The organism is Zoogloea ramigera (assembly GCF_006539865.1).
Lineage (GTDB): Bacteria > Pseudomonadota > Gammaproteobacteria > Burkholderiales > Rhodocyclaceae > Zoogloea > Zoogloea ramigera.
In genome coordinates, this window is record NZ_BJNV01000013.1 from 1 (window position 1) to 55628 (window position 55628).

Consider the following 55628-nt stretch of genomic DNA (forward strand, 5'->3'; position numbering starts at 1 on the left):
TCAGACAATGCATCTTCGAGTATCAGCAGATTGTCGGCTTGATCGTCAACGACCAGTACGTGGGCGCGCTGCTTCATGTCCTGCTCTCCTACCCCTTCATTAACTTCATATCATGTCGCTTCCCAAGATCCTCTGGCAAACCCGGGCCCGGCAGACATCCCCGCCGCACCACGAATCTACGCAGCGCCGGGCGCGGGGCTAGCCGATGGCTCTGCTCTACAGCTTCCCGCCCGTTGCGGCGCCCGATGCCCATACACTGATCCTCGGCAGCATGCCCGGGCAGGCCTCGCTGGCGGCCGGCGAATACTATGCCCACCGGCGCAATCTGTTCTGGCCGATACTCGGCGAACTCTTCGGCGCGAGCCCGGCGCTCCCGTATGCGGCACGCCTGCAGAAACTGACCGACGCCGGCCTGGCCTTGTGGGACGTGCTCCAGTGCTGCGAACGGGAAGGCAGCCTGGACGGAAACATAGCGCCGGCGTCCATCGTCGCCAACGATTTTGCCACCTTCCTGACCGAACATCCCCGCATCGTGCGGGTTTTCTTCAACGGCACGCTGGCGGACACCAGCTTTCGGCGCCACGTGCTGCAGACGCTTCCCCATCACTCACTGCACTTCACCCGCCTGCCCTCCACCAGCCCGGCCAATGCCGCCTACAGCTACGCCCGGCGGCTCGAGGCCTGGCGGGCACTCACTGCATCGGCTCCGGGCGGCTGACGTCCACGCCCGCCTCCGGCACGGGCTCAACGCTCCAGCACGTAGGTGCCCGGCGCATCGGCCAGGGCCGGAAACGCCTCGGTCGCCACCGGCGGCGCGTCGACGAGCCCGCCGCACTGGGGCTTGAGCCATTCCATCCAGTCAGGCCACCAGCTCCCGGCCTGCTCCACGGCACCGCCCTGCCAGCCCTCCGCCGTATCTGTGCGACGGGCCGGGCCAACCCAGAAACGGCGCTTCGGCGGATCGACGGGCGGATTGACGATGCCGAGAATATGCCCCGAGCTCGACAACACAAAACGCTTCGGCCCGCTCACGTGGTTGAGGGTTTTGAAAGTCTGGCGCCACGGCGCGATGTGGTCGTCCTCGGCCCCGACCGCATACACCGGCTGCGTGATCCGGCCGAGGTCGATGGGCTCGCCGGCAACCGTGAGCGCGTCCTTGTCGATAAGGTGGTTGTTCAGGTAAAGCTCACGCAGGTACCACGCGTGCATCGCGTAGGGCATCCGTGTGGTGTCCATGTTCCAGTAAAGCACATCGAAGGGCGGTGGTGTCTCGCCATACAGCCAGCCATGCACCACGTAGTGCCAGATCAGGCTGTTGGAGCGGAGCAACCTGAAGGCCGACGCCATCTCGGCACCGTCCAGGTAGCCTTTTTTCTCCATGTTCTGGGTGATGTAGCGGATGCTGCCCTCGTCCACGAACACCTCGATGTCACCCGGCTTGTGGAAATCGACCAGCGTGGTGAATAAGGTGCAGTGGGCAACCGGCACGTCCTCTTCAGCGTAATGCCGGTTGGCCCAGGCCATGTAAGTGGTGAGCGCCGTACCGCCGATGCAGTAGCCGATCGCGTGCACCTTGGCGGAGCCGCTGACGGCCCGGGCGGTGTCGACGAGGCTCTGGACACCCTCGATCAGATAGTCGTCGAAGCGCACATCGCGCATCTCTTCACCCGGGTTCTTCCAGCTGGTGATGAACACATCCAGGCCCTGGTCCAGCAGGTAGCGGACCAGGCTCTTCTTGGGGTTGATGTCGAGGATATAAAACTTGTTGATCCACGGGGTGACGATCACCACCGGTACCTGATGCACCCTGGCCTGGCTCGGCGTGTAATGGATTACCTCCACGAGCCGGTTGCGGAACACCACCTTGCCGGGTGTCAGCGCCAGGTTCTTGCCGACCTTGAAATCACCGGGGTCGGTCATTCGGATGTTGCCCGCCTGCAGGTCATCGAGGAAATTCCGCATGCCCTTCACGAGGCTGTCGCCCCGGGTCTCGATCGCCCGCTGCATCGCCACCGGGTTGCTCATCAGGAAGTTGGTGGGCGCGACCGCGTTGAGCCACTTCCGCCACCAGAACGCCGCCCTTCGGCGCTCCTTCTGGGACAGGCCCGGCGTTTCGTAGAGCATGTCCTGGACGTGGTGGGTGAGTACCAGATACCACTCCTTGACGAGATCCCAGGTGGGCGACTCCTCCCAGACCTTGTCGGCAAAGCGCACGTCATCCACGTTGGGCTTCAGGGGGTCGTCGCTGGGCAGGCCCATCGCCCTCCTCCAGGTGTGCCATTGCAGCGCCCAGAGGCTGCTGGAGATGCTCGCCATGCTATCGGCCAGCTCCTGGGGATGCGCCATCCAGGCAAGCTGGGCATGAACCAGCGGGGCGGCCATGCCAAGGGGGTCGATCGACGATTCGACGCTATCGTGGAGCGTCCGCAGGGATTTGCGGGCAAGCTCGATAGGTGCAGCAGGAACACGTGGACTCACGAGAGCTCTCCTTTAAACTGCGCCTCGACAGCACGGGGGTGCTGTCGCGTCATGGGCGTCTGTCGTGCATGTTCGCGCCTCCTAGTCGAGACTCGATTGACCTGCATCAAACGGCCATGGAACGCAATCGGTCCTATAATGTTTTCGTTCCCTTCCCTATCGGAGTGATCTCATGTTCAAGAATATTCTCGTTCCTACCGATGGCTCCGAACTCTCCGACTCGACGGTCGAGCGGGCAATCAGCTTTGCCAAGGATGCAGGCGCAAGAATCACTTTCTTCTATGCTCAACCCGACTTCCCGACGCCGCTTTACGGTGAAGGCGCCTTGTTTGACCCCACCACGCCGGAGCAGTTCAGCAAGGCCGCTGCGGCCGAAGCCGAGAAAATCCTTACCCGCTACAACGCCTCGGCGAATGCCGCAGGGATCGAGTCCAACGGTGACACGGTCGTCAGCGAAGTCCCCTTCGAGGCCATCATCGCGGCAGCCCAGCGCAACGGCAGCGACCTCATCTTCATGGCATCCCATGGCCGGCGCGGCTTGAGCGGTCTGTTGCTCGGCAGCGAGACCCAGAAGGTTCTCACCCACAGCAAGATTCCCGTACTCGTTTATCGTTGAGACGCCCCGCAAACGCGACAAGGCCCCGCAGCTTGGAAGCTTGCGGGGCCTTGTTGTTTTGGCGTCGGCAAACGCCTCAAGGTGGCAGGGGCTAGTCCAGATCTGACCTGTTGATCTCTTCCGCCGTACGCTGGAAGAACAAGGTCACCAGGCTGGAGCTGGCGCAAATCAGCCAGAGGCCAAAGAAACCGATCGAGTATGTCGCGATCGCCGAGAAATGCACCGGAACCCCCATGAAATACAGCTCCTGGGGATTGACCACCGTGAAGAACACGATCTCGGCTATCCCGGCAACAATGAACGACGGCCACAACACCTGGATCAGTTTCAACATCCTTCAGCTCCTTCCAAAAAACCTACGGGCTCCGGGGCTATCAGCCATGAGCCTGCTTTTCATCTTCTGCAATGTGCCGCTTTGCGAAACGGTAGAGGTAAACCGCCATGCCGATGATGAAAGCGATGGTGAATACGCTCATGAGACCAATATCGGTCGAGAACAACTCTTGCCAAGCCATGACATCCTCCTAGTCAATCTACAGGTTTGAGATCAGACGAATCGATCCGGATCTCGGTCTCTGCGGGGAGGAACGCGGTCCCTGACAGCCTCCAGCTGCGGGACTCATCTTCTATGAGAACTTTCCAGTGGGCACTGCTGAGCGCAGCGCGTACGGCACCACGATAAAGATCACCGCTCCGCTCCAGGACGAGCTGCTGATCCAGCCCGCCCTTCGTCGGATGCGCCAGGGTGACGAGCAGCTTGGACGGCAGCTCGACCCCCGAACGTGCAGCCAGACCAACGGAAATCTCATCGGCCGAAAACTTCACCTGCCCGACCAGGCCGCGCTCCTGGGCCGCGTTGGCTCGGGCCAGGGTCTGGTTGATCGCCAGCCCCTGCTTGTAGTAATCGTCGGCAACAAGCCCGTCGAAAGAGGTGATTGCGAGCCACAGGGTGATGAAACCGGCCACGATCGCCGTCGCCGGCATCAGCATCAGGAGCCAGGTCCAGCGCTCCTTGTACCAGGGGAGGGAATCGCGACGGGTCTGGGTTGCACTCATTTTTAGTTGAATCCTGGGTTAGCGGGGCATGAGGAAGGAAGTCTTCTCGCGGACGGAGACCGTCTCGTCGTCGAGCGCCTTGACCTCGATATAAACGGTATTGGAACCAGGCTTGCCCGACTCCGGCGGCACGGCAACTTCCACCGTCACCGACTTCAGGCCGGCGGCATCCACCTCGAAGGGCTCCTTGGGGGAGATCTGGACGCCGTCAAGGCCACTCACCGACAGGGCAAAGCGACGCGGCCCCTCGGTCATGTTCATGACCTGCAGGTTGTAGACGTTGGCGATCAGACCACCCTCCACTTCACGGCTCAGGGTGGAACGGTCCTTGAGCACGTCGACACGCAGCGTCGAACGCGTTGCAAGCCCCCACACCAGCGCCACACAGAGCGCCACGAGCACCGTAGCGTAGATGATGATGCGCGGGCGCATCATGTGGCCGATGATCTCCTTGCGCCCCCAGTGGCGCTTCATCGCGTTCTCGGTGGTGTAGCGGATCAGCCCCTTCGGATAATCCATCTTCTCCATGACCTGATCGCAGGCGTCGATGCACGCCGCACAACCGATACACTCGTACTGCAGACCGTTACGGATGTCGATGCCGGTCGGGCAGACCTGGACGCAGATGCCACAATCCACGCAATCACCCTTCCCCGCGACCTTCAGGTCGATGCCTTTCTTGCGCGGGCCACGCGGCTCACCGCGCTCCGGATCGTAGGTGATGACCAGGGTATCGGGGTCGAACATGACGCCCTGGAAGCGAGCGTAGGGGCACATGTACTTGCAGACCTGCTCGCGCATGACACCGGCGAACAGGTAGGTGAAACCGCCATAGAAGAAGATCCAGAAGAGCTCCCACGGACCGAAGCTGAAGGTGAGGGCTTCGTGCACAAGCTCGCGGATGGGGGTGAAGTAGCCGACCAGCGTGAAACCTGTCCACAGCGAGAGCAGACCCCAGGAGCCGAACTTGGCCGCCTTGATCGCAAACTTGCGACCACTCATCGGCGCCTCGTCGAGCTTCATGCGCTGGGAACGGTTACCCTCGATCTTCTCCTCGATCCACATGAAGATCTCGGTATAAACCGTCTGCGGGCAGGCGTAGCCACACCACAGGCGCCCTGCGACCGCGGTAAAGAAGAACAGCGAATAGGCACTGATGATCAGCAGGATCGCCAGGAAGAACACGTCCTGCGGCCAGAAAATCCAGTCGAAGATGTAAAACTTGCGTTCGACGACGTCGAGCAGAACGGCCTGCCGGTCATTCCATGGAACCCAGCACAGGCCATAGAAGATCAGCTGGGTCGCCCACACCAGAATCCACCGCCACTTTGCGAAGACTCCGGTAACAGCGCGGGGATAAACCTTTTGCCGGACGGCATAGAGGGTCTCATCGTTTTCGGAGCTCGCCTTGGCTTTAGCGTCAGCGGCCTTTGGGGATTGGGTGTCAGGCTGACTCATGATCGTTATATCGCTATATTCTAATATTCTGTCTCGAAAACTCCCCGGGACCAGCCCGGGGAATCATCTTTTTGAAACGCAGACACTTTTACGAAAGGCTTATTTCTTGGCCTCAGCCGGTGCAGCGCTGTTCTTGGACAGGCTCAGAACATAGGCGGCCAGCAGGTGCACCTTGTCTTCACCAAGGAATTCCTTGAACGCGGGCATCTGGTTGCTGCGGCCGTTGGTAACGGTTTCGATGATGGTTGCTTCACCGGAACCATACAGCCAGACCTTGTCAGTCAGGTTGGGAGCGCCGAGGGCGGGCGTGCCCTTGGCTTCCGGACCGTGGCAAGCCACGCAGTTCTGGGCAAACAAGTCCTTGCCACGCTGAGCGCGCAGGGAATCGTGGGCCAGACCCGACAGGGAACGGACATAGTTCGCCACGTCCTTGGTCCCCTCAGCGCCAAGCGCCGGGCCGAACGGAGGCATCATGCCCTGACGGCCACCCAGGAGCGTCGTCTTGATGGTTTCCGGCTCGCCGCCATACAGCCAGTCGCTGTCGGTGAGGTTCGGGAAGCCCTTTGCGCCCTTGGCATCCGCGCCGTGACACTGGGCGCAGTAGGTCAGGAACAGACGCTGGCCCATGGCATTGGCTTCCTTGTCGCCAGCAACAGCGTTGAGGTCCATGGTGCGGAACTTGGCGAAGATCGGGCCGTACTTCTCGGCCGCGGCCTTCTGCTCGGCTTCCCACTGGCCGCCGGACGACCAGCCCAGCTTGCCCTGGTTGTTGCCGAAGCCGGGGTACATGGCCAGATACGAGATCGCAAAGATGATCGTGATCCAGAACATGTACATCCACCAGCGGGGCAGCGGGTTGTTGTACTCCTGCAGGGTCTCGTCCCAGATGTGGTCGTGCAGCCCCACCGGGCCAGGCGTCCGCGCCTTGTTGTTCGAAACCAGCACGAACACGCAGAACGCAATGCTCAGGAACACCAACACCATCACATAGGCGTTCCAGAAACCGCTAACAAAGTCAGCCATTTTTATTTCCTTCCTTGGTTTGCCCACCCTTTTGGGCGGGCAAGTCGTCCTCGCTGAACGGCAGGAGTGCTGCCTCGTCAAATCCCTTGCGTGCGCGCCCGCTGTAGGCCCACAGGGTGATGGCGATGAAACACACCAGCCCCAGGACAGTCACCACCGTACGTGCTTCATTGATATCCAAGGTCACACTCCTTCGTTCTTAGAATGCTCGTCCCGAAGCGGCTCAGCTGCCCGAGTTGGTGGCGGGCGCAGGTGCGGCCTCGGCGGTGGGCGCCGGAGCGGCGGCCTTGCCGGACTTCAGCGCGGTACCGAGACCCTGCAGGTAAGCGATCACGGCGTCGAGTTCGGTCTTGCCTTCGAGCGCCTTGCGGGCACCCTTGATCTCTTCGTCGCTGTAAGGCACGCCCAGCTTTCGCAACGTCGTCATCTTGTCTTCAATGTCGTCGATCCTGGCCGGGCGATCAAGCCATGGGAAAGCCGGCATGTTGGACTCGGGGACCACATCACGCGGGTTCAGGAGGTGAACACGGTGCCATTGGTCGGAGTAACGGCCACCAACACGGTGCAGATCGGGGCCCGTACGCTTGGAGCCCCACTGGAACGGCCGGTCATAAACATACTCGCCGGCGACGGAGTAATGACCGTAGCGCTCGGTTTCGGCACGGAAGGGGCGGATCATCTGCGAGTGGCAGTTGTAACAGCCCTCCCGGACGTAGATATCCCGACCGACCAGCCGGACGGGATCGTAGGGCTTCAGCCCTTCGACTGGGGTGGTGGTCGAGTGCTGGAAGAACAGCGGAACGATTTCGACAAGGCCGCCAACGCTCACAGTGAGGAGCGTGAGGACAATGAGCAAGCCAACCTTGCGTTCGATGATGTCGTGATTCGATTGAGCCATGATTTTTTCCTCCCGATCAGGCGTGCGCGCCGGCAGGTGCCAGCACCGGAGCGTCGTAGGCCTTCTGACCGGCGATCGTCTTCACCATGTTGTAGAACATGATCAGCATGCCGGTAAGGAACAGCACACCACCCAGGACACGGATGGCCCAGAACGGGTAGCTGGCCTTCACGGACTCGACGAAGGAGTAGGTCAGGGTGCCGTCCGGGTTGGTGGCACGCCACATCAGGCCCTGCATCACGCCGGAGATCCACATGGAGGCGATGTACAGCACGATGCCGATGGTCGCGATCCAGAAGTGGGCAGTGATCAGCTTGGTGGAGTACATCTCGGTCTTGCCGTACATGCGCGGGATCAGATAGTACATCGCGCCGATGGACACCATCGCAACCCAACCGAGAGCACCGGAGTGCACGTGGCCGACGGTCCAGTCGGTGTAGTGGGACAGCGCATTGACGGTCTTGATGGACATCATCGGGCCTTCGAAGGTCGACATGCCATAGAACGACAGCGAGGTGATCAGGAACTTCAGGATCGGGTCGGTGCGCAGCTTATGCCAGGCGCCGGACAGGGTCATGATGCCGTTGATCATGCCACCCCAGGACGGAGCCAGCAGGATCAGCGAGAAGACCATCCCCACGGACTGGGTCCAGTCGGGCAGCGCGGTGTAGTGCAGGTGGTGCGGGCCCGCCCACATATAGGTGAAGATCAGCGCCCAGAAGTGCACCACCGACAGACGGTAGGAATACACCGGACGACCGGCCTGCTTCGGCACGAAGTAGTACATCATGCCCAGGAAGCCCGCGGTCAGGAAGAAACCCACGGCGTTATGGCCGTACCACCACTGGATCATCGCATCCTGGACGCCTGCGTAAGCAGAGTAGGACTTCATGCTCGACAAGGACACCGGCAACGCAGCGCTGTTAACAAGATGCAGCAGCGCGACGGTGATGATGAAGGCGCCGTAGAACCAGTTGGCCACATAAATGTGGGTGGTCTTGCGGGTGCCGATGGTGCCGAAGAACACGATGGCGTAGGACACCCACACCACGGTGATCAGGATGTCGATCGGCCACTCGAGCTCGGCGTATTCCTTGGAGGAGGTGTAACCGAGCGGTAACGTGATCGCGGCAAGAAGAATAACCAGTTGCCAGCCCCAGAAAGTGAAGGCAGCAAGGCCCGGAGCAAAAAGGCGGGTGTGGCAGGTACGCTGGACGCAGTAGTAGGACGTCGCAAAGAGAGCACAGCCACCGAACGCGAAGATGACCGCGTTGGTGTGGAGCGGGCGGAGCCGTCCGAAGTGCAGCCATTCGGCAACGTTCAATTCGGGCCACACGAGCTGTGCTGCGGCGATGACGCCGACCAGCATGCCCACGATGCCCCATACCACCGTCATGATGGCGAACTGCCGCACGACTTTATAGTTGTAAGTCTGCGATTGCATGTGAGTCACCTCAATAAAGAAAAACAAAACCCCCCGTGCCCACGAGACAAACCGTCTGCAGGCTTCCGCGGAAGGATACCCCGCGATAAGGGCGACATTTTGACACAGATCAACTTTATTGCGCCGCGGGATCGGCCGAACTCGTTACGCTATGTGCCTTTCGAGGTTTTTGCCAGATCGTGCGGAGAGGAGACTTTTTCTCTTTTGCCTCCATAACTTAGAGGGCTTCCACCTGGTCGGGGATCACCGTGGTCTTCTATCAGAGCTGTCGACATTCAGTTTTTTCCGAACAAAAGACATCAACAATTCTGATTTTATTTATATTTTTCGCGCGCTATCCTTTTAGGGTTACCCCCAACAACAGGAGACCCCCATGAAATCCTTCGCCCTGCTGACCGCCGCGCTCGCCCTTGGCCTGACGCTGGCGACCGGCGACGCGGATGCCGCCAAGCGCTTTGGCGGCGGCAAATCCTCCGGCATGCAGCGCCAGGAACTGAGCCAGCCGAAGTCTGCGACGGCCACCCCCGCCACGCCGGCCCAGGCCCCCACCTCTGCCGCAGCGCCCAACCGCGCCCAGCAGGCCGGCGCACCCGCCGCGCCGCAGGCACAGCCGAAGCGTTCCTGGATGGGCCCGCTGGCAGGCCTCGCCGCCGGTATCGGCCTCGCCGCCCTCGCCTCCCACTTCGGGTTTGGTGAGGAACTCGCCTCCATGATGATGATGGGCCTGATCGCCGTCGCGGTGATGATGCTGATCGGCTTCTTCATGCGCCGCCGCGCCGCATCGCAACAACCGGCGATGGCTGGAGCGGGTGCCGGTGCAGGCGCCATGAACTACACCAGCTCGAACCCCTCCGAATATAGCGGCAGCTCGACTCAGCCTGCTCACGCAGCCGCCGCCGGCGCTGCGGGCGCCGCCCTGGCTGACGCGCAGCCGGCGGGGTCGATTCCGGCCGACTTCGACGCGGAAGCCTTCGTTCGCAACGCCAAGGTTAACTTCATCCGCCTGCAGGCCGCCAACGACGCCCGCAACCTCGAGGACATCCGTGAGTACACCACCCCGGAGCTGTTCGCCGAGATCAAGATGAACTGGATGGAGCAGAGTGGCAGCGCCCAGAAGACCGACGTCGTGTCGCTCAACGCCGAAGTTCTCGACGTGACCGAAGAGGCCGCCCGCTACATCGTCAGCGTGCGCTTCACCGGGCTTCTGCGCGAAGACGTGAACGCGGCCCCGGAAGCCATCGACGAAACCTGGCACCTCACCAAGCCGCAGAGCGGCAACTCGGGTTGGCTCGTGGCGGGCATTCAGCAGAACGCCTGATAGCAACCCGCATCAACTCAACCCCGCCCGAGCCGACGCCCGGGCGGGGTTTTTCGTTCACCGCGCCGACGGCGCGCCCGCGTCGTGTTCGAGCGCGCCCAGGCCGGCCCGCGCTGCTTCGGAGATGGCCAGCACGCAAGGGTGGGTCAGACGCCGCTCCACCGAGATCGCGAAGTACTCGATGCGCACGTCCTCGGCACGCCCGAGCAGGACCAGTTCCCCCCCGGCGAGCGTTTCAGCCTCGATGGCGGTGGGCACCGCAAAGGCACCGACGCCTGCCCGCCCGAAGGCCGTCATCAGGGCGGTATCGTCAAACTCGCCAGCGATGCGGGGGCGCAGCCGTTTGCGGTCCAGCCAATCGACAAACTTGCGACGGATCGCCGAATCCTCACCAGGCAGCAGCGCCGGCAGCGCTCCCATGCACGCGGGGAAAGCCGGCGTCGCCGGGTCGACCAGCGCACGGGCGGCAAAGAAGCTCAGACCCGAATCCCCAAGCAAGTGGTTGTAGGCGCGCACATCCACCGAGGGCGGAATGGGCGAATCGGCGATCACCAGGTCGAGCCGGTGGATCGCCAGCTCCGCCAGCAGTCGATCGAGCCGCCATTCACGGCAGATGATGCGCACCGGATCCACCGGATCGACGGCCGGATGCAGCAAACGATAGGCGAGCGACTTGGGCACCGCATCCGACACCCCGACCCGGAACTCCACCGGCCGCCCCTTTGGGTGATGGCGCAGCGCCTGCTCCAGCTCTGCGCTAAGGGAAAACATCTCGTCCGCGTACTCCATCGCCAGCCGACCCGCGGGAGTCAGCTCGAGGGAACGGCCATCGCGGGCAAAAAGCTGTGTATCGAGGCTCTCCTCAAGCAGGCGGATCTGGCCGCTGATGGTCTGCGGTGTCACGTGAAGCAATTCGCCAGCCTTCACCACACCACCGCTCCGCGCGGTCTTCCAGAAGTAAAAGAGATGCTTGAGATTCATGGTCGCCACCCCCGAAGAAACGCGCTTTATTTCGATTTTTACGAACCCACAGGGGTCGCCATCAGAATTTACCCGAAATCCTGTCCCTCCAGTGGCAGGCCGCCACGGCCTCCGGCAAAAGCCCGCAGCACCTGCTCAGGGGAGCCCCTGACCCCAGCCTGGAATCCGGTTAAAATCCGTGGTCTTACACGCCATCTGCGGGATCAAACATCCCGCCATGCCCCCAATGCTGCGACTCTCCGAACTCCGGCTTCCCCTAGACCACGCCGCCGACACCCTGCCCGCCGCGATCGCCAAGCGCCTCGGCATTTCCCCTGCCGATCTGCTGAGCTTCACTGTTTTCAAGCGCAGCTACGATGCACGCAAGGCGACCTCGCTGTCCTTCATCTACATCATCGACCTCGAGGTGAAGAACGAAGCGGCGCTGCTCAAGACGTTTACCGACGACATCCACGTCAAGCCCGCCCCCGACACCCGATACCACTTCGTCGGCAAGGCACCGGAGGGCTTCGGCAGCCGCCCGGTGGTCATCGGCTTCGGCCCGTGCGGCATCTTCGCGGCGCTGGTGCTGGCCCAGATGGGCTTTCGCCCGATCGTGCTCGAGCGCGGCAAGGCGGTGCGTGAGCGCACCCAGGACACCTGGGGCCTGTGGCGCAAGAACACCCTCAACCCCGAATCCAACGTGCAGTTCGGTGAAGGCGGCGCGGGCACCTTCTCGGACGGCAAGCTCTACAGCCAGATCAAGGACCCCAAACACTACGGGCGCAAGGTGCTCACCGAGTTCGTGAAGGCCGGCGCGCCCGAGGAGATCCTCTACGTCTCGAAGCCGCACATCGGTACCTTTCGGCTGGTGGGCATGGTCGAGAACATGCGCGCCGAGATCCGCGAGCTGGGCGGCGAGATCCGCTTCGAGCAGCGGGTCACCGAGCTCATCATTGACAACGGCCAGGTGCGCGGCGTTAAAACCGCCACCGGCGACGAGATCGACGCCGACCACGTCGTGCTGGCCCTCGGCCACAGCGCCCGCGACACCTTCGAGATGCTCCACGACAAGGGTGTCTTCATGGAAGCCAAGCCATTTTCGGTGGGTTTCCGCATCGAACACCCGCAGTCGCTGATCGACAAGGCCCGCCTCGGCCCCCACGCCGGCCACCCGTTGCTGGGCGCGGCCGACTACAAGCTGGTGCATCACGCCGCCAACGGGCGCGCGGTGTACAGCTTCTGCATGTGCCCCGGCGGCACGGTGGTGGCTGCGACGTCCGAACCCAACCGGGTCGTCACCAACGGCATGAGCCAGTATTCCCGCAACGAGCGCAACGCCAACGCCGGCATCGTGGTTGGCATCACGCCGGAAGACTACCCCGGCAGCGGCCCGCTGGCCGGCATCGCGCTGCAGCGCGAGCTGGAGAGCCGCGCCTTTGAGCTGGGCGGCGGCACCTATGAGGCACCGGGGCAACTGGTCGGAGACTTTCTGCAGGGCAAGCCGTCCACCAAGCTGGGCAGCGTCGAGCCGTCGTACAAACCGGGCGTGCGCCTGGGTGACCTGTCCACCGCCCTCCCCGACTACGCCATCGCGGCGATCCGCGAGGCCATCCCGGCCTTCGACCGCCAGATCCGCGGCTTCAATCTCTACGATGCCGTCCTCACGGGCGTCGAGACGCGCACCTCGTCGCCCCTGCGCATCACCCGCGGGGACGACCTCCAGAGCCTGAACGTGAAAGGCCTCTACCCGGCCGGCGAAGGGGCCGGCTACGCGGGCGGCATTCTGTCGGCCGGCGTCGACGGCATCAAGGTGGCCGAAGCCTTGGCCCTCGACCTGCTCAAGCAGGCCTGACGCACGCGCTCAGCGCAAAAGGTGGGCGCGGAAGCTGTTTTCGCGGCCCAGCACGAGACGCCCGAATTCGTCGAGCATGGCCTCTCCGACGGATTCGGGCAGCAGGCTCACCACGGCGTGGCCGAGACGCTCCAGGTTGCGGCTCTCCAGCACCACCACGCCCTTGTCCAGATCGGCCCGCCAGACCAGTTGGACATTCACCTCATCGGCCACCGTGAACCAGGCCTGCTCGAGCTCCCGCTGCCGGTTGCGGAGCTCCCGGCATTCGAAGCGCAAACCCAGGTCGAAGAGAATATGCCGCAGGCGCTCGACGCCCGGTCCGGCACGCTCCAGGGTGCGCTCGCCCGGTCCCTTCAGCGTGTAGGTGAAGCTCACACGCTCGATCCCACCGCCCTCCTGCTGAGGCCGAGAGCGCAGATCAGTGAAGCCTTCATTCCAGCTGAGATCACGGAAGGCGTCGTCGGAGTCCAGAAAGAAATAGGCCCGATCGACCGGCGGCTTGAGGTAATTGAGCTGGGTACACAGATCATGGAGGTAGTCGAACACCATACGCAGGCGACGATCGAGGGTGGCGCGCATCGCCCCCTGCTCCTGGGAGGCTTCGTCAGCCCGTCGCTGCCGGCTGACAACCTCGTCGCGCAACTGGGCGAGAAGCCCGCCCGCCCTGGCTTTTTCGCGCTCGACCGACACCTCTTCTGCAGCGGCCGGCGCCACCTCGGGAAGAGCCGGGATGCTGGGCAAGCCCGGGTCGGGCGCGACACTTGGAAAGACCGTACTCGAACGACGCGGGCCCGTGTTGCGTGCGTCGATCTCCTGAACCCGCCGCCGCGCGGCTTCGATGTCGAAGGCCTCGATATCGGCCAGCAGCGCCGCCGCTTCCGCGTCCAGCGAATCACCGACGGGCTCAGCTGCCGAGGCGGCGCCTTCAGGGAGGGCTTTCGACGAGGGACGGCGTACGAAGGGCGGGTCGTGGGGCACGGTTACGGGGCGGGCAAGAGTGTGGGCGGTGCAATCAGAGCCGACGGCCTGAAGGTGCAAGTATTCAGTTAGCCTAGTTTGGGGTCAATCCCCGCACCTCGGTGCCCCGGCCATTGTTCACACTCTCACCCACGCCTCCATGCGGATAACCCACGCATGGCCCGGAATCTTACCCACTCTGGGCAAAAGCAACAAAAAAGCGCCTCTGGGGCGCTTTGATGAACACTTGGCGGAGGCGGTGAGATTCGAACTCACGAAGGGTTTCCCCTTGCCGGTTTTCAAGACCGGTGCAATCGACCACTCTGCCACACCTCCTACAGGGCGCGCATTCTAGCACGCTGCGGAGTGCCGCCAAGGGCATACGCACGACGATTGAAACTTTCCCACCCCTCCGCTACTCTCACTCACCGCAGGCTACCCTGTTTAACATCAATTCGGAGGTTTTTCATGCAACTCGACACTTACGGTCAGCAAACGCAGGTTCTGTCGCAAAGCGCAAACCGCGTGCTGCGCAACACCTACATGCTGCTCGCACTCACTATGGTGCCGACCGTTGCCGGCGCGCTCCTGGGCGTGCAGATGCAGTTCTCGTTCCTGGTGGGCAGTCCGTTCATTGCCTTCATGCTGTTCCTGGGGATCTCGTTTGCTTTCTTCTGGGGCATCGAGCGCAACAAGAACAGCGGCCTCGGGGTGGCGCTGCTGTTGGGCTTCACCTTCTTCATGGGCCTGATGCTGTCGCGCATCCTGCAGGTGGCCCTGGGCTTCTCCAATGGCGGCTCGATGATTGCCCTGGCTGCCGGCGGCACCGGCGCGATCTTCGTAACGATGGCCGGTATCGCCAGCGTCTCCAAGCGCGACTTCACCAACATGGGCAAGTTCCTGACTGTCGGCCTGGTGGTTGTGCTGCTGGCGATGGTGGCAAACATCTTCCTGCAGATGCCGGTGCTTCACTTGGTGATCTCGGCTGCCGTGGTGCTGCTCTTCTCGGGCTACATCCTGTACGACATCAGCAACATCGTGCAGGGCGGCGAGACCAACTACGTAACGGCCACGCTGGCGGTGTACCTGGACGTCTATAACGTCTTCGTCAGCCTGCTCAACCTGATCATGGCCTTCGGTGGCGATCGCGACTGAGCGATTTTCACCAAATAAAAAAGGCGACCTTCGGGTCGCCTTTTTTCATGCTCGGCGCTCGGGCTCAATCCCGCTCGAAGAGCGCAATCGACTCCACATGGGAGGTCTGCGGGAACATGTTGGCAATCCCCGCGCCCTTGAGGCGGTAGCCCTTCTCGTGAAACAGCACCGCGGTGTCCCGCGCCAGCGTCGCGGGATTGCAGGACACATAGACGATACGCCGGGGCGCCGTCGGGCCCAGCGCCTTGACCACGGCAACGGCCCCCTCCCGGGGTGGGTCGATCAGCATCTTGTCGAGCCGGCCCAGGGCGGCGATGCTGTCTTCCGTCGCTTCGAAGAGGTTGGCCGCATGGAACTCGCTGTTACCGGCGAGCCCGTTGGCTGCGGCGTTTTCGGCGGCCCGCCGCACCAGCGCATCACTCCCCTCGACCCCGACCACATGGGCGCCCAACTTGGCAATCGGCAAGCTGAAGTTGCCCAGACCGCAGAACAGGTCGGCGATGCGCTCGCCCGGCTGCGGATCGAGCAGCTGCATCGAGCGGCGCATCAACAGGCGGTTGATGCCCATATTGACCTGAGTGAAATCGGTGGGCCTGAAGGCCATCGACACCCCGAACTCGGGCAACGTGTAAGCAAGGCCCGGTGCATCGGCCGGATGCAGGCGCCGGCATGAATCCGGACCCGTCAGCTGCAGCCAGATCTGCACGCCGGCGCTCTCGCCAAAGGCGCGCAGGAGCGCCTCATCCTTCTTCGAGAACGGCAACAGGTGGCGGAACACCAGCACGGTGATCCCCTCGCCCACCGCCACCTCGATCTGCGGGACGCGGTCGGGAATCGACAGCGCGCCCACCAGTTCATGCAAACCCGGCAACAGCGCCGAGACATGGGGCGGGAGGATCGGGCAGCGCCGCATGTCCGAGATGTAACTGCTGCGCCGCTCGTGGAAGCCGATCAGGATACCGCCCTTGCTCGGCACCTGGCGCACGGTGAGGCGCGCCCGGTAGCGATATCCCCAGGAGGGGCCGACGATGGCCGGATAGAGCACCTCCGGCCGGACCCGCCCGATATGCCACAGCGCGTTCTCGAGCACCCGCTGCTTGGCCGCCACCTGGGCTGAGGGCTCCAGGTGCTGCATGCTGCAACCGCCGCAAACACCAAAGTACTCGCAGGCCGGCTCGACACGCTGGGCGCTCGCCTCGAGCACGCGCACGACCTCGGCCTGCTCGTAGTTCGGCTTGACCTTGTAGGGCGCAAAACTTACCCGCTCGCCCGGCAACGCGCCTTCGATGAAGATCGTCTTGCCGTCGACGCGGCTGACGCCCCGCCCCTCGTGGTCCAGGGATTCGACAAAGGCTTCGCGGATGGGAGGAGCGTCACGCATGATCGGCGTCGGTAAAGGAAGGGCGCCATTTTAGCGAGCGGACAGGGCATTGCAAGGCAAGGCGCTATAATGCCGCCATGACAAATACTCTTCTTGGCGGCCTGTCGGCCGAGGAATTCCTCGCCGAATACTGGCAAAAGAAACCGCTCCTCGTTCGCCAGGCGGTTCCCGGCTTCACCGGTGTCGTCACCCGTGAAGAAATCTTTCAACTCGCCCGCGACCCGGACGTCGAGTCGCGTTACGTCACCCACGACAACCACGACTGGGAGGTCATCCGCGGCCCCCAGAAGGCCGCCGACCTGCGCAACAAGAAGCGCCCCTGGACGGTCCTGGTGCAGGGCCTCAACCTGTTCTGCCCCGACGGTGATGCGCTCCTCCACCGTTTCGACTTCATCCCCCAGGCGCGCCTCGACGATCTGATGGTGAGCTATGCCGTCGATGGCGGAGGCGTCGGCCCCCATTTCGACAACTACGACGTCTTCCTGCTGCAGGGTATCGGCCAGCGCCGCTGGCTGCTGAGCGACCAGGACGACCGCAGCCTGATCGAGGATGCCCCGCTCAAGATCCTCCAGGATTTCCGGCCGGTGCACGACTGGGTTCTCAACCCGGGCGACATGCTCTATCTGCCCCCCCAATGGGCCCACAACGGGATCGCGATCGGCGAGTGCACCACCTACTCCATCGGCTTCCGCTCGCCCACCTATCAGGAGCTCGCCCAGCAGTTTCTGGGCTACCTGCAGGAGGCCATCCAGCTCGACGGCATCTACACCGACCCCGACCTGCGCCGCCAGGCCAATTCCGCCGAGATCGGTGACGCCATGGTCGATCGGGTCGCCGAATCCCTCAGGCGGATCACCTGGAGCCGCGACGACGTGCGTCGCTTCCTCGGCGCCTACCTCACCGAGCCCAAGGCCCACATCTTCTTCGACTCGCCGGACGAACCCCTCGAGCACGACGACTTTCTCGATGCCTGCGCCGAAGGGATCTCCCTCGACCCCAGGAGCCTCCTGCTATTCACCGAAGGCCAGTTTTTCCTGAACGGGGAACCGGTCCATGTAGAGCCCTGCGATCAGGCCATCCTGCAAGGATTCGCCGACCGCCGCCGGCTCGATTCCATCGCAGGCCTGTCCGAAGAAGGCACCGCGTTACTCTACGACTGGTACTGCTGCGGATTTGCTCACGTATCAGACGATTTAATGGACTAAACAACTGTCCGAAGCCCCTGGATCTCGCGGGATTCGGCCTGTTGCGGCAACGCAACAATGTCTTTATTCAAGCACTTCGTCCGTGATATGATCTTGCGCGAATCGGGTTCCCCACCTGATTGCTGCTGAATATCATTGCTGTAAATCATTTATCGATAAGGGAAACCAACAATGAAACAATCTCTCCTGGTTGCTGCTCTCGTTGCACTCGCTGTTACCGCCTGCGGCAAGAAGGAAGAGCCGAAGCCCGTTGAAGCTCCGGCCCCCGCCGCTGCCCCGGCCGCTCCGGCTGCTCCCGCCGCTGAAGCCAAGCCCGCCGAAGCTCCGGCCGCCGCCCCGGCTGCTGATGCCAAGCCCGCTGAAGCTGCCGCTCCGGCCGCCGATGCCAAGCCCGCTGAAGCCGCTGCTCCGGCCGCCACTGGCAACACCGCTGAAAACGCTGCTGCTGCCGCTGCGACCGCCGAGAAGAAGTAATTCTTCCTGCGTCGAAAAAGCCAACCCTCGGGTTGGCTTTTTTTACGTGTGCAGCATCCGCAAGGCCTGCCGCCTGCAAGGGTAAAAAAAACGCCGGACATACCGGCGTTTCTTGCATGAAGCTCCACTCAAGGCTGGAACGCTACTTCAGCTCCTGGTGCAACAAGCCGAGGATCTTGCGGGCCGAATCGGACGTATCCACCCCCCCCTCACGGGTGAGCACCTGCACGGAAGAAGTGCTATCGGCCGCCTTGACGTAGATCCGATACTGGCTGCCGGCCTGCACTGCCGGCTTGTTGCTGCGCCAGAAAGCGAGCTTGGAGAGGATGCCTTCGTCGTCCTTCTTCTTGACGTCGGCTTCCGGGTCCACGTAGCGAACGTAATACAGCCCCTGGGAGCGATCCCTGTCTTCGACGGTGAAACCCACCCGGTCAAGGGCAAGGCCAACGCGGCGCCAGGAGCGATCGAAGCCTTCTTCGAGCTGCAAGGCCGAAACGCCGCCCGAAGCGCCCTGGAGGCGTGCCTTTTCGGCCTTCGGCTGCGCGGCGATCTGCGCTTTGGCGCGCGCCTCGTCGGCACCGAGATGAATCATCAGGCGCTGCAGAAACTCGGCTTCGAGATCGGGATCAGCAGGGCGCGGCTGCCAGATGGTGCGGTTCTTGGCTTCATCCGGGTAGATTTCCATCATGCCGCGGTGGCTGATGTAGATCTCCACCTGACCGGCCTCAGCGCCCGTCTCGAAGCGGGTGCGGAACTTGTCGCGCTCCGGCGTCGAGTAAAGGCTGTCGAGCACCTTGCCGAGGGTTCGGCGGATGACGTCGTTGTTGATCTTGGCGCGGTTCTCGGCCCAATCGGTTTCCATCACACCGATCTCGGGCCGATCCACGCTCAGGATGAAGCCATTCTCCTGCCAGAACTCCCGCATCTGGGGCCACAGCTTTTCAGCGGAACCCTGGACGACGAGCCAACGCTGGGAACCCGAGCGTTCCACGCGCATCTTGTCTGCCGACTGTGGCGCCACGACGACCGGCTGGGCTGCCACCGGGCTGGCAACAGCCGCCTGGCCACCCCGCTCGGCACTATAGGCGGAGAAGGTGGCTGAGCCCCTGGGGCTGACGTCCGGAACCGCGTAACGACTGTCGGCTGTGGGCGTCGTGAGGTCGGGAGGGACTTCCAGGGAGGGCAGCGCGGCGGTGGCGGCCGCACTCTTGTAGTCGATTTTCTTGGATTCCAGCAAGGAACCGGAACACCCGGCCAGGGCGATCGAGACAACGACCGCCGCACCGGATGTCAGCTTTCGGCTTTGCATGCGTGACCCTCGGGGTGGGAAAGACAAACTCAGTAACTCAAACTGCGTCAAACTTCGATACCCGCCTGGCGCAGGGCTTCGAGCACCCGCGGCTGGCAGGATTCGGACAACGGGGTGAGCGGCAGGCGGATGTGGCCGCCGATCAGGCCCATCTGCTCAACGGCCCACTTGACCGGAATCGGGTTGGCCTCGCAGAACAGGTGGCGGTGCAGGCCGACGAGCTTCGCGTTGATTTCCCGCGCCAGCAGGCCGTCGCCTTTGGCTGCCGCGACGCACAGCTCGTGCATCAGACGCGGCGCCACGTTGGCGGTGACCGAGATGGTGCCGTGGCCGCCCAGCATGATGAAGGCCATCGCCGTCATGTCGTCGCCGGTGTAAAGGGCGAAACCCTTGGGGGCCCGGGCAACGAGATCGCAGGCGCGGTCGATGTTGCCGGTGGCGTCCTTGATGCCGATGATGTTCGGGACTTCGGCAAGGCGCAGCGCGGTGTCGTTGGACAGGTCCGCCACGGTGCGGCCCGGCACGTTGTACAGGATCATCGGCAGGGGGCTCGCCTCGGCGATGGTCCGGAAATGCCGATACATGCCTTCCTGGGTCGGGCGATTGTAGTAAGGCACGACCGACAGGCCAGCCACCGCACCCGCCTTGCGGGAGAACTCGGTGAGCTCGATGGCCTCGCTGGTGGAGTTCGCGCCCGTGCCGGCGATCACCGGAATGCGACCGGCCGAGTGCTCGACCGCCACACGAATCAGTTCGCAGTGCTCTTCCACGTTAACCGTGGGGGACTCGCCGGTGGTGCCGACCACGACGATACCGTCGGTACCTTCCTGGATGTGAAAGTCGATGAGGCTGCGGAAGCGGGGCAGATCCAGGCTGCCATCTTCTTGCATCGGCGTGACGATGGCGACAATCGAACCGGTAATCATGGGCTGTCGGGAATGGATGGAAAGATCACTATTGTACCGAATCACTTCCCGAAGGCTAGCCGGGCGCAAATGACTGTTACGAAAAGCCCCGCCGGAGCGGGGCATCGCGGTGACAAGACAGCAGAAAAGCCTACAGATCGGCCAGGGTCTTGATGTGGGCCACGACGCTGCGGGCCAGCGACGACAGGGAATAGCCGCCTTCGAGCATCGACACGATGCGCCGGCCCGACGACTCGGCGGCCACCTTCTTGAGCTGCTCGGTGGCCCACATGTAGTCGGCCTCGACCAGGCCCAGGGAGCCCATGTCATCCTCGTAGTGGGCGTCGAAACCCGCCGAGATGAAGATCATCTCGGGCGCATGGTTGCGCAGGGCCGGCATCCAGATGTCGGTGACGATCTCCCGGAACACGTCGCCCCGCGAGCCGGCCTTGATCGGCACATTGACCATGTTGGGAGCCGGGTTGTCGGCGCCGCTGTACGGATAGAACGGATGCTGGAAGATGCTGACCATCAGCACGCGAGGGTCGTCCTTGAAGATGTCCTCGGTGCCATTGCCATGGTGAACATCGAAATCGACCACCGCGATGCGCTTGAGGCCATGCTCTTCGAGGGCGTGCCGGGCGGCCACAGCCACATTGTTGAAGAAGCAGAAGCCCATCGCCTTGGCCGCTTCGGCGTGATGGCCAGGCGGACGGATCGCGCAGAAGGCGTTCTCGACCTCACCGGACAGCACCAGGTCGGTCGCCAGCACGCCGGCCCCCGCAGAGCGCAGGGCCGCCTTCATGGTGCCGGGGCTCATCGCGGTATCGGGATCGAGGTGACGGATGCCGCTCTCTGGCACACTCGCCAGGATCTCCTCGACGTGCTCCCGCGGATGCGCCCGGGAGAGCTGCTCCACCGTCGCCAGCGGCGCGTCGTGGAACGACAGGTACATATCCAGCCCCGCCGCAATCAAGCGGTCGTTGATGGCCGCCAGGCGCTCCGGCGACTCCGGGTGATGCTCCCCCATGTTATGCAGCCAGCAATCTCGGTGCGTGATGAATGCCGTACTCGTCATAAACTACTCTCCCTGCCCTCTTCCGAGACATTGATGCGTTGATTATTGCGGCTTGCGGCGAACGCCACCGCCCCTCAGGGTTCCAATGCAGCGCGAAACCACTCCGGCGTGTCTCTGCCGGGCCTCCTATTGTGGAATCATTATCCGCCTAACCCGACTCCGAAAAAAGCCCAAGACATGCCAAGCCGTATCGCCCGCCGCCTCACCGAGGCTGCCAGCCGCATCATCCTCGGCAAGGAGCATGCCGTGCGCCTCGCCCTGGCCTGCATCCTCGCCCGCGGCCACCTCCTCATCGAGGACATCCCCGGCGTCGGCAAGACCACCCTCGCCCACGTCCTCGCGCGCCTCCTCGGCCTGCAGTTCCAGCGCATCCAGTTCACCAGCGACATGCTGCCGGCCGACATCATCGGGGTGTCCATCTTCGACCAGCGCGACGCCAGCTTCCGCTTCCATCCGGGCCCGGTGTTTGCCCAGCTGCTTCTTGCCGACGAGATCAACCGCGCCACGCCCAAGGCCCAGAGCGCCCTGCTCGAAGCCATGGAGGAGCGCCAGATCAGCGCCGAGGGCCAGACCTGGCGCCTGCCCGAACCCTTCTTCGTGATCGCCACCCAGAACCCGGCCGACCAGATCGGCACCTTTCCGCTCCCCGAGAGCCAGCTCGACCGCTTCCTGATGCGCATCTCGCTCGGCTACCCCGACCGCGCCGCCGAGCGCGCCCTGCTGGCCGGCGAGGACCGCCGCGAACTCGTCGCCCGCCTGCCCGCCGAGCTCCAGGCCGGCGAGCTCGACAGCCTCTTCGAGGCCACCCGCCACATCCACGCCGGGCCGCGGCTGCTTGATTACGTCCAGGCACTGCTCGAGCACAGTCGCGAGGGCACCGGCTTTGCCCTCGGCCTCTCGCCCCGGGCCGGGCTCGGCCTGCTCGCCGCGGCGCGGGCCTGGGCGCTGCTCGGAGGGCGCGATCACGTCCTGCCGGAAGACGTGCAGGCCGTGCTGCCCGCGGTGGCCGGCCACCGCCTGCGCGCCACCGGCGACGCCCCGCAGGGGCCAGACGCCCTCGTCCGTCGGCTCGTCGAGGCCGTGCCGCTGCCATGACGACACGCCGGGCCGACATCGTCACGGCCATCAAGGCACGCCTCCAGCGCTGGCTGTTCCGGGTCGGCGGGCCAGAGGCCGGGCCGATCACCCTCGGGCAGCGGCGGATCTTCGTGCTCCCCACCGGCTTCGGGCTGGCCCTCGCGCTAACACTTCTGGTGATGCTGCTGGCCTCCATCAACTACACCCTCAGCCTCGGCTTCGCGCTGACCTTCCTGATCGGCGGCGTCGCCTGGGTGAGCATCCACCACGCCTTTCGCAACCTGGTGGATCTCACCGTGAGCCCCGGGCGCAGCGAGGCGGTGTTCTGTGGCGAGGCGGCCCGCTTCGGCGTGCAGTTCCACAACACGGGGCGCCGCCCCCGGCTCGGCCTCCAGCTGTGGCCCAGCGGTGGCGCGCCCGGCGATGACGGCTTCGACATCGCCCCGCAGGCCGGCGCCGTGCATTTCGTCGCGATCCCGACCCGTCAGCGCGGCTGGCTGCAGCTGCCACGCCTGCACCTGGAAACCCGCCACCCCCTCGGCCTCATCCGGGCCTGGAGCCTGTTCCAGCCCGACCAGCGCTGCCTGGTCTACCCCACGCCGGCGGCCGATGCCCCACCCCTGCACCACGACGGCGACGACCACCCCGGCAGCACCGCCAACGGACGCGGCCGCGACGACTTCGCCGGGCTGCGCCATCACCAAGCGAGCGACTCGCCCCGCCACGTCGCCTGGAAGAGCGTCGCCCGCGGCGGCCCCTGGCGCACCAAGGAGTTCGATGGCGGCGGCAGCCAGCGAGTCTGGCTAGACTGGCAGCACCTGCCGCCCGGCGCGGGCATCGAAGCCCGCCTCTCGCGGCTCACCCGCTGGGTCGTCGATGCCGACGCCGCCGGCCTCGAATACGGCCTGCGCCTGCCGGGCGTCGAGCTCCCGCCGGCAACGGGCAGCGCCCACCGCCACGCCTGCCTCGCCGCCCTCGCCCTTTTCGGACTGCCCACCGCCCATGCCCAGCCTGCGTCGTGATCAGGTCGGCTGGCTGCTGGCCGGCGCGGCGCTCACCCTTGCCCCCCATGCCGGCCACCTGCCGCCGGCCATCAGCGCCCTGTGTGCGCTGCTGCTCGTCTGGCGGGGCCTCATCGCCCAGCGCGGCAGCCGCCTGCCGCCGCGTACGCTGCTCGTCGTGCTGGCGGCGGGTGTGGTCGGCTCCGTGTTGCTGGAGTTCCACCACTTCTTCGGCAAGGAGCCCGGCATCGCGCTGCTCGCCGGCCTGCTCAGCCTGAAGCTGCTCGAGACCGACAGCCTGCGCGACGCCCGGGCGGCGGTCCTGCTGAGCCTCTTCATGCAGCTCGGGCAGTTTCTCTACCAGCAGGACATGGCCATCGCGGCACTCGCGCTGCTCGGCACCCTCGCCAGCATCGGCACGCTGCTGGCGCTGCAGGGCCGCGCCGAAGCCGTCGCCCCGCGCGCCCTGGCCGCGCTCCGCCTGCTTCTCCTGGCCCTGCCCCTGATGCTGGTGCTGTTCCTGCTGTTCCCGCGGGTCCAGGGCCCCCTGTGGGGGCTGCCGGCCGACGCCTACAGCGCCGTCAGCGGGCTCTCCGACAACATGGCACCGGGGGACATCGCACGGGTCAGCGAATCTGCCGAGATCGCCTTCCGCGCCGCCTTCGAGGGCGACCCGCCGCCGCCGGCCGAGCGCTACTGGCGCGGCCCCGTGCTGACCCGCTTCGACGGCCGGACCTGGCGCCCCGGCCCGAGCCGCCGACACGGCCAGCCCTTCTACCGGAGCAGCGGCCCCGCCTACCCCTACACGCTCACCCTCGAGCCCCACAACCAGCACTGGCTGCTGGCCCTCGACTTCCCCGGCCCGGCGGCCGGCCTGGCTTACGGCGACGACTTCCGGCTGCTCTCCCGCGAGCCCGTGCGCAGCCGGCTGCGCCTCGAACTGGTCGCCCACCCGGCCACGCCGGTCGGGCTCGACGAGAACCCACGCACCCTCCAGGAAGCACTCAAGCTGCCGCCCGGCTTCAACCCGCGCACCCGCGCCCTCGGCGAGCAACTGCGCGCCGCCGCCGGGCGTGCCGACGACATCCCCGCCCTGGCGATCCGCCACTTCCGCGACAGCCGGCTGGCCTACACCCTGACGCCCGCCCCGCTCGGCCGGGACGACGTGGACAGCTTCCTGTTCGACACCCGGCAGGGCTTCTGCGAGCACTTCGCTGCTGCCTTCGTCGTCACGATGCGGGCCGCCGGCGTCCCGGCGCGGGTCGTCACCGGCTACCAGGGGGGCGAGATCAACCCGGTCGATGGCACCCTGGTCGTCCGCCAGTCGGACGCCCACGCCTGGGCCGAGGTGTGGCTGGCAACAAAGGGCTGGCTGCGGGTCGACCCGACCGCCGCCAGCGCCCCCCGGCGCATCGACGGAGGCCTCGCCGCGGCCCTGCCCGGCTCCGCCCGGCTGCCCTTGCTGGCTCGCAGCGATCTGCCCTGGCTGCGCGCCCTACGCGACCGCATGGACGCCGTGAACAACCGCTGGAACCAGTGGGTTCTCGGGTACAATCCGGCCCGCCAGCGGGAGCTCGTCGCCAGCCTGGGCTTCGGCGACACCGGCTGGCAGAGCCTCATCGCACTGATGGCCGGCGGCTGCGCCGTCGTGATGGGCGGCCTGACCCTGTGGGCCCTGCGCCGCGTGAGCACCACCGACGCGATCGACCGCAGCTGGTTGCGGGTATGCCGCCGGCTCGCCGCGGCCGGCCACCCACGCCAGGCCTGGGAAGGCCCCAGCAACTACGCCAGCCGTCTCGCCCGCGAGGCGCCCGAAGCCGCCGCCGGGCTCGCCCCCATCGCCGCCGACTACGCCCGGCTGCGCTACGGCCCGGCCCCCGCCGATGCCGCCCTGCTGAAGCGATTCCACCACTCCTCCAGGAAGTTCCGCCCCCGATGAAGACCGCAATCTCCCGCCCGCTGCGCGCGCTCACCCTGCTCGCCGGCTTCGCCGCTGCCGCCACGGGCCACGCCTCCGAACGCTACGCCGACCGGCCGGAAACCCAGCAGTTCATCGAGGAGATGCAGCAGCGCCACGGCTTCGACAAGGACGCCCTCACCTACATCTTCCGCCGGGCCGAATACCTGCCGTCGGTCATCAAGTACATCTCGCCGCCGAAGGACCCGGGCGTGCGCTCCTGGCAGCGCTACCGCAGCCGCTTCATCGAGCCGGTGCGCATCAAGGCCGGCGTGGCCTTCTGGGATCGCCACGCCGACACCATCCGCACCGCCAGCGAAAAATACGGGGTACCCGAGGAGATCATCGTCGGCATCATCGGGGTGGAAACCATCTACGGGCGCAACACGGGCAACTTCCAGGCGGTCTCGGCCCTCGCCACGCTGGCCTTCGACTACCCGCGCCGGGCAGAACTCTTCCGGGGCGAACTCGAATCGCTGCTGCTGATGGCCCGCGAGCAGCACCGCGACCCGCTCGACTATCAAGGCTCCTACGCCGGCGCCCTCGGCCTGCCGCAGTTTCTGCCGAGCAGCGTGCGCAACTATGCGGTGGACTTCGACGGCGACGGGCAGATCGACCTGCTCGGCAGCCCCAAGGACGCCATCGGCAGCGTGGCCCGCTACATGCAGATGCACGGCTGGGAGGCGGGCGGGCCGGTGGCGGTGCGCGCCAGCCTGGATTCCGACACAAACCTGGCGCCGCTGCTCGCCAAAGACATCACCCCGGCCTTCGACAGCGCCACCCTGGCCAGCCACGGCGTGCGCGCCATGAGCAGCGCGGAAGGCGCCGGCAAGGCCGCCTTCGTCGAGCTGGTGACGCCCGGCCAGGACAGCGAATACTGGCTCGGCTACCAGAACTTCTACGTGATCACCCGGTACAACCGCAGCAGCTTCTACGCCATGTCGGTGTTCCAGCTCGGCGAGGCGGTCAAGGCGGCCCGGGCTGCCGCAGCCAGCGGCAAGGACAACCAGGCTCGTGCCAGGTGAACCTCCGCCGGGCGCGGGCGAGCCCGCCCTGGCGTGGATTTCCGGGCTGAACGCCTACAGCAGCTCCAGCACCTTCTCGGGCGGGCGCCCGATCACCGCGCGCTCACCGCACACCACGATGGGCCGCTCGATGAGGATGGGGTGCGCCACCAGCGCATCCAGCCACTCGGCCTCGGTCAGGCTGCGCCCCTTGAATTCAAGCTTGTAGACCTCTTCGCCCTTGCGGACGATGTCCTCGGCCTTCATGCCCAGCCTGGCGAGCACGGCGGCGAGCTCGTCGCGGCTGGGCGGCGTCTTCAGATATTCGACCACCTCGAAGGCCAGGCCCCGCTCCTCCAGCAACTGGCAGGCGGAACGGCTCTTGGAACAGCGGGCGTTGTGATACACGCGAAGGGTTTCGCTCATGATCGGAGAGTCGGTGGGGAGTGGTGGCGCGGGCCATGGCCCGCAGGGGCTTACAGCAGCACGTCCTTGGAGACGCCCCGGCGCTTGATGATGCGGCGCAACTGGCCGAGGGCCTCGAGCTGGATCTGGCGCACCCGCTCGCGGGTCAGCTCGAGGGCGTCGGCGAGCTCCTCGAGGGTCTGCACCTCGCACTCGTCGATGCCATAGCGGTGGCGGATCACCATCCGCTGCTTCTCGCTGAGCTGGCCTATCCATTCCCGGACCAGGGTCTCGACCTCGAGATCCTGGATCTGCACTTCGGGCGTCTCGGCGTCCTCGTCGGCGAGGGATTCGCCGATGGACAGCGTAGGGTCGATGTCGAGGGGTGCGTCGAGGGACGCGGTGTGTTCGTTGAGGGCGAGGATGGCCCGCACCTCGCTGACCGGGCGCTCCATCCGCCGCGCCACGTCGTCGACGGTGGCGTCGCCGTTGCTCATCGCCTCCAGCTGGCGCTTGGTGCGCAGCACCTGGTTGAGCTCTTTCACCACGTGCACCGGCAGGCGGATGGTGCGCGACTGGTTCATGATCGCCCGCTCGATGTTCTGGCGGATCCACCAGGTGGCGTAGGTGGAGAAACGGAAACCGCGCTCAGGGTCGAACTTTTCGAGGGCGTGGATGAGGCCGAGGTTGCCCTCCTCGACCAGGTCGAGCAGCGGGATCCCGCGGTTCAGGTAGTGCTTGGCGATGTTCACGACCAGGCGCAGGTTGCGCTCGATCAGGGTCTGGCGGGCGGGGAAATCGCCCGCGCGCAGGCGCCGCGCAAGCGCCAGCTCTTCTTCGGCCGTCAAGAGCGGGTTGGCGCCGATCTCGTTGAGATACAGCTGGGTGACATCGCCGAGAAATTCGGTATCGGGCGGCTGCGCGGGCGGCTCGAAGAAAACCTCCACCTCCGGCGGCAGATCCTGCTCGGCGCTATCCAGTTCTTCAGGCACAGCCGGATCGTACATGCAGCCCTCTTTCGCTTAGCGTTAGCCCCAACCGGCGGATCACGCCGGCCCTGTTGGTGGAGACAACCCCGCCCCTGAAGGCGGACTCACGGCACCGCAGCCCTGACCGCCAGCAAGCCTGTCAGCGCGGCGGGAGGTACTTGCCCGGGTCTACCGGCTTGCCCTGCCGGCGGATCTCGAAGTGCAGCTTCGGGCGGTCGCTGTCGGTATCGCCCAGCTCGGCAATCTTCTGGCCCTTGCTCACCGCCTGCCCTTCCTTGACCAGCAGGCTCTGGTTGTGGGCGTAGGCGCTGAGGAAACTATTGTCGTGCTTGACGATGACAAGTTTGCCATAGCCGCGCAGGCCCGTGCCGGCATAAACGACGCGGCCCCCGGCGGCGGCCAGCACCGGATCACCCGGCTTGCCGGCCAGATCGACCCCCTTGCTGGAGGTTTCGTTGAAGGCCGCGATGACCTTGCCCGACGTGGGCCAGGCCCAGTCTATCTTGTCGCCATTGCCCGCGGGTTCCGGCTTGGCCTCGGGCTTGGCTTCCGGTTTCGCCTCGGGCTTCGCTTCCGGCCTGGGCTCGGGCTTTGCCTCCGGACGGGGTTCCGGCTTCGGCTCGACCTTGGCCACAGCGAGCGGCGTGTCGGGCTTCTGGGCCTGGGCCCAGGCCTGCTCGGAGTACGGCAGCTTGCCACCCTTGGGCTCCCGGCGCACACCGTCGGCGGGCACCGCCGGCGCGGCAGCGGCGGGCGCAACGGGGCGGGTGTCGGCACCGCCAGAGGGCGGCGCGACGGGCCGGGTCACCGCGGTGGATTCGGGGCGAACGACGCGCAACTCCTGGCCCACTTCGATCAGGTTGGGGTTCTCCAGCCCGTTCCAGGCGGAGATGTCCCGGTAGTTCTGCCCGTGGTCGAGGGCGATCCGGATCAGGGTGTCACCGGGCTTGACGATGTAATGGCCGGGGCGCGCCACCCGCGGTGGTGCGGCGGCTTCGGCCGGCGCCGTCGCGCCCCCCGCGCGGCTGCGCTCGGTCACGGGAACCGGTGCCTTGGTGGCACAGGCGGCCAGCGTCAGGACGATGAAAAGGCTGCTGAAACTGGAACGGGACAACATCATGCGTAGTCGGGATGAATCATTCTGTGCCGGGCAGCAGCGGCACGAAGCGCACTGCGTTCAGGCGAGTTTCGCGGAGACCGCGGGACGTGCGCTCGACGAGCACCAGGGTCTGGTCACCGCAGCCCACCGGCAGGATGAGGCGCCCGCCCTCGGTGAGCTGCTCGGTCAGGGCCGGCGGCACCTTGGGCGCCGCCGCCGCCACGATGATCGAATCGTAGGGCGCCGCCTCCTTGAGGCCGGCGCTACCGTCGGCGTGTTTCAGGCGCACGTTGGGCAGGCGCAGGTGGCGCAGGTTGAGCCGCGCACGGTCGAGCAGCGGCCGCAGGCGCTCGACCGAATAGACCTCGGTGGCCACGTGGGACAAAACCGCCGCCTGATAACCACAGCCGGTGCCGACTTCGAGGGTCTTGCCGAGCTCGCGCCCGGCGCCGAGGATCTCGATCATCCGCGCCACCACGAAGGGCTGGGAGATGGTCTGCTGCAAACCCAGGGGCAGCGCGGTGTCTTCGTAGGCGCGGCTCGCAAGGGCTTCCTCGACGAAGAGCTGCCGCGGCACCGCCATCATCGCGGCAAGCACCCGCTCGTCGCGGATGCCCTGCTCGCGCAGGCGCTCTATCATGCGCGCCCTGGCCCGCTGGGCCGTCTGCAGGGCGGCGCGCAGGACTTCGCTGCTCATCGGCCCAGCCAGTCGCCGATGCTGGCGATCTGGGCGACGTGGGTCAGGTCGATCTGCAGCGGCGTCACCGAAACATAGCCGTTGGCCACCGCGTGGAAATCGGTGCCCTCGCCGGCGTCCTGGGCTGCACCGGCGGCGCCGACCCAATACACCGTCTCGTTGCGCGGGGTGACTGACTTGACGGTCGGCTCGGCCTTGTGGCGCTTGCCGAGGCGGGTGACGCGAATGCCCTTGATCTGGTCGAAGGGCAGGTCGGGCACGTTGACGTTGAGGAGGGTCGGCTGGCGCACCGGCTCGCGCTGGTAACGCTCAACGAGTTCGCGGGCCACCCGGGCCGCGGCCGAGAAATCGAAGGCACCCTTGGCCACCAGCGAGATCGCGATGGCCGGCACGCCGAGCAGGAAACCCTCAGTGGCCGCCGCGACGGTGCCGGAGTAGATCGTGTCGTCGCCCATGTTGGCGCCGTGGTTGATGCCCGACACGACCATGTCGGGGAGCTCCTCGAGCATCCCGGTCACCGCCAGATGCACGCAGTCGGTCGGCGTACCATTGACATAATGGAAGCCACTCGCCGCCTTGCGCAGGGACAGCGGGCGGTCGAGGGTGAGGGAATTGCTGGCCCCACTACGATCCCGCTCCGGCGCCACCACCGTCACCCTGCCCACCTCCGCCAGCGCACCGGCGAGGGCCTGAAGACCGGGAGCGAAATAACCGTCGTCGTTGGAGAGCAGGATGCGCATGGAATTGTCGGGATCAGGTCTGGCTCGGTGGGGAGGCAGGTTCGCGAAACACGCGTCCTGCACGGGCGTGGCCCGGCGGACGGCAGCGCTTGGGAGACCTTGAACAGTCAGCGAGTTTAGCAGAGTCGGCTTTGCAGCCGCTAGGCGCAATGCCGGGAGGCCGCCCAGCGGGCGCACGGCGCGGCCCGCTCGCCCGCAGCAAGGCGCCCTAGGGTCGCCACCGGCCCACCGTAGGGCGCCTGCAGCGCGAAAAATTTACGGACCCGCGGTAATTTTCGGCCAAGTCGCCCGTCTACCCCTCCGAGACTCCACACCGCATTCACGGGAGAACCCCATGTTGATCCGCCGCACCGCCGACATCCTGCCCTCCGAAATCACGCCACCCGACGTTTACCGAAGCCGGCGTAACTTCCTCGCCCAGGCCGGCGGCCTCACCGCGGCCGCGGCGCTGCCCATGGCCTCCGCCCACGCGGCGACGGCCTTCGGCCCCCTCGCCGCCAGCCCGCTGAGCACCACCGAAACCCCCACCAGCCGCCGCGCGGTGACCACCTACAACAATTTCTACGAGCTCGGCACCGACAAGAGCGACCCCGCCGAAAACATCCACCGGCTCAAGCCCTCGCCGTGGACGCTGCGCATCGAGGGCCTGGTGAACAAGCCGCGCAGCCTCGGCATCGACGAGCTGCTGAAGCTGGTGCCGCCCGAGGAGCGCATCTACCGGATGCGCTGCGTGGAGGGCTGGTCGATGGTGATCCCGTGGGTGGGCATTCCGCTGGGCAGCCTGCTCAAGCTCGTCGAGCCCCAGGGCAGCGCCAAGTACGTGGAGTTCGTCTCGCACTACGACCGGGCCACGATGACCCGCGGCGTGCTCGACTGGCCCTACACCGAGGGCCTGCGCCTCGACGAGGCCCGCCACCCGCTGACGATCCTCGCCGTCGGGCTGTACGGCGAGGTGCTGCCGGTACAAAATGGCGCCCCGGTGCGCCTCGTCGTGCCCTGGAAGTACGGTTTCAAGGGTGCCAAGTCGCTGGTGGCGATCCGTTTCGTCGAACGTCAGCCCGTCACCGCCTGGATGAAGGCCGGGCCGTCGGAGTACGGCTTCTACGCCAACGTGAACCCCGACGTGGACCACCCCCGCTGGAGCCAGGCCACCGAGCGGCGCATCGGCGAATTCACGAAGCGCAAGACCCTGATGCTTAACGGCTACTCCGACCAGGTCGGATCGCTCTATGCGGGCATGGACCTGCGTCGTTTCTACTGACCCACGATTCCCCCGATGACTCCCAGCAATCCGCAGCTCACCGCCATCAAGGCCGCCCTCTTCCTTGCCTGTCTGCTGCCCGCCGGGCTGCTGTGGCAGGGCTTCGAGGCCGACAGCCTGGGCGCCAACCCCATCGAGGCGATCACCCGCAGCCTCGGTGAGTGGACACTACGTTTCCTGTTGATCACCCTAGCCGTCACGCCGCTGCGCAAATACACCGGCTGGCACTGGATCGTGCGCCTGCGCCGCACCCTGGGCCTGTTCGCCTTCGCCTACGGCGTGGCGCACCTGATGAGCTATGTGTGGCTCGACCAGTTCTTCGACTGGCCGGCCATCGCCAAAGACATCCTGAAGCGGCCCTTCATCACCGTCGGCTTCGCGGCGCTGGTGCTGATGATTCCGCTCGCCGCCACCTCCAGCAACTTCGCGATCCGCCGGCTCGGCGGCCGCAAATGGCAGTCGCTGCACCGGGCGATCTACCCCATCGCCATGCTCGGCTGCCTGCACTTCTGGTGGCTGGTAAAAAAGGACATCACCGAGCCGCTCGTCTATTCGGTGATCCTCGCCGCGCTGCTGGGCGTGCGGATGTGGTGGCGCGAACAGGAGCGCCGCCGCCAGCTGGCCGGCGCCTACCTGCCCCAGACACCGAAGTTCAAGGGCAAGGTCATCAAGATCTTCTCGGAGTGATCCGGCACCCACACCGGCGGCCGCTCAGGCCTTGGGGCGGATCGCCGACTTGGGCCGGAAGGCCTTGACCACGGCCTCGTCGGTCTCGATGTAGGGCCCGCCGATCAGGTCGATGCAGTAAGGCACCGCGGCAAAGATGCCGGGCACCTTGTGCGCGCCGTCGGTGTCCTTCAGGCCCTCGAGGGTCTCGGCGATGGCCTTGGGCTGGCCGGGCAGGTTGAGGATCAGCGACTTGCCGCGGATCACCCCCACCTGCCGCGACAGGATCGCGGTCGGCACGAAAGCCAGGCTGATCTGGCGCATCTGCTCGCCAAAGCCCGGCATCACCCGGTCAGCCACCGCCAGCGTGGCTTCGGGCGTCACGTCCCGCGGGGCCGGGCCGGTGCCGCCGGTGGTCAACACCAGATGGCAGCCGGCCACATCGCACAGCTCGATGAGGGCGGCCTCGATGAGGGGTTGCTCGTCGGGGATCAGGCGGGTCTCCATCTCCCACGGCGACGTCAGCGCGTGGCCGAACCACGCCTGCAGGGCGGGAATGCCCTTGTCCTCATACACACCACTGGAAGCACGGTCGCTGATCGACACCAGGCCGATGCGGAGCAGTTCGCTCATTCCTCGCCCTCGCCTTCGAGTTCGTCGTCACGCGTGGCTGCGCCCTCCTCGATCTCGCGGAGCAGCCGGAACAGCTCGCGATAGGCCCGCGGTGGCTTGTTCTGCTCTTTTTCCTTGATCGCGTTGCGGCGCAGCACGCGGAGCTGCTGCAGGTCGGCACCCGGGTAGGTTTCGGCGATGGAGTGCAAAAACTTCTCGTCTTCGAGCAGCAGGGTGCGCATGTTCTCGAGGCGGTGCATCTTCGCCGTCTCAACCGCCGAGACGCCCTTGAAGGCGTCGAGTGCGGCGCGGATCGGCTCCGGGTCGACGTTGCGCATCAGCCGGCCGATGTACTGCAGCTGGCGGCGCTTGGCCTCGTGGGCGGTGAAGCGCTGGTAGTCCTTGACGGCGTCGCGCAGGTCTTCGTCGATGGGCACCTTCGCGAGGCGCTCCTTGCCGAGTTCGGCCAGCTCGGCGCCGAGATCCTGCAGCGCCTTGCTGGCGCGCTTCATCGCGGATTTGCTCGGGCCGAGGTCTTCTTCTTCGTCGTGGTGGTATTTGTGATGGGCCATCTGGGGGCAGTCCGGGGTCGGAAAGGCTCGGGAAGGGTTAAGATTATAACCTTTAGCCCAGCCCCCACCCGGAACCATGGCCGACAAGCGTTTCAGTTTCAGTCAGGACGACCTCAAGAACATCGCCGAAGACATCCTCAAGTTCGCCAGAAAGCGCGGCGCCTCGGCCTGCGAGGCGGATGTCTCGGAGGGCTTCGGCCAGTCGGTGAGCGTGCGGCGTGACGAGGTGGACACCATCGAATACAACCGCGACAAGGGCGTCGGCGTGACCATCTACGACGGCCAGAAGCGCGGCTACGCGAGCACCTCCGACTTCTCGAAAGAGGCCCTCAAGGCCACCGTCGACGCGGCGGTGTCGATCGCCCGCTTCACCGCCCCCGACCCCGCCGCCGGCCTGCCCGACGAGGCCCTGCTGGCCCGCGACTGCCCCGACTTCGACCTCTATCACCCGTGGAAGATCTCCACCGAAGAAGCCATCGAACTCTCCCGCCGCTGCGAGCGCGCGGCCTTCGCAGTGAGCCCGGAGATCCGCAACTCCGAGGGCGCCAGCGTGTCGATGCAGGAGTCCCACTTCATCTCGGCCAACAGCCTGGGCTTCATGGGCGGCTACGCCAGTTCGCGCCACTACCTGTCGTGCTCGGTGATCGCCGGCGAAGGCGACGACATGCAGCGCGACGACTGGTACAGCACCAAGCGTGACCCGGCCGAGCTGGCCGACGCCGAGGAGATCGGCACCTTCGCCGCCCGTCGCGCCCTGGCCCGCCTGGGTGCGCGCCAGATCCCCACCTGCGAGGTGCCGGTGCTGTTCGAGGCGCCCCTGGCCGCCGGCCTGATCGGCGCCTTCGTGCACGCGGTGAGCGGCGGTGCGCTGTACCGCAAATCCACCTTCCTGCACGACAGCCTGGGCAAGCAGGTCTTCCCGTCCCACATCCAGATCTCCGAGCGCCCGCACCTGCCCAAGGCCTTCGCCAGCAGCCCCTTCGACGACGACGGCGTGGCCACCCGCGACCGCGAGGTGATCATCGACGGCGTGCTGCAGGGCTATTTCCTCAGCACCTACTCGGCCCGCAAGATGGGCATGCAGACCACCGGCAACGCCGGCGGCAGCCACAACCTGCTGGTCAAGCCGGGCCGGCACGACCTCGCCGGCCTCATCAAGCAGATGGACCGCGGCCTGCTCGTCACCGAACTCCTCGGCCACGGCGTCAACTACGTCACCGGCGACTACTCCCGCGGTGCGGCCGGCTTCTGGGTCGAGAACGGCATCATCCAGTACCCGGTGCACGAGATCACCATCGCCGGCAACCTCAAGGACATGCTGATGGGCATCCGCGAGATCGGCTCCGACGTGCTGGTGCGCGGCTCCAAACACTGCGGCTCGATCCTCGTCGAGCGCATGACCGTGGCCGGCGCCTGAACGGCCACCCACGACTTTCCCTGCCAGACGTAAAGGACACATCATGGAACGGCGTTCCTTCCTCAAACAGGCCAGTGCCGGCATTGCGGCCGGTGCCGCGGCCGCTCCGGCCCTCGCCGCCGACCTGCCCACCATCAAGTGGCGCTGCGCCTCGGGCTTTCCCAAAACGCTGGACGCCATCTTCGGCGCCACCGAAACCGTGGCCAAGCGCGTTGCCGCGGCCACCGGCGGCAAGTTCCAGATCTCCCTGTTCGCCGCCGGCGAAATCGTCCCGACCCCCGGCGTGCTGGACGCCGTCAAGGACGGCACCGTCGAGTGCGGCCACGCCGCGTCTTACTGGTACATCGGCAAGGACCCGGCCCTTGCCTTCGACACCGCCCTGCCCTTCGGCCTCAACAGCCGCCAGCAGACCGCCTGGATGATGGAAGGCGGCGGCCTCGAGCTGATGCGCGAGTTCTTCAAGGACTACAACATCCACAACATCCCCTGCGGCAACACCGGCACCCAGATGGGCGGCTGGTTCCGCAAGGAGATCAAGTCGATGGCCGACATGCAGGGCCTCAAGTTCCGCGTCGGTGGCCTGGCCGGCCAGGTGCTCGCCAAGCTCGGCGTGGTGCCCCAGCAGATCCCGCCCGCCGACATCTACCCGGCCCTCGAGAAAGGCACCATCGACGCCACCGAGTGGATCGGCCCCTACGACGACCAGAAGCTCGGCTTCAACCGCGTTGCCAAGTATTACTACTACCCGGGCTGGTGGGAGGGTGGCCCCCAGCTGTCCCTCTACGTCAATGCAAAGAAGTTCGCCGAGCTGCCCAAGGAATACCAGACCATCCTCGAGGATGCCTGCCTCTACGCCCACGCCGAAATGCAGGCCGCCTACGACGTGAAGAGCCCCCACGCCCTCAAGCAGCTGATCGGCAGCGGCACCCAGCTGCGCCCCTTCCCCAACGACATGATGGCCGCTGGCTACAAGGCCGCCCATGAGCTCTACGACGAGTTGGCCGCCAAGAACCCGAAGTTCAAGAAGATCTACGACAACTGGAGAAAATTCCGCGACGACCAGCTGCAGTGGTTTGCCGTCGCCGAGAACCGTTTCGACAACTTCATGCAGGCGACCCGCGTCGCCGGCCGCTCGAAGAAATAAGGCGGCCCACCCTGGCCTGCGCCTCCAGGGCGCCGGCCCGATGCTTCACTCCTTGCAACACTGAAAGAAGAAACACCATGGAACGACGTTCATTCCTCAAGAAAGCCGCCGTCGGCGCCGCCGCTGGCGCTGCCGCCGCTCCGGCCCTCGCGGCCGAGCTGCCCACCATCAAGTGGCGCTGCGCCTCCAGCTTCCCGAAGAGCCTCGACACCCTCTACGGCGCGGCCGACCTGGTCGCCAAGCGGGTTGCCGCGGCCACCGGCGGCAAGTTCCACATTCAAGTCTTCGCTGCCGGCGAGATCGTCCCCGGCCCGGCCGTGCTGGATGCCGTCAAGGACGGCACCGTCGAGTGCGGTCACACCTGCTCGTACTACTACGTGGGTAAGGACCCCACGTTCGCCATCGAGACCTGCATCCCCTTCGGCCTCAATAGCCGCCAGCAGACCGCCTGGATGATGGAGGGCGGCGGCCTCGAGCTGTTCCGCGAGTTCTTCAAGGACTACAACATCCACAACATCCCCTGCGGCAACACCGGCGCCCAGATGGGTGGCTGGTTCCGCAAGGAAATCAAGACCGTTGAAGACCTCAAGGGCCTCAAGTTCCGCGTCGGCGGCTTCACCGGCCAGGCGCTGGCCAAGCTCGGCGTGGTGCCCCAGCAGATCCCTGGCAGCGACATCTACCCGGCCCTCGAAAAAGGCACCATCGACGCCGCCGAGTGGGTTGGCCCCTACGACGACCAGAAGCTCGGCTTCAACAAGGTCGCCAAGTACTACTACTACCCGGGTTTCTGGGAAGGCGGCCCGCAGATCTCGATGTACATCAACATCAAGCAGTGGAACGCCCTGCCCAAGGAATACCAGACCATCCTCGAGGACGCCTGCCTCTACGCCCACGCCGAAATGCAGGCCCGCTACGACGCCAAGAACCCCATCGCCCTCAAGCAGCTTATCGCCGCCGGCGCCCAGCTGCGCCCCTTCCCCAACGAGGTGATGGCGGCGGTGTACAAGGCCTCCCACGAGCTCTACGACGAAACCGCCGCCAAGAACTCCAAGTTCAAGAAAATCTACGAGCAGTGGCGCAAGTTCCGTGACGACCAGATCCAGTGGTTCGCCGTCGCCGAGAACCGTTTCGACAACTTCATGCAGGCCGCCCGGACAGCCGCAGCCCGCAGCAAGAAGTAAGCATTCTGGCTGACGCCCCCAAAGGCCACGCGAACCCCGCGTGGCCTTTTTTCATGGCGCAGCGCAGCATAGGGTTTTCCTTACTATTGAATGCATGGTGACTGATAAATAATCAGTCCACCTTCTATAAAAATGAGTCAGGAGACACTATGGAACGTCGTTCATTTCTGAGAAAAGCCGGCGCAGGCGTTGCTGCGGGCGCCATCGCCGCCCCCGCCCTGGCGGCCGATCTGCCCACCATCAAGTGGCGCTGCGCCTCCAGCTTCCCGAAGAGCCTCGATACCATCTACGGCGGCGCCGACGTGGTGGCCAAGCGCGTTGCGGCAGCTACGGGCGGCAAGTTCCAGATCCAGGTCTTCGCGTCCGGCGAGATCGTCCCGGGCCCCGGCGTGTTCGACGCCGTCAAGGACGGCACCGTCGAGTGCGGCCACACCTGCTCCTACTACTTCATCGGCAAGGACCCCACCTTCGCCTTCGAAACCGCGGTACCCTTCGGCCTCAACAGCCGCCAGCAGACCGCCTGGATGATGGAAGGCGGTGGCCTCGAGCTGTTCCGCGAGTTCTTCAAGGAACACAACATCTACAACATTCCCTGCGGTAACACCGGCGCCCAGATGGGCGGCTGGTTCCGCAAGGAGGTCAAGACCCTCGCCGACCTGCAAGGCCTCAAGTTCCGCTGCGGCGGGCTCGCCGGCCAGGTGCTCGCCAAGCTGGGCGTGGTGCCCCAGCAGATCCCCGGCAGCGACATCTACCCGGCCCTCGAAAAAGGCACCATCGACGCCGCCGAATGGATCGGCCCCTACGACGACCAGAAGCTCGGCTTCAACAAGGTGGCCAAGTACTACTACTACCCGGGTTTCTGGGAGGGCGGCCCGCAGATCGCCCTCTACGTAAACCAGAAACAGTGGGCTGCGCTGCCCAAGGAATACCAGACCATCCTCGAGGACGCCTGCCTCTACGCCCACGCCGAAATGCAGGCCCGCTACGACGCCAAGAACCCCACCGCCCTCAAGCAGCTCATCGGCTCGGGCACCCAGCTGCGGCCCTTCCCCAACGACGTGATGGCCGCCGCCTACAAGGCCGCCCACGAGCTCTACGACGAAACCGCCAAGACCAACCCCAAGTTCAAGAAGATCTACGACAGCTGGAAGAAATTCCGCGACGACCAGATCCAGTGGTTCGCCGTCGCCGAGAACCGCTTCGACAACTTCATGCAAGCCGCCCGCAGCGCCGCGGCCAAGAGCGCCAAACCTTAAGCCGCATCAGCCGCACTTCCCGAAAGCCGCGCATTGCGCGGCTTTTTTTTCTTTGCGAACATCCCGCCATTACCTTTCCAGCGCTGGATCCGTATCCCGCCCAGCTCGTCATGACCGCCGCCCTAGCCCTCCTGCTCGCCTTCCAACTCGCCGGCGAAGCCCTGCGGGTCGCCCTGCATCTGCCCGTCCCCGGCCCTGTCATCGGCATGGCCCTGCTGCTTGTCTATCTGATTCTCCGCCCGGAAGGGCCATCCACCGAACTGCGGAACACCGCCGGCGGCCTGCTCCAGAACCTCTCCCTGCTGTTCGTCCCGGCCGGCACCGGGGTGATGCTGCACGTAGGGCGGCTCGCCGACGAAGCCTGGCCGATCGCCATCGCGCTCGTCGCCAGCACCGTCCTCGGGCTCCTGGCGGCCGGGCTCACGCTGCACTGGCTGGCTCGCCGGCCGCGGGGAGCGGGCCAATGAGCGCCGGCAGCATGACCGAGATCTGGGTCTATCTTTCGGCCCAGCCCCTGGTGTGGCTCACCCTCACCCTGGCCACCTACCTGCTCGCCATCACCCTGCACCGCAAGGCCGGTGGCCACCCGGCTGCCAACCCGGTGCTCATTTCGGTGGGCATCCTGGTGGCGCTGCTGCTCGCCACCGACACACCCTACCAGCGCTATTTCGATGGCGCCCAGTTCGTGCACTTCCTGCTCGGCCCCGCCACCGTGGCCCTCGCCGTGCCGCTCCACGGCCAGTTGAAGCGCCTTGTTGCGATGGGTGGGCCCATCCTGGTGGCTCTGGTGGTCGGCTCCCTGGTGGCCGGCCTGTCGGCCTACACCATCGGCGCGCTGCTCGGCGCGAGCGCCCCGACCCTCGCCTCCCTCGCCCCCAAGTCAGTCACCACGCCGATCGCGATGGGCATCGCCGAGCGCCTGGGCGGGCTGGCCTCGCTCACCGCGGTCTTCGTGATTCTCACCGGCATCTTCGGGGCGATCTTCGCCGACGGCCTGCTCCGCCGCCTCGGCGTGAAGGACGAGGCCAGCATCGGCTTCGCCCTCGGTCTGGCGTCCCACGGCATCGGCACCGCGCGGGCCTTCCAGCTGAGCGAACAAACTGGCGCCTTCGCCGCCCTCGCGATGGGCCTCAACGGCCTCCTGACCGCGCTCACCCTACCCTGGCTGCTGCCCCTGCTGGCACCCCTGATCAGGCCCTAGCCACGGGGTTTACCGCGGCTTGTGGGCTGGCCGGCGGGCCATGATAATCCGCCGCTCGTCTTCTCCGCCCTCCATACCCATGGATCTCCTGATCGACGTCATCCTGCGCGCCGGCCGTTCGGCGGTCGAGCTGTCCTTCTTCATCCTGCTGCCGGTGATGATCGTGATGATCTCGCTGATGCGCCTGCTCGAAGCCCGGGGCGTGCTCGACTGGGTGGTCGCCCGCCTCACCCCCGCCCTGCGCCCGCTGGGCCTGACTGGCCTCGGCGGCTTCGCAGCCCTGCAGATCAACTTCGTGAGCTTCGCCGCTCCGGTGGCCACCCTCGCGATGATGGACCAGCGCGGCGCCTCCAGCCGCCATCTGGCCGCCACCCTGGCGATGGTGCTGGCGATGGCCCAGGCCAACGTGTCGATGCCGATGGCGGCCATGGGCCTGCAGTTCGGCCCGCTGCTGGCCTGGTCGGTGGTGGGTGGGCTGATTGCGGCGGCGGCCACCTATTACGTCTTCGGGCGCGGCCTGTCGAACGCCGAGGAAACCGTCGACGAAACCCTCCACCACCCGGTGGCTGAGAGCGCGAAGGGGGTGCTCGACGTGATCAACCGGGCCGGCGCCGAGGCCTTCAAGATCGCCGTCGGCGCCCTGCCGATGCTGGTGCTGTCCCTCACCGTGGTGCTGGCCCTGCGCCGCCTTGGCGCCCTGGATCTCCTCACCGAGTTGCTCTCTCCGGCACTTCTGGCGATCGGTGCCGACCCGGCCCTGCTGCTGCCCACCCTCACCAAGTTCCTCGCTGGCGGCACCGCGATGATGGGCGTGATGGACGAGATGCTGCGCGCCGGAACGGCCACCACCGCCACCCTCAACGGCCCCAGCGCCGGCCTGCTGGTGCACCCGCTCGACATCCCCGGCGTAGCCGTGCTGCTGTCGGCCGGCCGGCGGGTGGCGGCGGTGTGGAAGCCCGCCGCCCTGGGCGCGCTGGTGGGAATCGCCGTGCGCATGGGCGGCCACATGCTGCTCGCCTGACGGTGCCAGCAATGCGGCGTGGCGACCTTTGCGGCAACGCAGCATTTCACTAGGCGAAATCTGCGAAGCTGCGTTACCATTTGCTGATAAAGATTCCCAGGCAGAGAGATTTGTCCACGCCAGAACCCGCCAAAAATTCGATCCAGGTCATCGACCGCATGATGAAGCTGCTCGACGTGCTCGCCGAGCACGCCGATCCGGTTCCACTGAAACAGCTCGCGATCGAGACCGGGCTCCACCCCTCCACCGCCCACCGCATCCTCGGCGCGATGAGCACCAGCGGCTTCGTCGAGCGCAGCGACGCCGGCGTGTATCGCCTGGGCATCCGCCTGCTCGAGCTGGGCAGCCTCGTCAAGTCGCGCATCTCGCTGCGGGAAACCGCGATGCCCGAGATGCTCAAGCTCCATGCCGCCACGGGTGAGAGCGTCAACCTGGGTGTGCGTGCGGGCGACGAGATCGTCTATGTCGAGCGCACCTCCAGCGGCCGCTCGGCGGTGCGCGTGGTGCACATCGTGGGCGCCCGGGCGCCGCTGCACACCACCGCCACCGGCAAGCTGTTCCTGGTCGAGGATGGCCCCCAGAAAATCAAGGACTACGCCAGGCGCACTGGCCTGCCCGCCTCCACCGCCACCTCGCTCACCACGCTCCAGGCCCTCGAAAAGGAGCTCGACAAGGTTCGCCGCCACGGCGTCGCCTACGACCTCGACGAGGTGGAGAACGGCGTGCGCTGCATTGCGGCGGGCATCCGGGACGACAGCGGCGAGCTGGTGGCAGGCTTGTCCCTGTCCACCCCCTCCGAGCGCTTCAACCCCGACTGGGCACCCTTGATCCGCCAGACCGCCGATGAGATCTCAAAGGCGCTGGGCTACATCCCGCCCCCCGCCCGCTGAACCCGGCCATAAAAAAGGGCGCCCCTCGGCGCCCTTTTTCTTCATGCACGCAAGATCAGGTGGACGGCGTGCGCACCGCCGCGGCGACCTTCTGCTGGACCGCCGCGCTCTCGAGCCAGCGCTTGACCCGCTGGGCATCGGCCACCCGGGTGAAGCGGCCAAAGGAATCGAGCAGCACGATGATCATCGGCTTGTTGAGCAGCCAGGCCTGCATCACCAGACACTTGCCCGACTCGTTGATGAAACCGGTCTTTGAAACGCCGATCTGCCAGTCGGGGCTGCTCACCAAAGCGTTGGTGTTGTTGAACTGCCGGACCCGCCCGTTGAGGGAAACCGGATAGTTGGCGGTGGTCGAGAACTCGCGGATCAGCGGGTAGCGCGACGCCGCCGACACCATGCGCACCAGATCGCGGGCGCTCGAGACGTTGGCCGAGTTGAGGCCGGTGCTGTCGGCAAAGCGGGTGTCCCGCAGGCCGAGGGCGGCTGCCTTGCGGTTCATCGCGGCCACGAAGGCCGGCAGGCCGCCCGGGTAGTTGCGGCCCAGCGCCGATGCGGCCCGGTTTTCAGAGGACATCAGGGCCAGCCGGAGCATGTCTTCCCGCGCGAGCTCGGTGCCCACCGGCACGTGGGAGCTGCTGTTGCGCAGGGTGTCGACGTCTTCGTTGGCCACCAACAGCACCTCAGTGAGGCTCAAGCGGGCATCAAGGACGACCATCGCCGTCATCAGCTTGGTGATGGAGGCGATCGGCAGGACGGCGTCGGAGTTCTTTTCGAGCAGGACGGAGCCGGTAGCCTGGTCTGCAATCATGAAGGCGGCCGAATGGAGCAGCGGATTGCCCTCGTTGTCCATGTCGGGCGCGGCAACCGGAGCGCTGCGCTGAGCCGCGGGCGCTGCGTGGGCGAGGTGCGAGGCCTTCACACGCCTGGACTCTGCACGCGCGAACTTGATGGGCTTGGTCGGACGCACCGCGACGACCTTCGCCGCCTTGGCAAGCTTCGTGGCCCGGGCCGGGCTCTCCTTGGCAACCGAAGCTTTCTTGGACGCCCCACGCTGCGCCGCAGCATGAGCATCGACGGGCGCCAGATGGGTCAGCGCGAAAACGCCCAGCAGGGTCATCAGGGATTTACGGATTTTCATCGTCTTTCAAGTACTTCGTTGCGGGAAGAGGCAGCTCTTCCGGGGTGAAACAGGAAACAATGACCAGCCTTGCCTTCGGATCCACGGCCCACCGAGGGAGCCGTCACGCCGCAGCCCCCCGAAGCGCAGACAACGTGGAAATCGGTAACGGCAGACTTCTCATTCAAAATAAGGGCTTATTTTAAATTTTTGAAGCTCTTTGTGAATGATTTTTTTGCACAGGTGAAATCAGTTGCGCAATCGCGACACCGCCCGGTGGTTCAGGCCTGATCTACCCGGAGGAAGCGGGCCAGATCAGCACGCCGGCTCATCGCGTCGCGATAGCCGAGCTCCATCAGCGACCGGGTATAACCCTTCTCGAAAAGCAGGTAGGAGAGTAACACCGAGCCATTCTTCCGCGTTGCACCAATTCCGCGCAGAACCAGGCTCAGGGCCTTGGGCAGCGCGTTGCGATGGCGGGCCGCAAGATAATCCAGACGCTGGGATGGCGCAATCACCAGGGTCTCGATGGGCTTCAGGGGAATGCCGGCGGTGCGCCTCAGTTCGGGTGGCACGGCAGCGACCGTGGCGTTGATCCGCTCGAGGCGCTCGAGGTCGGACGTTAGCCCGTCCAGGAAGATGCTCGACATGGCATGGCCCGCCACCTGGGCGGGCGACGGGTAGGCGTCGGCGCGCTGGCGCGCCTCTTCGGAGCGGCGCCCGCCAGCGATCACCAGGATGCGCTCGGCCCCCAGATGGATCACCGGGCTGATCGGCGCCAGCTGCCGCATCGACCCGTCGCCGAAGTATTCACGATTGATGCGCACCGCCGGGAACACGAAGGGGATCGCGCTGGAGGCCATCAGGTGCTCGACCTGCAGCTCGCTGCGCAGGCCGACGCGCTGGGCCCGTCGCCAGGGCTGGAGATCGTCCCGCCCTTGAAAGAAGGACAGGCTCTCGCCGGAGGTGTAACCCGAGGCGGTGACCGTCACGGCCTGCAGATGGCCTTCAGCGATGCTCTTGCCGATCTGGGTGAAATCCAGGTGCTCTTCAAGGAGCACGCGGAGAGGGGAATTGTCGAGCAGGGAGCGTGGCGACTGGTGGATCAGCCAGCCAAGGAAGATCGCCGACCCCCAGCGCAGCACCGATTCAGCGATGGCCAGGGTGTCGGAACGATAGATCTGCCCTACGTGAAAGTTGCGCCAGATGTAGGCCAGCTTGCGCACACCGGCGTCGAAATCCGCCGAAAACACTGCCAGGGCGACCGCGTTGATCGCCCCGGCGGAGGTTCCACAGAGGATAGGGAAGGGGTTGTCCGGGCGCTTTCCCCAGACTTCACGAACCGCCATCAGCGCGCCGACCTGATAGGCCGCACGCGCGCCGCCCCCGGTCAGCACCAGGGCCACCCTGCCGTCTGTCATGACGCCTCCCGTCAGCCGCCTGCTAGTAAGGAGTAACGGCGGCTGACGCGGAATATGCAGGGCGGGCTGTCAGCGCCCCGCCTCGACGACCGTCAGCGCTGTCATGTTGACGATACGCCGGACGGTGGCGGTCGGCGTGAGGATGTGCACCGGCTTGCCCGCCCCGAGGAGGATGGGGCCGATCGTCACGCCGTCGCCGGCGGCTGTCTTGAGGAGGTTGAAGGCGATGTTGGCCGCATCGAGGGTCGGGAAGATCAGCAGGTTGGCGTCCTCGCGCATGCGGGCGTTCGGAAAGATCTGCATGCGGATGGCCGAGTCGAGGGCCGCGTCGCCGTGCATCTCGCCTTCCACGTCGAGCTCGGGGTGCTCGGTGTGCAGCATCACCAGCGCCTTGCGCATCTTCTCGGCGGTCGGCGAGCTGTCGGTGCCGAAGCTGGAGTGCGACAGCAACGCAATGCGCGGCTGGATGCCGAAGCGGCGCACTTCGTCGGCGGCCAGACGGGTCATCTCGACGACCTGCTCGGGGGTCGGGTCGTAGTTGACGTAGGTGTCGCACAGGAACACCGTGCGGCCCGGCAGCGTGAGCAGGTTCATGGTGTAGAAGTTGCGCACGCCCTTCTGGCGGCCGAGCACCGTCTCGATGAACTTAAGGTGCAGGCCATGCATGCCGTAGGTGCCGCAGATCATCCCGTCGGCGTAGCCGAACTTGAGCAGCAGCGAACCGAGCAGGGTCGGGCGGCGGCGCACCTCGCGCCTCGCGTAATCCACCGACACGCCCTTGCGCTCCATCAGCGAGTGGTAGTGGCCCCAGAGCTGGTCGTAGCGCGGGTCGGCGTCCGGGTTGACCATCTCGAAATCGAGCTCGGGGCGCAGGCGCAGGCCGAAGCGCTCGATGTTGGCGACGACCACGTCGGGCCGGCCGATCAGGATCGGGCGGCACAGGCCTTCGTCCACCACCGTCTGCACCGCGCGAATCACGCGCTCGGATTCGCCCTCCGAGAAGATGATGCGCTTGGGCGCACGCTTGGCGGCCTGAAACACCGGCTTCATGACGAGGCCGGACTGCCACACGAAGTTGTTGAGCTGCTGGCGGTAGGCGTCGAAATCGGAGATCGGCCGCGTCGCGACGCCGGACTCCATGGCCGCGCGGGCCACCTCGGGCGCGATCTTGACGATCAGACGCGGGTCGAAGGGCTTGGGGATGATGTACTCGGGGCCGAAGCCGGAGACGTTCTCGCCATACGCCGCCACCACGATGTCGGAGGCCTCGGCCCGGGCCAGCTCGGCGATCGCCTTGACGGCGGCCAGCTTCATCTGGTCGGTGATCGTCGTGGCGCCCACGTCGAGGGCGCCGCGGAAGATGAAGGGGAAGCACAGCACGTTGTTCACCTGGTTCGGGTAGTCCGAACGGCCGGTGGCCATCAGGGCGTCGTCGCGCACCTTGTGGACTTCCTCGGGCAGGATCTCGGGGGTCGGGTTGGCCAGCGCCATGATCAGCGGCCGGGCTGCCATCTTCGCCACCATCTCGGGCTTCAGCACGCCGCCCGCGGAGAGGCCGAGGAACACGTCGGCGCCTTCGATCACCTCGCCGAGGGTGCGGGCATCGGTGACCTTGGAGTAACGGGCCTTGATCGGGTCCATCAGCTTGGTGCGGCCCTCGAAGACGACGCCCTCGATGTCGGTCACCCAGATGTTCTCGACGGGCACGCCGAGCATCACCAGCAGGTCGAGGCAGGCCAGCGCCGCGGCGCCCGCGCCGGAGGTCACCAGCTTGACCTTGGCGAGGTCCTTGCCCAGCAGGTGCAGGCCGTTGAGGATCGCTGCGCCCACCACGATGGCGGTGCCGTGCTGGTCGTCGTGGAAGACCGGGATCTTCATCCGCTCGCGCAGCTTCTTTTCAATGTAGAAGCACTCGGGCGCCTTGATGTCTTCGAGGTTGATGCCGCCGAAGGTAGGCTCCAGCGCGGCGATCATGTCGATCAGCTTGTCGGCGTCGGGCTCCTCGATCTCGAGGTCGAAGACGTCGATGCCGGCGAACTTCTTGAACAGCACGGCCTTGCCTTCCATCACCGGCTTGGCGGCCAGCGGGCCGATGTTGCCGAGGCCCAGCACCGCGGTGCCGTTGGTGACGACGCCGATCAGGTTGCTGCGGGCGGTAAGGGTTGCCGCCTCGGCGGGGTCCTCGACGATGGCGTCGCAGGCCGCCGCCACACCGGGCGAATAGGCCAGGGACAGATCCTGCTGGTTGGTCAGCGCCTTGGTCGGCGCGATCGAGATCTTCCCCGGTTTGGGCAGGCGGTGATACTCGAGTGCCGCCAGGCGGATACGCTCGTCCATTGTTTCTCCCTCTCTGTTGTTTGCTTCAAAAGGATGGGGTACATCCTGAGATCAAGCCGAATCCTGTGCAATTCGTGACATCCACAGCACTCGGGTCGTGACGTATGAATTACTTCCGGACGGGAAGCGTGGCATAATATTAAGCTAAGTTCTTAAGGGTTAATCCCCATTGACGCCAATAATAACGCGCCGTGCGCCCCAGGCCAGAAGACGCGAATACCCAGCCGGAAGTCTCCCCCTCCGGCAAAAGTGCATTCACGGATCCGTAACGTTGGAGAATCGTTAGATGTCCCAAAGCATTGCTCAAGCCGCGATCGCCGCCGCGCCCGCCTACGTCAAGAACGAAAAACTCAAGCAGTGGGTCGGCGAAATCGCCGCGCTCACCGAGCCCGACCAGGTCGTCTGGTGTGACGGTTCCCAAGAAGAGTACGACCGCCTGTGCGCCGAGATGGTCGAAGCCGGGATGCTCATCAAGCTGAACCCGGAAAAGCGCAAGAACTCCTACCTCGCCTGCTCCGACCCCTCCGACGTCGCCCGCGTCGAAGACCGCACCTACATCTGCTCCGCCAACAAGGACGACGCCGGCCCCACCAACAACTGGGAAGACCCGGCCAAGATGCGTGAAACCCTGAACGGTCTGTTCAAGGGCAGCATGCACGGCCGCACGATGTACGTGATCCCGTTCTCGATGGGCCCGCTCGGCTCCCCGATCGCCCATATCGGCGTCGAGATCTCCGACAGCCCCTACGTCGTCACCAACATGCGCGTGATGACCCGCATGGGCGCAGCCGTCTACGAGGTGCTCGGCACCGACGGCGAGTTCGTGCCCTGCGTGCACAGCGTCGGCGCACCGCTCGGCCACGGCGAGAAGGACTCCGCCTGGCCGTGCAACCCCACCACCAAGTACATCGTCCACTACCCCGAGACCCGTGAAATCTGGTCTTACGGCTCCGGCTACGGCGGCAACGCGCTGCTCGGCAAGAAGTGCTTCGCCCTGCGCATCGCCTCCAACATGGCCCGCGACGAAGGCTGGCTGGCCGAACACATGCTGATCCTCGGTGTCGAAAGCCCCACCGGCGAGAAGACCTACGTCGCCGCCGCCTTCCCGTCTGCCTGCGGCAAGACCAACTTCGCGATGCTGATCCCGCCGAAGTCCTTCGACGGCTGGAAGATCTCCACCGTCGGCGACGACATCGCCTGGATCAAGCCGCGCAAGGAAGCCGACGGCACCACCCGCTTCTACGCGATCAACCCGGAAGCGGGCTTCTTCGGCGTCGCCCCCGGCACCTCCGAGAAGACCAACTACAACGCCCTGGCCACCCTCAAGGAAAACATCATCTTCACCAACGTCGCGCTGACCGACGACGGCGACGTGTGGTGGGAAGGCATGACCAAGGAAGCCCCGGCCCACCTGATCGACTGGCAGGGCAAGGACTGGACCCCGGAGATCGCCAAGGAAACCGGCCGCAAGGCTGCCCACCCGAACTCCCGCTTCACCGCACCGGCCAGCCAGTGCCCGTCCATCGACCCGAACTGGGAAGATCCGGCCGGCGTACCGATCTCCGCCTTCATCTTCGGCGGCCGTCGCGCCACCACCGTGCCGCTGGTGTACCAGGCCTTCAACTGGAACTACGGCGTCTATATGGCGGCCACCCTCGGCTCCGAAACCACCGCCGCCGCCTTCGGCGCCCAGGGCGTGGTGCGTCGCGACCCGTTCGCGATGCTCCCCTTCTGCGGCTACCACATGGGTGACTACTTCAACCACTGGCTGAAGATGGGTCACACCGTCGACCAGGCCCCCGGCATCTTCTGCGTCAACTGGTTCCGCATGAACGAGAAGGGTGAGTTCATGTGGCCGGGCTTCGGCGAGAACATGCGCGTCCTCAAGTGGGTCGTTGATCGCGTCCGCGGCCGCGTCCACGCCAACGAGAACGCCCTCGGCTGGATGCCCCTGTACGAGGATATCGACTGGACCGGCTCGGATGTCACCAAGGCCGAGTTTGAAGCCCTCACCCAGGTCGATGCCGAAGCCTGGAAGAGCGAGCTGGCCGGCCACAAGGAGTGGTTCGAAAAGCTGCAGGACCGCCTGCCCAAGCAGTTCATGCTCAAGCGCGAACTGTTCGAACTGGCCATGTCGGTGTAAGTTGCGGGCAGCCGGAAGGCTGCTGCGACTCAAAAAAGCGCCGGGCGACCGGCGCTTTTTGTTTTTCTCGAGGAATCCCAATGAACAAGATCGCCCGCCGGATGGCCGACATCCAACCCTTCCATGTGATGGAAATCCTCAAGCGCGCCCATCAGCTTGAAGCCGCCGGGCGCGACATCATCCACCTGGAGGTCGGCGAACCCGACTTCCCCACTCCGCCCACCATCGTCGAAGCGGCGCGGGACTTCCTGGCTGGCGGCCACGTGCATTACACCCCGGCGCTGGGCCTCACTGCGCTGCGCGAGGCGATCGCACGCTTCTACCACGACCGCTTCGGTGCCGACATCTCCCCCGAACGCATCATCGTGACGCCGGGCGCGTCGGGTGCCCTGATGCTGGCCCTCGCCGTCACCACCGATCCGGGCGACGAATGGCTGCTGCCCGACCCGGGCTACCCCTCCAACCGCCACCTGGTGCGCAGCTTCGAGGGCGTTGCCCGGGCCCTGCCGGTGGACGCCTCGACGCGTTTCCAGCCGACCCCCGCCCAGCTCGCCGACGCCTGGACCGCACGCACCCGTGGGCTGATGGTGGCCTCACCGGCCAACCCGACGGGCACCCTGCTCACCCAGGCCGAAATCATTGCGCTGCACGAAGCCGTGGCGGCCCGTGGCGGCATCCTGATCGTGGACGAGATCTATCAGGGGCTCAATTACGGCGTCGACGCCAGCACGGCCCTGACCAGCCTTGAAGATGTGTTCGTGGTGAACAGCTTCTCGAAATACTTCGGCATGACCGGCTGGCGGCTCGGCTGGGTGGTTGCTCCCCAGGCCTACGTGCGCCAGATCGAAAAGCTCGCCCAGCACTTCTTCATCTCGCCGTCGACGCCGGCCCAGCACGCGGCCCTGGCCGCCTTCACCCCGGCCACCCTGGAAATTCTCGAGGAGCGCCGCCACGCCTTCGCCGCGCGTCGCAACACGCTACTCCCGGCTCTCCGTGAGCTCGGTTTTCGCTTTGCGACCGAACCCCAGGGCGCGTTCTATCTGTACGCCGACATCTCGGATCTCGCCGACAACAGCGAGACCCTCGCACGGCGCCTGATCGAGGACGCGGGCGTCGCCACGACACCCGGGATCGACTTTGGCGACAACGCCCCGGATCGTCACCTGCGCATCGCCTACACGACCGGCGAAGCCCGCCTCGTCGAAGCGGCCGAACGGATCGCCAGAGTCCTGCGCACCGGCTGAAGCTGCGCGCAGCAAGCCGCGACAGAATTGAAAAAGGCCGTCGAGATGACGGCCTTCAGGGCACCCCAAAAACGGGAGCCACCTCGAACGGTGCGGAGCCGGGCTTATTTACCGGTTCCGCAGACCCGGCTCAGGCGCCAACGAACTTGCCACCACTGCGGGCAGCCTGACTCAGCTGAGCCTTGACCGCCATGACCTTGTTGGCATAGGGAGCGGCCGGGTCGCTGGAGCCGTTGTACTGCTGCAGCGCCCTCTCGATGGACCCGGTGGTCTGGATGTACTCCTTGAGGACCAGCGCACCGACACGGATGTTGGTGTGGGGATCGAACATGGCACTCCGGTCAGCCTTGACGTCGATCTTGTCAGGGTGCCACTTGGGGATCACCTGCATCAGGCCCTGAGCGCCCATCGGGCTCTCGGCGAACGGGTTGAAGCGGGACTCGATGGCCATCACCGCCACGATCAGGAGAGGATCAACCCCCACGCTCCGACCAGTCTGCTGGGCCGCCGCCAGAAGCGGCTCGAGGGCCACCGCCGACACCTGATAACGCTTGGCCACGTAGGCCTTGACACGCTGCAGGTCGGGGCTGAGCTTGGCCGGCGTTTCCGCGACCTCGACCACCGGTTCGACCACCGGCTCGTCGACAACCGCCGTACTGACCGACGATTCTCCACCCAGACTACCAAGGGACAAACCCTGAACGCCGTGATTGGCGATACGTGAAGCAATGAACAGGGTAACGATGAGCCCGGCGACGAGAAGCCCGCCGTGGGCAAAGTGAAGCATGAATGAAGCCGCGTGACGTGCGTACTTCGCGATACGAGTTGCGAACATGGGCTCTCCTTTCTGTGGCCACAGCCCACCGAACACACACGCAAACCCGCCCTTGAAAAACAGAGGCAGGACATCCGTGCCGCTTCACCCGATGGCCCCATGAAGCAGGGCCGGGTTCAACTCATCGGCCAGATTGCAGCCGAAAGCATTCGAAAGACTAGGTCGCCAGGGGTTGATCCAAACACGCTGACGCAACCAGACAGCGTGCCAAAAAAAGCGCCGAAACCAGACCTTGAGACGGTCATTAACCGGAAAGGGAAGCCCGGTTATGCGACGATTTCAGCGCCGACATTTAACAAAAAAACTGCGTGCTGCATTGCACACAAAATGCATTGTATTGATTCGATTCACTTTTGTCAATCCCAGGGGGAAGCACCCGGGCGTGGGGCAAATCACACCGCATAAGCCGGAGCTGGCGGGTGAACCTGAAGCTGGCCGCGGCCGGAGAGAAATCCCGGCGCCTGAGCGGGTTTCGGCAAGCCTCAGAGCGGTCGCCCGGCAAGTGGAAAAGGCCAGCGCATCCGATCGGAATCGTCGCTCTCGCCCTCCCCTTCCGGCTCGATCAGGAGGGCCACCTCGCCCTTCCCCGCTTCGATAAGAATGCGCCGCAGGCGCCCCCACGAAAAATACGGGCCCGGGTCGGTCTTGCGGCCCGGAGCGATATCCGAGTGCCCGGTGACGCCCGCCACCGGAAAGCGGCCGCACAGTTCGCTAAGCAGCCCGGCCAGCGCCTCGTACTGGGCCTGCTCGAAGGGCAGGATGTCGCAGCCCTCCAGCTCGACCCCGACGGAGAAATCATTGCAGCGCTCGCGCCCACGCCACGACGAGACACCGGCGTGCCAGGCGCGCTTTTCGGGCGGGACAAAACAGACCAGCTCGCCGCCGCGCCGGATGAAGTAGTGGGCGGAGACACGCAGATGATGGATCGTCGCGTAATAGGGGTGCCCGGAGGGGTCCAGACGATTGGTGAACAACTGCTCCACGGCTGGCCCGCCGAACCGATCAGGAGGCAGGCTGATGGCGTGCACGACGACCAGGGAGGGCAATTCGCCGGCAGGCCGCTCATCGCAGTTCGTCACCGGATCAGGGGGAAAGGAGATTTTCATGGGCCTCGCTCCTGGCGACTCGGCGCGCAGGACAAAACAAAACGGGGAAAACGAATCATCGTTTTCCCCGTTTATCCTGGAGCGGCAGAAGAGTCTCGAACTCTCGACCTCAACCTTGGCAAGGTTGCGCTCTACCAACTGAGCTACTGCCGCATTCAAACTTCAAGTACTGGAGGCGCGAGCCGGAGTCGAACCGACCTACACGGATTTGCAATCCGGTGCATAACCGCTTTGCTATCGCGCCGTGTATTGCACGGAAAAGCTACGCTTTTCACTGAATTCTGGAGCGGCAGAAGAGTCTCGAACTCTCGACCTCAACCTTGGCAAGGTTGCGCTCTACCAACTGAGCTACTGCCGCTGAAAGAGCCGCCATTATAGACAGCCAGAACGGCTTGTCAACAACTGATTTGACCTTATCGACTCCGCTTCATCAGCTCGGGCCAGGCGCAGCGCATGTAGTAACCCATCGACCACAGGGTGAGAACGGCCGCCACGTAGATCAGCAGGGTGCCGAGCTTGAGGCTGTCGAACCCCATTACCGGCGCCTCGATCAGCAACAGCGGGATCGCCGACATCTGCGCCGCTGTCTTCAGCTTGCCCACGAAGGCCACCGCGACGCTGCCGGAAGCACCCACCTTGGCCATCCACTCGCGCAGGGCCGAGATGGTGATCTCGCGGCCGATGATGACCAGCGCGATCAGCGAATCCACCCGCCCGAGGTGCACCAGCACGATCAGCGCCGCCGCCACCATCAGCTTGTCGGCCACCGGGTCGAGGAAGGCGCCGAAGGCCGAGGTCTGCCCGAGGCTGCGGGCCAGGTAGCCGTCGAACCAGTCGGTCACCGCGGCGACGATGAAGGTCACGGTGGCGACGAGGTTCTTGCCCTCGGCCGAGATCACATCGGCCGGCAGGTAGTAGATGCCGACGAAAAAGGGGATCAGCGCGATGCGCGCCCAGGTCAGGGAATTAGGTATGTTGAAAGGCATGGACACATTCACTGCGACTATCGCAGGGCATTGTATATCTGTTCCGCCAGGTGCCGGTTGATACCATCCACCCGACACAGGTCTTCCACCGTGGCATCCCGCACACCATCGAGGCCACCGAAGGCCGCCAGCAGCTTGCGGCGGCGCGTCGGCCCGACCCCGGCGATGTCTTCGAGGCGGGAGGTGTTGCGGGCTTTGGCACGCCGGGCACGGTGGCCGGTGATCGCAAAACGGTGGGCCTCGTCGCGGATCTCCTGGATGAGGTGCAGCGCCGGCGCGTCGGGGCGCATGTGCACCGGCTCGCGACCATCGGGGAAGACCAACTCTTCGAGGCCCGGCTTACGGCTCTCGCCCTTGGCGACGCCGAACATCGTGATGTCGAGGCCGAGTTCGGCGAGCACCTCGCGGGCGACGCCCATCTGCCCCTTGCCGCCGTCGATGAGGATGAGGTCCGGCCGCACGCCCTCGCCGGCCGCCACCTTTTCGTAGCGCCGGGTGAGCGCCTGGCGCATCGCCGCGTAGTCGTCACCCGGGGTGATGCCGGCGATGTTGTAGCGACGGTACTCGGACTTCTTCATCGCCGTGCCGTCCCACACCACGCAGGAGGCCACCGTGGCCTCACCCATGGTGTGGGAGATGTCGAAGCACTCGATGCGCGTCGGGGTCTCGGCCAGCTGGAGGGCATCGCGCAGGGCCTCGAGGCGCTGCTCGCCGCGGGACGACTCCTGCTCGCGCACCAGCAGCGCGAGGCCGGCGTTGTTCTCGGCCATCCCGATCCAGGCCCGCTCATTCTCGTAGCGGGCGGCGACCACCACCACCTTGCCTTCGACGACCGCTTCAAGGGCCTCGCGCACCGGCGCCGGGTCGAGATTGACCAGGACACGCCCGGGCACGGGATGATCCTGGTAATGCTGCTCCACGAAGGCCACCAACGCATCGAGCGGTGCGCAGCCCTGGGCATTGGCGGGGAACAGCGGCCGGTCGCCGAGGTGTCGCCCGCCGCGGATCATCGCGAGGTTGACGCACACCAGCCCGCCCCGCTCGACGGCCGCCAGCACATCCACGTCCTCGTCGCGGGCGCTCTCGACGAACTGCTTGTGGAGCACGGCCTGCAGGTTGCGGATCTGGTCGCGGTAGGCGGCGGCCTGCTCGAAGGCCAGGCGGTCGGAGGCCTCCTGCATGCGCCTCGACAGATCATCCACCACGTCACCGTGCCGCCCGCCAAGGAAGAGGCTGGCCAGGCTCACGTCGGCGGCGTAAGCCTCCTTGTCGATCAACCCCACACAGGGCCCGGTGCAGCGCTGGATCTGGTAAAGCAGGCAGGGCCGCGAGCGGTTGCTGAAGGTGGTGTCCTCGCAGGTGCGCAGGCGGAAGATCTTCTGCATCAGGTGCAGGGTGTCGCGCACCGCCCACGAGTTGGGGAAGGGCCCGAAGTAGCGCACGCCTTTGCGGAAGCCGCCCCGGTGATAGAAGATCTGCGGAAACTCGTCGCCCGAAATGGCGATGTAGGGGTAGGACTTGTCGTCCCGAAACAGGATGTTGTACTTGGGCCCGAGGCTCTTGATGAGGTTGTTCTCGAGGATCAGCGCCTCGGCCTCGGAGCGGGTGGCCGTGGTATCCACCCGCACCACCTGCCCCACCATGATCGCGATGCGCGGCGACAGCTGGGTGCGCTGGAAATACGACGACACCCGCCGCTTGAGGTTCTTGGCCTTGCCCACGTAAAGCACCACCTCGCCCTCGCCTATCATGCGATAGACGCCGGGCTCCTCGGTGAGCGTGCGCAGGAAAGTCTTGGCGTCGAAGCTCATCGTGATGGGCGCAATCAGGCCAGGGCCAGCACGCTGTCGCGGGCCTGGCAGTAAGGCGCCCAACCGGCGAGGGTGGCCGGGTCGGCGGGCATGTTGCCCTGCCGCGGGCGCAGGGCGGCGATGCGCTCGGCGCTGCCGGCGGCCACCGCCGGATGCCAGCGGTCGAGGAGCTGCACGGCCAGGTCGGGCCGGTTGCACACCAGCACCATGTCGCAGCCGGCGGTGTGGGCTGCGCTGGCGCGGTCGACGATGTCGCCGGCGACGCTCGCCCCTTCCATCGTCAGGTCGTCACTGAAGATCACGCCGCCAAAGCCCAGCCGACCGCGCAGCACCTCCTGCAGCCAGAAGGGCGAGAAGCCCGCCGGGCGTGGGTCGATCTTTTCGAAGATCACGTGGGCGGGCATCACGCCGGCCAGTTCGCCGGCCAGCAGGCGGAAGGGCTGCACGTCTTCGGCCCAGACCGCCTCGAAGCCGCGGCCATCCACCGGAATCGCCACGTGGGAGTCGGCCTCCACCGCCCCGTGGCCGGGAAAATGCTTGCCCACCGCGCCCATGCCGGCATCGCCGAGGCCGGCAATTAGGGCGCGGGCGAGCTCGGTGGCGACCAGCGGATCGCGATGAAAGGCCCGGTCGCCGATCACCGAGCTCACCGCATAATCGAGGTCGAGCACCGGCGCGTAGCTGAGGTCGACGCCGTGGGCACGCAGCTCGGCGGCCAGCACGAAGCCCGCGTGGCGGGCGGCCGCCTTGGCCGCGGCCGGATCGGTGTTCCAGGCCTCGCCGAAGCGGCGCATCGCCGGCAGGCGGGTGAAGCCCTCGCGGAAACGCTGGACGCGGCCGCCTTCGTGGTCCACCGAGATCACCAGGC

53 protein-coding genes and 4 tRNA genes (1 of these 57 running past the window's edge) are annotated in these 55628 nt (G+C 65.6%); 23 read left to right on the forward strand and 34 right to left on the reverse strand.

The window, feature by feature from the left end; translation table 11 throughout:
• Positions 1-205: 205 nt before the first annotated feature.
• Complete coding sequence (locus tag ZRA01_RS05660) at positions 206-718, forward strand: DNA-deoxyinosine glycosylase (RefSeq protein ID WP_141350146.1); 513 nt, start codon at positions 206-208, stop codon at positions 716-718.
• A 26-nt stretch (positions 719-744) separates the two neighbouring features.
• On the opposite strand, the gene ZRA01_RS05665 is transcribed toward ZRA01_RS05660, so the two are convergent.
• Entirely contained in the window at positions 745-2382 is a 1638-nt protein-coding gene (locus tag ZRA01_RS05665) for a PHA/PHB synthase family protein (RefSeq protein ID WP_141350306.1), read from the reverse strand.
• Between the two features lie 268 nt (positions 2383-2650).
• Here ZRA01_RS05665 and ZRA01_RS05670 point away from each other — a divergent pair, with 268 nt between their 5' ends.
• A complete protein-coding gene (locus ZRA01_RS05670) occupies positions 2651-3094 on the forward strand; it encodes a universal stress protein (RefSeq protein ID WP_141350148.1) in 444 nt (147 codons plus the stop codon).
• Between the two features lie 91 nt (positions 3095-3185).
• Here the strand turns inward: ZRA01_RS05670 and ZRA01_RS05675 are convergent, their stop codons facing one another.
• From ZRA01_RS05675 to ccoN, 8 genes are all read right to left on the reverse strand, one after another.
• Entirely contained in the window at positions 3186-3428 is a 243-nt protein-coding gene (locus ZRA01_RS05675; RefSeq protein WP_141350150.1) for a hypothetical protein, read from the reverse strand.
• A gap of 40 nt (positions 3429-3468) precedes the next feature.
• A complete protein-coding gene (locus ZRA01_RS05680) occupies positions 3469-3609 on the reverse strand; it encodes a DUF3149 domain-containing protein (RefSeq protein ID WP_141350152.1) in 141 nt (46 codons plus the stop codon).
• 13 nt (positions 3610-3622) lie between these two features.
• The gene (locus tag ZRA01_RS05685) at positions 3623-4150 is read right to left on the reverse strand and encodes a FixH family protein (protein ID WP_141350154.1); all 528 of its coding nucleotides are present in this window, start codon (positions 4148-4150) and stop codon (positions 3623-3625) included.
• An 18-nt stretch (positions 4151-4168) separates the two neighbouring features.
• The gene (gene ccoG / locus ZRA01_RS05690; RefSeq protein WP_141350156.1) at positions 4169-5608 is read right to left on the reverse strand and encodes a cytochrome c oxidase accessory protein CcoG; all 1440 of its coding nucleotides are present in this window, start codon (positions 5606-5608) and stop codon (positions 4169-4171) included.
• A gap of 99 nt (positions 5609-5707) precedes the next feature.
• Positions 5708-6631: a cytochrome-c oxidase, cbb3-type subunit III gene (gene ccoP, locus ZRA01_RS05695; RefSeq protein ID WP_141350158.1), complete on the reverse strand. Its 924-nt coding sequence runs from the start codon at positions 6629-6631 to the stop codon at positions 5708-5710.
• Positions 6624-6812: a cbb3-type cytochrome oxidase subunit 3 gene (locus ZRA01_RS05700; RefSeq protein WP_141350160.1), complete on the reverse strand. Its 189-nt coding sequence runs from the start codon at positions 6810-6812 to the stop codon at positions 6624-6626. The genes ccoP and ZRA01_RS05700 overlap by 8 nt, the downstream gene beginning before the upstream one ends.
• Before the next feature lie 42 nt (positions 6813-6854).
• Positions 6855-7529, reverse strand: coding sequence for a cytochrome-c oxidase, cbb3-type subunit II (gene ccoO / locus ZRA01_RS05705; protein ID WP_141350162.1), 675 nt, complete (start codon positions 7527-7529; stop codon positions 6855-6857).
• A gap of 16 nt (positions 7530-7545) precedes the next feature.
• Positions 7546-8973 (reverse strand): cytochrome-c oxidase, cbb3-type subunit I, encoded by a 1428-nt coding sequence (ccoN, locus tag ZRA01_RS05710; protein ID WP_141350164.1) that lies wholly within the window; start codon positions 8971-8973, stop codon positions 7546-7548.
• Positions 8974-9346: 373 nt separating this feature from the next.
• Here ccoN and ZRA01_RS05715 point away from each other — a divergent pair, with 373 nt between their 5' ends.
• Positions 9347-10291 (forward strand): Tim44 domain-containing protein, encoded by a 945-nt coding sequence (locus tag ZRA01_RS05715; protein ID WP_141350166.1) that lies wholly within the window; start codon positions 9347-9349, stop codon positions 10289-10291.
• Between the two features lie 57 nt (positions 10292-10348).
• On the opposite strand, the gene nhaR is transcribed toward ZRA01_RS05715, so the two are convergent.
• Entirely contained in the window at positions 10349-11272 is a 924-nt protein-coding gene (nhaR, locus tag ZRA01_RS05720; RefSeq protein WP_174851594.1) for a transcriptional activator NhaR, read from the reverse strand.
• Positions 11273-11498: 226 nt separating this feature from the next.
• Between nhaR and ZRA01_RS05725 the strand changes: the two genes are divergently transcribed.
• Positions 11499-13106 carry an NAD(P)/FAD-dependent oxidoreductase gene (locus tag ZRA01_RS05725; RefSeq protein WP_141350308.1) on the forward strand — a complete coding sequence of 536 codons (1608 nt, stop codon included), beginning with the start codon at positions 11499-11501 and terminating at the stop codon, positions 13104-13106.
• Positions 13107-13115: 9 nt separating this feature from the next.
• Here the strand turns inward: ZRA01_RS05725 and ZRA01_RS05730 are convergent, their stop codons facing one another.
• Together ZRA01_RS05730 and ZRA01_RS05735 are read right to left on the reverse strand one after the other, a co-directional pair.
• The gene (locus ZRA01_RS05730; RefSeq protein WP_141350170.1) at positions 13116-14084 is read right to left on the reverse strand and encodes a hypothetical protein; all 969 of its coding nucleotides are present in this window, start codon (positions 14082-14084) and stop codon (positions 13116-13118) included.
• Positions 14085-14311: 227 nt separating this feature from the next.
• Positions 14312-14399 (reverse strand) — tRNA-Ser (locus ZRA01_RS05735).
• A gap of 132 nt (positions 14400-14531) precedes the next feature.
• On the opposite strand from ZRA01_RS05735, the gene ZRA01_RS05740 reads away from it, so the two are divergent.
• Complete coding sequence (locus tag ZRA01_RS05740; RefSeq protein ID WP_141350172.1) at positions 14532-15218, forward strand: Bax inhibitor-1/YccA family protein; 687 nt, start codon at positions 14532-14534, stop codon at positions 15216-15218.
• 64 nt (positions 15219-15282) lie between these two features.
• Here the strand turns inward: ZRA01_RS05740 and rlmD are convergent, their stop codons facing one another.
• Positions 15283-16599 (reverse strand): 23S rRNA (uracil(1939)-C(5))-methyltransferase RlmD, encoded by a 1317-nt coding sequence (rlmD, locus tag ZRA01_RS05745; RefSeq protein WP_371859285.1) that lies wholly within the window; start codon positions 16597-16599, stop codon positions 15283-15285.
• A gap of 77 nt (positions 16600-16676) precedes the next feature.
• On the opposite strand from rlmD, the gene ZRA01_RS05750 reads away from it, so the two are divergent.
• The gene (locus ZRA01_RS05750) at positions 16677-17804 is read left to right on the forward strand and encodes a ribosomal protein uL16 3-hydroxylase (RefSeq protein WP_141350174.1); all 1128 of its coding nucleotides are present in this window, start codon (positions 16677-16679) and stop codon (positions 17802-17804) included.
• Between the two features lie 171 nt (positions 17805-17975).
• A complete protein-coding gene (locus ZRA01_RS05755) occupies positions 17976-18278 on the forward strand; it encodes a hypothetical protein (RefSeq protein WP_141350175.1) in 303 nt (100 codons plus the stop codon).
• 142 nt (positions 18279-18420) lie between these two features.
• On the opposite strand, the gene bamC is transcribed toward ZRA01_RS05755, so the two are convergent.
• From bamC to ZRA01_RS05770, 3 genes are all read right to left on the reverse strand, one after another.
• On the reverse strand, positions 18421-19587 hold the full coding sequence (gene bamC, locus ZRA01_RS05760) for an NlpB/DapX family lipoprotein (RefSeq protein WP_141350177.1): 1167 nt from the start codon (positions 19585-19587) through the stop codon (positions 18421-18423).
• 47 nt (positions 19588-19634) lie between these two features.
• Positions 19635-20513, reverse strand: coding sequence for a 4-hydroxy-tetrahydrodipicolinate synthase (gene dapA / locus ZRA01_RS05765; protein WP_141350178.1), 879 nt, complete (start codon positions 20511-20513; stop codon positions 19635-19637).
• Positions 20514-20643: 130 nt separating this feature from the next.
• Complete coding sequence (locus ZRA01_RS05770; protein ID WP_141350180.1) at positions 20644-21570, reverse strand: histone deacetylase family protein; 927 nt, start codon at positions 21568-21570, stop codon at positions 20644-20646.
• 177 nt (positions 21571-21747) lie between these two features.
• Between ZRA01_RS05770 and ZRA01_RS05775 the strand changes: the two genes are divergently transcribed.
• The 4 genes from ZRA01_RS05775 to mltB are packed head-to-tail and all read left to right on the forward strand — an operon-like array spanning position 21748 to position 26630.
• The gene (locus ZRA01_RS05775; protein ID WP_141350182.1) at positions 21748-22665 is read left to right on the forward strand and encodes an AAA family ATPase; all 918 of its coding nucleotides are present in this window, start codon (positions 21748-21750) and stop codon (positions 22663-22665) included.
• The gene (locus ZRA01_RS05780) at positions 22662-23669 is read left to right on the forward strand and encodes a DUF58 domain-containing protein (protein WP_141350183.1); all 1008 of its coding nucleotides are present in this window, start codon (positions 22662-22664) and stop codon (positions 23667-23669) included. The genes ZRA01_RS05775 and ZRA01_RS05780 overlap by 4 nt, the downstream gene beginning before the upstream one ends.
• Positions 23650-25587, forward strand: coding sequence for a transglutaminase TgpA family protein (locus ZRA01_RS05785; protein WP_141350185.1), 1938 nt, complete (start codon positions 23650-23652; stop codon positions 25585-25587). Before ZRA01_RS05780 ends, ZRA01_RS05785 begins: the two co-directional genes overlap by 20 nt.
• Positions 25584-26630: a lytic murein transglycosylase B gene (gene mltB, locus ZRA01_RS05790; RefSeq protein ID WP_141350187.1), complete on the forward strand. Its 1047-nt coding sequence runs from the start codon at positions 25584-25586 to the stop codon at positions 26628-26630. Before ZRA01_RS05785 ends, mltB begins: the two co-directional genes overlap by 4 nt.
• Before the next feature lie 54 nt (positions 26631-26684).
• On the opposite strand, the gene arsC is transcribed toward mltB, so the two are convergent.
• From arsC to surE, 5 genes are all read right to left on the reverse strand, one after another.
• Positions 26685-27035 (reverse strand): arsenate reductase (glutaredoxin), encoded by a 351-nt coding sequence (arsC, locus tag ZRA01_RS05795; protein WP_141350189.1) that lies wholly within the window; start codon positions 27033-27035, stop codon positions 26685-26687.
• A 50-nt stretch (positions 27036-27085) separates the two neighbouring features.
• Positions 27086-28021 carry an RNA polymerase sigma factor RpoS gene (gene rpoS / locus ZRA01_RS05800; RefSeq protein ID WP_141350191.1) on the reverse strand — a complete coding sequence of 312 codons (936 nt, stop codon included), beginning with the start codon at positions 28019-28021 and terminating at the stop codon, positions 27086-27088.
• A 121-nt stretch (positions 28022-28142) separates the two neighbouring features.
• The gene (locus tag ZRA01_RS05805; RefSeq protein WP_307724339.1) at positions 28143-29123 is read right to left on the reverse strand and encodes a peptidoglycan DD-metalloendopeptidase family protein; all 981 of its coding nucleotides are present in this window, start codon (positions 29121-29123) and stop codon (positions 28143-28145) included.
• A 16-nt stretch (positions 29124-29139) separates the two neighbouring features.
• Positions 29140-29799: a protein-L-isoaspartate(D-aspartate) O-methyltransferase gene (locus ZRA01_RS05810; protein ID WP_141350193.1), complete on the reverse strand. Its 660-nt coding sequence runs from the start codon at positions 29797-29799 to the stop codon at positions 29140-29142.
• On the reverse strand, positions 29796-30539 hold the full coding sequence (surE, locus tag ZRA01_RS05815) for a 5'/3'-nucleotidase SurE (protein WP_141350195.1): 744 nt from the start codon (positions 30537-30539) through the stop codon (positions 29796-29798). The genes ZRA01_RS05810 and surE overlap by 4 nt, the downstream gene beginning before the upstream one ends.
• Before the next feature lie 334 nt (positions 30540-30873).
• Between surE and msrP the strand changes: the two genes are divergently transcribed.
• Positions 30874-31800 carry a protein-methionine-sulfoxide reductase catalytic subunit MsrP gene (msrP, locus tag ZRA01_RS05820; protein WP_141350197.1) on the forward strand — a complete coding sequence of 309 codons (927 nt, stop codon included), beginning with the start codon at positions 30874-30876 and terminating at the stop codon, positions 31798-31800.
• Positions 31801-31815: 15 nt separating this feature from the next.
• Positions 31816-32487 (forward strand): protein-methionine-sulfoxide reductase heme-binding subunit MsrQ, encoded by a 672-nt coding sequence (gene msrQ, locus ZRA01_RS05825; RefSeq protein ID WP_141350199.1) that lies wholly within the window; start codon positions 31816-31818, stop codon positions 32485-32487.
• Positions 32488-32511: 24 nt separating this feature from the next.
• On the opposite strand, the gene mog is transcribed toward msrQ, so the two are convergent.
• Both mog and yjgA read right to left on the reverse strand, forming a co-directional pair.
• Positions 32512-33099 (reverse strand): molybdopterin adenylyltransferase, encoded by a 588-nt coding sequence (mog, locus tag ZRA01_RS05830; protein ID WP_141350201.1) that lies wholly within the window; start codon positions 33097-33099, stop codon positions 32512-32514.
• Entirely contained in the window at positions 33096-33650 is a 555-nt protein-coding gene (yjgA, locus tag ZRA01_RS05835) for a ribosome biogenesis factor YjgA (RefSeq protein WP_141350203.1), read from the reverse strand. The genes mog and yjgA overlap by 4 nt, the downstream gene beginning before the upstream one ends.
• Positions 33651-33726: 76 nt before the next feature.
• Here yjgA and pmbA point away from each other — a divergent pair, with 76 nt between their 5' ends.
• The 8 genes from pmbA to ZRA01_RS05875 all read left to right on the forward strand — a co-directional run bounded on the left by pmbA (position 33727) and on the right by ZRA01_RS05875 (position 41760).
• Positions 33727-35067 (forward strand): metalloprotease PmbA, encoded by a 1341-nt coding sequence (gene pmbA, locus ZRA01_RS05840; protein WP_141350205.1) that lies wholly within the window; start codon positions 33727-33729, stop codon positions 35065-35067.
• A 43-nt stretch (positions 35068-35110) separates the two neighbouring features.
• Positions 35111-36211, forward strand: coding sequence for a TRAP transporter substrate-binding protein (locus ZRA01_RS05845; protein WP_141350207.1), 1101 nt, complete (start codon positions 35111-35113; stop codon positions 36209-36211).
• A 77-nt stretch (positions 36212-36288) separates the two neighbouring features.
• Positions 36289-37392 (forward strand): TRAP transporter substrate-binding protein, encoded by a 1104-nt coding sequence (locus ZRA01_RS05850; RefSeq protein ID WP_141350209.1) that lies wholly within the window; start codon positions 36289-36291, stop codon positions 37390-37392.
• A gap of 149 nt (positions 37393-37541) precedes the next feature.
• Positions 37542-38648 (forward strand): TRAP transporter substrate-binding protein, encoded by a 1107-nt coding sequence (locus ZRA01_RS05855; protein WP_141350210.1) that lies wholly within the window; start codon positions 37542-37544, stop codon positions 38646-38648.
• 110 nt (positions 38649-38758) lie between these two features.
• Positions 38759-39115: a CidA/LrgA family protein gene (locus tag ZRA01_RS05860; RefSeq protein ID WP_141350211.1), complete on the forward strand. Its 357-nt coding sequence runs from the start codon at positions 38759-38761 to the stop codon at positions 39113-39115.
• Positions 39112-39849 carry an LrgB family protein gene (locus tag ZRA01_RS05865; RefSeq protein WP_141350213.1) on the forward strand — a complete coding sequence of 246 codons (738 nt, stop codon included), beginning with the start codon at positions 39112-39114 and terminating at the stop codon, positions 39847-39849. Before ZRA01_RS05860 ends, ZRA01_RS05865 begins: the two co-directional genes overlap by 4 nt.
• Positions 39850-39928: 79 nt before the next feature.
• Positions 39929-40870 (forward strand): nucleoside recognition domain-containing protein, encoded by a 942-nt coding sequence (locus ZRA01_RS05870; protein ID WP_141350215.1) that lies wholly within the window; start codon positions 39929-39931, stop codon positions 40868-40870.
• 158 nt (positions 40871-41028) lie between these two features.
• The gene (locus ZRA01_RS05875; RefSeq protein ID WP_141350314.1) at positions 41029-41760 is read left to right on the forward strand and encodes an IclR family transcriptional regulator; all 732 of its coding nucleotides are present in this window, start codon (positions 41029-41031) and stop codon (positions 41758-41760) included.
• 55 nt (positions 41761-41815) lie between these two features.
• Here the strand turns inward: ZRA01_RS05875 and pbpG are convergent, their stop codons facing one another.
• From pbpG to ZRA01_RS05890, 3 genes are all read right to left on the reverse strand, one after another.
• A complete protein-coding gene (gene pbpG / locus ZRA01_RS05880) occupies positions 41816-42898 on the reverse strand; it encodes a D-alanyl-D-alanine endopeptidase (RefSeq protein WP_141350217.1) in 1083 nt (360 codons plus the stop codon).
• Positions 42899-43158: 260 nt separating this feature from the next.
• The gene (locus tag ZRA01_RS05885; RefSeq protein ID WP_141350219.1) at positions 43159-44298 is read right to left on the reverse strand and encodes a patatin-like phospholipase family protein; all 1140 of its coding nucleotides are present in this window, start codon (positions 44296-44298) and stop codon (positions 43159-43161) included.
• A 69-nt stretch (positions 44299-44367) separates the two neighbouring features.
• On the reverse strand, positions 44368-46635 hold the full coding sequence (locus tag ZRA01_RS05890; RefSeq protein ID WP_141350221.1) for an NADP-dependent malic enzyme: 2268 nt from the start codon (positions 46633-46635) through the stop codon (positions 44368-44370).
• Positions 46636-46921: 286 nt separating this feature from the next.
• On the opposite strand from ZRA01_RS05890, the gene ZRA01_RS05895 reads away from it, so the two are divergent.
• A complete protein-coding gene (locus ZRA01_RS05895; RefSeq protein ID WP_141350223.1) occupies positions 46922-48778 on the forward strand; it encodes a phosphoenolpyruvate carboxykinase (GTP) in 1857 nt (618 codons plus the stop codon).
• An 80-nt stretch (positions 48779-48858) separates the two neighbouring features.
• On the forward strand, positions 48859-50022 hold the full coding sequence (locus ZRA01_RS05900; RefSeq protein WP_141350225.1) for a pyridoxal phosphate-dependent aminotransferase: 1164 nt from the start codon (positions 48859-48861) through the stop codon (positions 50020-50022).
• A gap of 130 nt (positions 50023-50152) precedes the next feature.
• Here the strand turns inward: ZRA01_RS05900 and ZRA01_RS05905 are convergent, their stop codons facing one another.
• From ZRA01_RS05905 to nagZ, 8 genes are all read right to left on the reverse strand, one after another.
• Positions 50153-50857 (reverse strand): lytic transglycosylase domain-containing protein, encoded by a 705-nt coding sequence (locus ZRA01_RS05905; RefSeq protein WP_170182910.1) that lies wholly within the window; start codon positions 50855-50857, stop codon positions 50153-50155.
• A 482-nt stretch (positions 50858-51339) separates the two neighbouring features.
• Positions 51340-51963 (reverse strand): 1,6-anhydro-N-acetylmuramyl-L-alanine amidase AmpD, encoded by a 624-nt coding sequence (gene ampD / locus ZRA01_RS05910; protein WP_141350227.1) that lies wholly within the window; start codon positions 51961-51963, stop codon positions 51340-51342.
• A gap of 77 nt (positions 51964-52040) precedes the next feature.
• A tRNA-Gly gene (locus tag ZRA01_RS05915) sits at positions 52041-52116 on the reverse strand.
• 17 nt (positions 52117-52133) lie between these two features.
• Positions 52134-52207, reverse strand: a tRNA-Cys gene (locus ZRA01_RS05920).
• A 38-nt stretch (positions 52208-52245) separates the two neighbouring features.
• A tRNA-Gly gene (locus ZRA01_RS05925) sits at positions 52246-52321 on the reverse strand.
• Positions 52322-52376: 55 nt separating this feature from the next.
• Positions 52377-52949: a CDP-diacylglycerol--glycerol-3-phosphate 3-phosphatidyltransferase gene (gene pgsA / locus ZRA01_RS05930; protein WP_141350229.1), complete on the reverse strand. Its 573-nt coding sequence runs from the start codon at positions 52947-52949 to the stop codon at positions 52377-52379.
• Positions 52950-52966: 17 nt separating this feature from the next.
• The gene (gene uvrC, locus ZRA01_RS05935) at positions 52967-54760 is read right to left on the reverse strand and encodes an excinuclease ABC subunit UvrC (protein ID WP_141350231.1); all 1794 of its coding nucleotides are present in this window, start codon (positions 54758-54760) and stop codon (positions 52967-52969) included.
• A 14-nt stretch (positions 54761-54774) separates the two neighbouring features.
• Positions 54775-55628 carry the 3' portion of a beta-N-acetylhexosaminidase gene (gene nagZ, locus ZRA01_RS05940; protein WP_246093289.1) on the reverse strand. Its footprint extends 184 nt past the window's final position, so only the last 854 of its 1038 coding nucleotides appear in the window; its start codon lies beyond the right edge, outside the window — the gene reads right to left on this strand; it ends in the stop codon at positions 54775-54777.

Excerpts from the sequence above, each read along its gene's own strand:
- ZRA01_RS05660 (WP_141350146.1), top strand. The coding sequence starts at position 206 with ATGGCTCTGCTCTACAGCTTCCCGCCCGTTGCGGCGCCCGATGCCCAT.
- ZRA01_RS05665 (WP_141350306.1), bottom strand. The coding sequence starts at position 2,382 with ATGGCCGCCCCGCTGGTTCATGCCCAGCTTGCCTGGATGGCGCATCCC.
- ZRA01_RS05670 (WP_141350148.1), top strand. The coding sequence starts at position 2,651 with ATGTTCAAGAATATTCTCGTTCCTACCGATGGCTCCGAACTCTCCGAC.
- ZRA01_RS05675 (WP_141350150.1), bottom strand. The coding sequence starts at position 3,428 with ATGTTGAAACTGATCCAGGTGTTGTGGCCGTCGTTCATTGTTGCCGGG.
- ZRA01_RS05680 (WP_141350152.1), bottom strand. The coding sequence starts at position 3,609 with ATGGCTTGGCAAGAGTTGTTCTCGACCGATATTGGTCTCATGAGCGTA.
- ZRA01_RS05685 (WP_141350154.1), bottom strand. The coding sequence starts at position 4,150 with ATGAGTGCAACCCAGACCCGTCGCGATTCCCTCCCCTGGTACAAGGAG.
- ccoG (WP_141350156.1), bottom strand. The coding sequence starts at position 5,608 with ATGAGTCAGCCTGACACCCAATCCCCAAAGGCCGCTGACGCTAAAGCC.
- ccoP (WP_141350158.1), bottom strand. The coding sequence starts at position 6,631 with ATGGCTGACTTTGTTAGCGGTTTCTGGAACGCCTATGTGATGGTGTTG.
- ccoO (WP_141350162.1), bottom strand. The coding sequence starts at position 7,529 with ATGGCTCAATCGAATCACGACATCATCGAACGCAAGGTTGGCTTGCTC.
- ccoN (WP_141350164.1), bottom strand. The coding sequence starts at position 8,973 with ATGCAATCGCAGACTTACAACTATAAAGTCGTGCGGCAGTTCGCCATC.
- ZRA01_RS05715 (WP_141350166.1), top strand. The coding sequence starts at position 9,347 with ATGAAATCCTTCGCCCTGCTGACCGCCGCGCTCGCCCTTGGCCTGACG.
- nhaR (WP_174851594.1), bottom strand. The coding sequence starts at position 11,272 with ATGAATCTCAAGCATCTCTTTTACTTCTGGAAGACCGCGCGGAGCGGT.
- ZRA01_RS05725 (WP_141350308.1), top strand. The coding sequence starts at position 11,499 with ATGCTGCGACTCTCCGAACTCCGGCTTCCCCTAGACCACGCCGCCGAC.
- ZRA01_RS05740 (WP_141350172.1), top strand. The coding sequence starts at position 14,532 with ATGCAACTCGACACTTACGGTCAGCAAACGCAGGTTCTGTCGCAAAGC.
- rlmD (WP_371859285.1), bottom strand. The coding sequence starts at position 16,599 with ATGCGTGACGCTCCTCCCATCCGCGAAGCCTTTGTCGAATCCCTGGAC.
- ZRA01_RS05750 (WP_141350174.1), top strand. The coding sequence starts at position 16,677 with ATGACAAATACTCTTCTTGGCGGCCTGTCGGCCGAGGAATTCCTCGCC.
- ZRA01_RS05755 (WP_141350175.1), top strand. The coding sequence starts at position 17,976 with ATGAAACAATCTCTCCTGGTTGCTGCTCTCGTTGCACTCGCTGTTACC.
- bamC (WP_141350177.1), bottom strand. The coding sequence starts at position 19,587 with ATGCAAAGCCGAAAGCTGACATCCGGTGCGGCGGTCGTTGTCTCGATC.
- dapA (WP_141350178.1), bottom strand. The coding sequence starts at position 20,513 with ATGATTACCGGTTCGATTGTCGCCATCGTCACGCCGATGCAAGAAGAT.
- ZRA01_RS05770 (WP_141350180.1), bottom strand. The coding sequence starts at position 21,570 with ATGACGAGTACGGCATTCATCACGCACCGAGATTGCTGGCTGCATAAC.
- ZRA01_RS05775 (WP_141350182.1), top strand. The coding sequence starts at position 21,748 with ATGCCAAGCCGTATCGCCCGCCGCCTCACCGAGGCTGCCAGCCGCATC.
- ZRA01_RS05780 (WP_141350183.1), top strand. The coding sequence starts at position 22,662 with ATGACGACACGCCGGGCCGACATCGTCACGGCCATCAAGGCACGCCTC.
- ZRA01_RS05785 (WP_141350185.1), top strand. The coding sequence starts at position 23,650 with ATGCCCAGCCTGCGTCGTGATCAGGTCGGCTGGCTGCTGGCCGGCGCG.
- mltB (WP_141350187.1), top strand. The coding sequence starts at position 25,584 with ATGAAGACCGCAATCTCCCGCCCGCTGCGCGCGCTCACCCTGCTCGCC.
- arsC (WP_141350189.1), bottom strand. The coding sequence starts at position 27,035 with ATGAGCGAAACCCTTCGCGTGTATCACAACGCCCGCTGTTCCAAGAGC.
- rpoS (WP_141350191.1), bottom strand. The coding sequence starts at position 28,021 with ATGTACGATCCGGCTGTGCCTGAAGAACTGGATAGCGCCGAGCAGGAT.
- ZRA01_RS05805 (WP_307724339.1), bottom strand. The coding sequence starts at position 29,123 with ATGATGTTGTCCCGTTCCAGTTTCAGCAGCCTTTTCATCGTCCTGACG.
- ZRA01_RS05810 (WP_141350193.1), bottom strand. The coding sequence starts at position 29,799 with ATGAGCAGCGAAGTCCTGCGCGCCGCCCTGCAGACGGCCCAGCGGGCC.
- surE (WP_141350195.1), bottom strand. The coding sequence starts at position 30,539 with ATGCGCATCCTGCTCTCCAACGACGACGGTTATTTCGCTCCCGGTCTT.
- msrP (WP_141350197.1), top strand. The coding sequence starts at position 30,874 with ATGTTGATCCGCCGCACCGCCGACATCCTGCCCTCCGAAATCACGCCA.
- msrQ (WP_141350199.1), top strand. The coding sequence starts at position 31,816 with ATGACTCCCAGCAATCCGCAGCTCACCGCCATCAAGGCCGCCCTCTTC.
- mog (WP_141350201.1), bottom strand. The coding sequence starts at position 33,099 with ATGAGCGAACTGCTCCGCATCGGCCTGGTGTCGATCAGCGACCGTGCT.
- yjgA (WP_141350203.1), bottom strand. The coding sequence starts at position 33,650 with ATGGCCCATCACAAATACCACCACGACGAAGAAGAAGACCTCGGCCCG.
- pmbA (WP_141350205.1), top strand. The coding sequence starts at position 33,727 with ATGGCCGACAAGCGTTTCAGTTTCAGTCAGGACGACCTCAAGAACATC.
- ZRA01_RS05845 (WP_141350207.1), top strand. The coding sequence starts at position 35,111 with ATGGAACGGCGTTCCTTCCTCAAACAGGCCAGTGCCGGCATTGCGGCC.
- ZRA01_RS05850 (WP_141350209.1), top strand. The coding sequence starts at position 36,289 with ATGGAACGACGTTCATTCCTCAAGAAAGCCGCCGTCGGCGCCGCCGCT.
- ZRA01_RS05855 (WP_141350210.1), top strand. The coding sequence starts at position 37,542 with ATGGAACGTCGTTCATTTCTGAGAAAAGCCGGCGCAGGCGTTGCTGCG.
- ZRA01_RS05860 (WP_141350211.1), top strand. The coding sequence starts at position 38,759 with ATGACCGCCGCCCTAGCCCTCCTGCTCGCCTTCCAACTCGCCGGCGAA.
- ZRA01_RS05865 (WP_141350213.1), top strand. The coding sequence starts at position 39,112 with ATGAGCGCCGGCAGCATGACCGAGATCTGGGTCTATCTTTCGGCCCAG.
- ZRA01_RS05870 (WP_141350215.1), top strand. The coding sequence starts at position 39,929 with ATGGATCTCCTGATCGACGTCATCCTGCGCGCCGGCCGTTCGGCGGTC.
- ZRA01_RS05875 (WP_141350314.1), top strand. The coding sequence starts at position 41,029 with ATGATGAAGCTGCTCGACGTGCTCGCCGAGCACGCCGATCCGGTTCCA.
- pbpG (WP_141350217.1), bottom strand. The coding sequence starts at position 42,898 with ATGAAAATCCGTAAATCCCTGATGACCCTGCTGGGCGTTTTCGCGCTG.
- ZRA01_RS05885 (WP_141350219.1), bottom strand. The coding sequence starts at position 44,298 with ATGACAGACGGCAGGGTGGCCCTGGTGCTGACCGGGGGCGGCGCGCGT.
- ZRA01_RS05890 (WP_141350221.1), bottom strand. The coding sequence starts at position 46,635 with ATGGACGAGCGTATCCGCCTGGCGGCACTCGAGTATCACCGCCTGCCC.
- ZRA01_RS05895 (WP_141350223.1), top strand. The coding sequence starts at position 46,922 with ATGTCCCAAAGCATTGCTCAAGCCGCGATCGCCGCCGCGCCCGCCTAC.
- ZRA01_RS05900 (WP_141350225.1), top strand. The coding sequence starts at position 48,859 with ATGAACAAGATCGCCCGCCGGATGGCCGACATCCAACCCTTCCATGTG.
- ZRA01_RS05905 (WP_170182910.1), bottom strand. The coding sequence starts at position 50,857 with ATGTTCGCAACTCGTATCGCGAAGTACGCACGTCACGCGGCTTCATTC.
- ampD (WP_141350227.1), bottom strand. The coding sequence starts at position 51,963 with ATGAAAATCTCCTTTCCCCCTGATCCGGTGACGAACTGCGATGAGCGG.
- pgsA (WP_141350229.1), bottom strand. The coding sequence starts at position 52,949 with ATGCCTTTCAACATACCTAATTCCCTGACCTGGGCGCGCATCGCGCTG.
- uvrC (WP_141350231.1), bottom strand. The coding sequence starts at position 54,760 with ATGAGCTTCGACGCCAAGACTTTCCTGCGCACGCTCACCGAGGAGCCC.